This window comes from Streptomyces sp. NPDC002125 (assembly GCF_053593715.1).
On the sequence record NZ_JBSFDD010000003.1, the window covers coordinates 171,665 to 225,729 of the forward strand.

53 protein-coding genes (1 of these 53 cut by a window edge) are annotated in these 54,065 nt (G+C 69.1%); 21 read left to right on the forward strand and 32 right to left on the reverse strand.

Going from position 1 to position 54,065, the window contains the following annotated elements; translation table 11 throughout:
* From ACWCQM_RS06590 to hisC, 5 genes are all read right to left on the reverse strand, one after another.
* A protein-coding gene (locus ACWCQM_RS06590) for a sensor histidine kinase (RefSeq protein WP_450914208.1) crosses the window boundary here: on the reverse strand, positions 1-82 show its 5' portion. 1,625 nt of this gene lie to the left of the window's left edge; 82 of the gene's 1,707 nt are visible here — the first part of the coding sequence; its start codon is at positions 80-82; its stop codon lies off the left edge, out of view.
* A 61-nt stretch (positions 83-143) separates the two neighbouring features.
* Positions 144-3,707, reverse strand: a complete 3,564-nt coding sequence (cydD, locus tag ACWCQM_RS06595) for a thiol reductant ABC exporter subunit CydD (RefSeq protein ID WP_450914209.1) — start codon at positions 3,705-3,707, stop codon at positions 144-146.
* Positions 3,708-3,932: 225 nt separating this feature from the next.
* Positions 3,933-4,934 carry a cytochrome d ubiquinol oxidase subunit II gene (gene cydB / locus ACWCQM_RS06600; protein WP_450914210.1) on the reverse strand — a complete coding sequence of 334 codons (1,002 nt, stop codon included), beginning with the start codon at positions 4,932-4,934 and terminating at the stop codon, positions 3,933-3,935.
* 19 nt (positions 4,935-4,953) lie between these two features.
* Positions 4,954-6,462 (reverse strand): cytochrome ubiquinol oxidase subunit I, encoded by a 1,509-nt coding sequence (locus ACWCQM_RS06605; RefSeq protein WP_450914211.1) that lies wholly within the window; start codon positions 6,460-6,462, stop codon positions 4,954-4,956.
* Between the two features lie 426 nt (positions 6,463-6,888).
* Positions 6,889-7,968, reverse strand: coding sequence for a histidinol-phosphate transaminase (gene hisC, locus ACWCQM_RS06610; protein ID WP_450914212.1), 1,080 nt, complete (start codon positions 7,966-7,968; stop codon positions 6,889-6,891).
* 403 nt (positions 7,969-8,371) lie between these two features.
* Here hisC and ACWCQM_RS06615 point away from each other — a divergent pair, with 403 nt between their 5' ends.
* The 3 genes from ACWCQM_RS06615 (at position 8,372) to ACWCQM_RS06625 (ending at position 11,724) form a co-directional block, all read left to right on the forward strand.
* Complete coding sequence (locus ACWCQM_RS06615; RefSeq protein ID WP_267074680.1) at positions 8,372-9,484, forward strand: LacI family DNA-binding transcriptional regulator; 1,113 nt, start codon at positions 8,372-8,374, stop codon at positions 9,482-9,484.
* A gap of 159 nt (positions 9,485-9,643) precedes the next feature.
* Entirely contained in the window at positions 9,644-10,717 is a 1,074-nt protein-coding gene (locus tag ACWCQM_RS06620) for a metallophosphoesterase (RefSeq protein WP_450914213.1), read from the forward strand.
* A 182-nt stretch (positions 10,718-10,899) separates the two neighbouring features.
* The gene (locus ACWCQM_RS06625; RefSeq protein WP_450914214.1) at positions 10,900-11,724 is read left to right on the forward strand and encodes a hypothetical protein; all 825 of its coding nucleotides are present in this window, start codon (positions 10,900-10,902) and stop codon (positions 11,722-11,724) included.
* Between the two features lie 107 nt (positions 11,725-11,831).
* Here ACWCQM_RS06625 and thiC read toward each other — a convergent pair whose 3' ends face one another.
* Positions 11,832-13,658: a phosphomethylpyrimidine synthase ThiC gene (gene thiC, locus ACWCQM_RS06630; RefSeq protein WP_450914215.1), complete on the reverse strand. Its 1,827-nt coding sequence runs from the start codon at positions 13,656-13,658 to the stop codon at positions 11,832-11,834.
* A 197-nt stretch (positions 13,659-13,855) separates the two neighbouring features.
* Here thiC and ACWCQM_RS06635 point away from each other — a divergent pair, with 197 nt between their 5' ends.
* Positions 13,856-15,211: a YibE/F family protein gene (locus tag ACWCQM_RS06635; protein ID WP_450914216.1), complete on the forward strand. Its 1,356-nt coding sequence runs from the start codon at positions 13,856-13,858 to the stop codon at positions 15,209-15,211.
* Positions 15,212-15,274: 63 nt separating this feature from the next.
* On the opposite strand, the gene ACWCQM_RS06640 is transcribed toward ACWCQM_RS06635, so the two are convergent.
* The 4 genes from ACWCQM_RS06640 to ACWCQM_RS06655 form a co-directional block, all read right to left on the reverse strand.
* Positions 15,275-15,712, reverse strand: coding sequence for an SsgA family sporulation/cell division regulator (locus tag ACWCQM_RS06640; RefSeq protein WP_073750747.1), 438 nt, complete (start codon positions 15,710-15,712; stop codon positions 15,275-15,277).
* Positions 15,713-15,813: 101 nt separating this feature from the next.
* The gene (locus tag ACWCQM_RS06645; RefSeq protein ID WP_450914217.1) at positions 15,814-16,581 is read right to left on the reverse strand and encodes an IclR family transcriptional regulator; all 768 of its coding nucleotides are present in this window, start codon (positions 16,579-16,581) and stop codon (positions 15,814-15,816) included.
* A gap of 288 nt (positions 16,582-16,869) precedes the next feature.
* A complete protein-coding gene (locus tag ACWCQM_RS06650; RefSeq protein WP_450914493.1) occupies positions 16,870-17,079 on the reverse strand; it encodes a DUF5326 family protein in 210 nt (69 codons plus the stop codon).
* Between the two features lie 161 nt (positions 17,080-17,240).
* Positions 17,241-17,558: a cupin domain-containing protein gene (locus ACWCQM_RS06655; RefSeq protein WP_326737448.1), complete on the reverse strand. Its 318-nt coding sequence runs from the start codon at positions 17,556-17,558 to the stop codon at positions 17,241-17,243.
* 78 nt (positions 17,559-17,636) lie between these two features.
* On the opposite strand from ACWCQM_RS06655, the gene ACWCQM_RS06660 reads away from it, so the two are divergent.
* From ACWCQM_RS06660 to ACWCQM_RS06680, 5 genes are all read left to right on the forward strand, one after another.
* Positions 17,637-18,014 (forward strand): phage holin family protein, encoded by a 378-nt coding sequence (locus ACWCQM_RS06660; protein WP_267074685.1) that lies wholly within the window; start codon positions 17,637-17,639, stop codon positions 18,012-18,014.
* A gap of 128 nt (positions 18,015-18,142) precedes the next feature.
* Positions 18,143-19,267, forward strand: a complete 1,125-nt coding sequence (locus ACWCQM_RS06665; RefSeq protein WP_450914218.1) for a cystathionine gamma-lyase — start codon at positions 18,143-18,145, stop codon at positions 19,265-19,267.
* A gap of 346 nt (positions 19,268-19,613) precedes the next feature.
* Positions 19,614-20,510 (forward strand): LysR family transcriptional regulator, encoded by an 897-nt coding sequence (locus tag ACWCQM_RS06670; protein ID WP_450914219.1) that lies wholly within the window; start codon positions 19,614-19,616, stop codon positions 20,508-20,510.
* 52 nt (positions 20,511-20,562) lie between these two features.
* Positions 20,563-21,042 (forward strand): NUDIX domain-containing protein, encoded by a 480-nt coding sequence (locus ACWCQM_RS06675; protein ID WP_073750736.1) that lies wholly within the window; start codon positions 20,563-20,565, stop codon positions 21,040-21,042.
* Positions 21,043-21,244: 202 nt separating this feature from the next.
* Positions 21,245-21,697, forward strand: coding sequence for a DUF2269 domain-containing protein (locus ACWCQM_RS06680; RefSeq protein WP_450914220.1), 453 nt, complete (start codon positions 21,245-21,247; stop codon positions 21,695-21,697).
* Here the strand turns inward: ACWCQM_RS06680 and ACWCQM_RS06685 are convergent.
* The gene (locus ACWCQM_RS06685) at positions 21,597-22,841 is read right to left on the reverse strand and encodes an MFS transporter (RefSeq protein WP_450914221.1); all 1,245 of its coding nucleotides are present in this window, start codon (positions 22,839-22,841) and stop codon (positions 21,597-21,599) included. The two genes, ACWCQM_RS06680 and ACWCQM_RS06685, sit on opposite strands and share 101 nt — an antisense overlap.
* A gap of 139 nt (positions 22,842-22,980) precedes the next feature.
* Between ACWCQM_RS06685 and ACWCQM_RS06690 the strand changes: the two genes are divergently transcribed.
* From ACWCQM_RS06690 to ACWCQM_RS06700, 3 genes are read left to right on the forward strand one after another with little or no spacing between them, the layout of a single operon-like run.
* On the forward strand, positions 22,981-23,439 hold the full coding sequence (locus ACWCQM_RS06690; RefSeq protein WP_450914222.1) for a MarR family winged helix-turn-helix transcriptional regulator: 459 nt from the start codon (positions 22,981-22,983) through the stop codon (positions 23,437-23,439).
* Between the two features lie 27 nt (positions 23,440-23,466).
* Positions 23,467-23,919 carry an N-acetyltransferase family protein gene (locus ACWCQM_RS06695; RefSeq protein WP_450914223.1) on the forward strand — a complete coding sequence of 151 codons (453 nt, stop codon included), beginning with the start codon at positions 23,467-23,469 and terminating at the stop codon, positions 23,917-23,919.
* Between the two features lie 48 nt (positions 23,920-23,967).
* Complete coding sequence (locus ACWCQM_RS06700; protein WP_450914224.1) at positions 23,968-25,131, forward strand: winged helix DNA-binding domain-containing protein; 1,164 nt, start codon at positions 23,968-23,970, stop codon at positions 25,129-25,131.
* 75 nt (positions 25,132-25,206) lie between these two features.
* Here ACWCQM_RS06700 and ACWCQM_RS06705 read toward each other — a convergent pair whose 3' ends face one another.
* Positions 25,207-26,586, reverse strand: coding sequence for a serine hydrolase domain-containing protein (locus ACWCQM_RS06705; RefSeq protein ID WP_450914225.1), 1,380 nt, complete (start codon positions 26,584-26,586; stop codon positions 25,207-25,209).
* Positions 26,587-26,655: 69 nt separating this feature from the next.
* Entirely contained in the window at positions 26,656-27,855 is a 1,200-nt protein-coding gene (locus tag ACWCQM_RS06710) for an NADAR family protein (protein ID WP_450914226.1), read from the reverse strand.
* A 141-nt stretch (positions 27,856-27,996) separates the two neighbouring features.
* Between ACWCQM_RS06710 and ACWCQM_RS06715 the strand changes: the two genes are divergently transcribed.
* On the forward strand, positions 27,997-28,167 hold the full coding sequence (locus ACWCQM_RS06715) for a hypothetical protein (protein WP_450914227.1): 171 nt from the start codon (positions 27,997-27,999) through the stop codon (positions 28,165-28,167).
* A 108-nt stretch (positions 28,168-28,275) separates the two neighbouring features.
* On the opposite strand, the gene dnaB is transcribed toward ACWCQM_RS06715, so the two are convergent.
* Positions 28,276-29,733, reverse strand: coding sequence for a replicative DNA helicase (gene dnaB, locus ACWCQM_RS06720; protein ID WP_450914494.1), 1,458 nt, complete (start codon positions 29,731-29,733; stop codon positions 28,276-28,278).
* A gap of 476 nt (positions 29,734-30,209) precedes the next feature.
* Between dnaB and ACWCQM_RS06725 the strand changes: the two genes are divergently transcribed.
* On the forward strand, positions 30,210-31,547 hold the full coding sequence (locus tag ACWCQM_RS06725; RefSeq protein ID WP_450914228.1) for an MATE family efflux transporter: 1,338 nt from the start codon (positions 30,210-30,212) through the stop codon (positions 31,545-31,547).
* A 176-nt stretch (positions 31,548-31,723) separates the two neighbouring features.
* Here the strand turns inward: ACWCQM_RS06725 and rplI are convergent, their stop codons facing one another.
* From rplI to rpsF, 4 genes are all read right to left on the reverse strand, one after another.
* Positions 31,724-32,170 (reverse strand): 50S ribosomal protein L9, encoded by a 447-nt coding sequence (gene rplI, locus ACWCQM_RS06730; protein WP_014155197.1) that lies wholly within the window; start codon positions 32,168-32,170, stop codon positions 31,724-31,726.
* Positions 32,171-32,188: 18 nt separating this feature from the next.
* Entirely contained in the window at positions 32,189-32,425 is a 237-nt protein-coding gene (gene rpsR / locus ACWCQM_RS06735) for a 30S ribosomal protein S18 (RefSeq protein WP_003967857.1), read from the reverse strand.
* A 42-nt stretch (positions 32,426-32,467) separates the two neighbouring features.
* On the reverse strand, positions 32,468-33,082 hold the full coding sequence (locus ACWCQM_RS06740) for a single-stranded DNA-binding protein (RefSeq protein ID WP_073750718.1): 615 nt from the start codon (positions 33,080-33,082) through the stop codon (positions 32,468-32,470).
* Positions 33,083-33,153: 71 nt separating this feature from the next.
* Positions 33,154-33,444 (reverse strand): 30S ribosomal protein S6, encoded by a 291-nt coding sequence (gene rpsF / locus ACWCQM_RS06745; protein WP_006604399.1) that lies wholly within the window; start codon positions 33,442-33,444, stop codon positions 33,154-33,156.
* 286 nt (positions 33,445-33,730) lie between these two features.
* Here rpsF and ACWCQM_RS06750 point away from each other — a divergent pair, with 286 nt between their 5' ends.
* From ACWCQM_RS06750 to ACWCQM_RS06760, 3 genes are all read left to right on the forward strand, one after another.
* Entirely contained in the window at positions 33,731-34,087 is a 357-nt protein-coding gene (locus ACWCQM_RS06750) for a hypothetical protein (RefSeq protein WP_450914229.1), read from the forward strand.
* A gap of 184 nt (positions 34,088-34,271) precedes the next feature.
* Entirely contained in the window at positions 34,272-35,390 is a 1,119-nt protein-coding gene (locus tag ACWCQM_RS06755; RefSeq protein WP_073750714.1) for a lipid II:glycine glycyltransferase FemX, read from the forward strand.
* Positions 35,391-35,469: 79 nt separating this feature from the next.
* Entirely contained in the window at positions 35,470-36,501 is a 1,032-nt protein-coding gene (locus ACWCQM_RS06760) for an alanine racemase (RefSeq protein ID WP_014155201.1), read from the forward strand.
* A 15-nt stretch (positions 36,502-36,516) separates the two neighbouring features.
* Here the strand turns inward: ACWCQM_RS06760 and ACWCQM_RS06765 are convergent, their stop codons facing one another.
* Complete coding sequence (locus ACWCQM_RS06765) at positions 36,517-38,025, reverse strand: glycosyltransferase family 87 protein (protein ID WP_450914230.1); 1,509 nt, start codon at positions 38,023-38,025, stop codon at positions 36,517-36,519.
* A gap of 164 nt (positions 38,026-38,189) precedes the next feature.
* Positions 38,190-40,895: a transglycosylase domain-containing protein gene (locus ACWCQM_RS06770; protein ID WP_450914231.1), complete on the reverse strand. Its 2,706-nt coding sequence runs from the start codon at positions 40,893-40,895 to the stop codon at positions 38,190-38,192.
* Between the two features lie 388 nt (positions 40,896-41,283).
* On the opposite strand from ACWCQM_RS06770, the gene ACWCQM_RS06775 reads away from it, so the two are divergent.
* The 3 genes from ACWCQM_RS06775 to ACWCQM_RS06785 all read left to right on the forward strand — a co-directional run bounded on the left by ACWCQM_RS06775 (position 41,284) and on the right by ACWCQM_RS06785 (position 43,959).
* A complete protein-coding gene (locus tag ACWCQM_RS06775; RefSeq protein ID WP_450914232.1) occupies positions 41,284-41,985 on the forward strand; it encodes a helix-turn-helix transcriptional regulator in 702 nt (233 codons plus the stop codon).
* A 62-nt stretch (positions 41,986-42,047) separates the two neighbouring features.
* Complete coding sequence (locus ACWCQM_RS06780; protein ID WP_267074705.1) at positions 42,048-43,130, forward strand: inositol-3-phosphate synthase; 1,083 nt, start codon at positions 42,048-42,050, stop codon at positions 43,128-43,130.
* Positions 43,131-43,725: 595 nt separating this feature from the next.
* Positions 43,726-43,959: a helix-turn-helix domain-containing protein gene (locus ACWCQM_RS06785; protein ID WP_450914233.1), complete on the forward strand. Its 234-nt coding sequence runs from the start codon at positions 43,726-43,728 to the stop codon at positions 43,957-43,959.
* 53 nt (positions 43,960-44,012) lie between these two features.
* Here the strand turns inward: ACWCQM_RS06785 and ACWCQM_RS06790 are convergent, their stop codons facing one another.
* Together ACWCQM_RS06790 and ACWCQM_RS06795 are read right to left on the reverse strand one after the other, a co-directional pair.
* Positions 44,013-44,174 (reverse strand): hypothetical protein, encoded by a 162-nt coding sequence (locus tag ACWCQM_RS06790; protein ID WP_450914234.1) that lies wholly within the window; start codon positions 44,172-44,174, stop codon positions 44,013-44,015.
* Entirely contained in the window at positions 44,171-44,326 is a 156-nt protein-coding gene (locus ACWCQM_RS06795) for a hypothetical protein (RefSeq protein WP_450914235.1), read from the reverse strand. The genes ACWCQM_RS06790 and ACWCQM_RS06795 overlap by 4 nt, the downstream gene beginning before the upstream one ends.
* A 577-nt stretch (positions 44,327-44,903) precedes the next feature.
* Between ACWCQM_RS06795 and ACWCQM_RS06800 the strand changes: the two genes are divergently transcribed.
* Positions 44,904-46,133, forward strand: coding sequence for a transcriptional regulator (locus ACWCQM_RS06800; RefSeq protein WP_450914236.1), 1,230 nt, complete (start codon positions 44,904-44,906; stop codon positions 46,131-46,133).
* On the opposite strand, the gene ACWCQM_RS06805 is transcribed toward ACWCQM_RS06800, so the two are convergent.
* From ACWCQM_RS06805 to ACWCQM_RS06850, 10 genes are all read right to left on the reverse strand, one after another.
* Entirely contained in the window at positions 46,114-46,776 is a 663-nt protein-coding gene (locus ACWCQM_RS06805; RefSeq protein ID WP_450914237.1) for an HAD family hydrolase, read from the reverse strand. The genes ACWCQM_RS06800 and ACWCQM_RS06805 overlap by 20 nt on opposite strands.
* Positions 46,777-47,544: 768 nt before the next feature.
* Positions 47,545-47,856, reverse strand: a complete 312-nt coding sequence (locus ACWCQM_RS06810; RefSeq protein ID WP_450914238.1) for a hypothetical protein — start codon at positions 47,854-47,856, stop codon at positions 47,545-47,547.
* 60 nt (positions 47,857-47,916) lie between these two features.
* Complete coding sequence (locus ACWCQM_RS06815) at positions 47,917-48,135, reverse strand: hypothetical protein (RefSeq protein ID WP_450914239.1); 219 nt, start codon at positions 48,133-48,135, stop codon at positions 47,917-47,919.
* The gene (locus ACWCQM_RS06820) at positions 48,132-48,290 is read right to left on the reverse strand and encodes a hypothetical protein (RefSeq protein WP_450914240.1); all 159 of its coding nucleotides are present in this window, start codon (positions 48,288-48,290) and stop codon (positions 48,132-48,134) included. Before ACWCQM_RS06820 ends, ACWCQM_RS06815 begins: the two co-directional genes overlap by 4 nt.
* An 8-nt stretch (positions 48,291-48,298) precedes the next feature.
* Positions 48,299-49,177: a peptidoglycan-binding protein gene (locus tag ACWCQM_RS06825; RefSeq protein ID WP_450914241.1), complete on the reverse strand. Its 879-nt coding sequence runs from the start codon at positions 49,175-49,177 to the stop codon at positions 48,299-48,301.
* 58 nt (positions 49,178-49,235) lie between these two features.
* The gene (locus tag ACWCQM_RS06830; RefSeq protein ID WP_450914242.1) at positions 49,236-50,639 is read right to left on the reverse strand and encodes a D-glucuronyl C5-epimerase family protein; all 1,404 of its coding nucleotides are present in this window, start codon (positions 50,637-50,639) and stop codon (positions 49,236-49,238) included.
* Between the two features lie 62 nt (positions 50,640-50,701).
* Complete coding sequence (locus tag ACWCQM_RS06835) at positions 50,702-51,451, reverse strand: hypothetical protein (RefSeq protein WP_450914243.1); 750 nt, start codon at positions 51,449-51,451, stop codon at positions 50,702-50,704.
* Positions 51,452-52,582: a hypothetical protein gene (locus ACWCQM_RS06840; RefSeq protein WP_450914244.1), complete on the reverse strand. Its 1,131-nt coding sequence runs from the start codon at positions 52,580-52,582 to the stop codon at positions 51,452-51,454.
* The gene (locus ACWCQM_RS06845) at positions 52,582-53,652 is read right to left on the reverse strand and encodes a hypothetical protein (RefSeq protein ID WP_450914245.1); all 1,071 of its coding nucleotides are present in this window, start codon (positions 53,650-53,652) and stop codon (positions 52,582-52,584) included. The genes ACWCQM_RS06840 and ACWCQM_RS06845 overlap by 1 nt, the downstream gene beginning before the upstream one ends.
* Before the next feature lie 19 nt (positions 53,653-53,671).
* Positions 53,672-54,065, reverse strand: a 394-nt coding sequence (locus ACWCQM_RS06850) for a phage distal tail protein (protein ID WP_450914246.1), incomplete at its 5' end; no start/stop codon positions are given.

Sequence of the window (54,065 nt, forward strand, 5' to 3'; positions counted from 1 at the left end):
TCAGCGCGGGGGAGAGCCCCCGCAGGCTCGCGGCGGGCGGCCGTGCGGCTTCGGGCGATTCCTGCGGCTCCTGCTCCGGCATGACCCGAGCCTAATAAGCGATGAATCGTCCGGAAAGTCGGAACACGGTCCGCCCGCCGCCCTCAGGCGCGTACGGGCACCGCCTCCACCCGCCCCCTCGGCTCCGGTTCCGCACCGACCGGCTCCTGCTCGCGTGCGAGCATCCTGCGCAACGGCCCGTCCTGTGCGGCCAGATCGGCGTAGGGCCCCTGCTGGACCACTCGGCCGCCGTCCAGCACGAGGACCTCGTCCACGGCGTCGAGCCCGGCCAGCCGGTGCGTGATCAGCACTGTCGTACGTCCCTCAGTGGCGGCCAGCAGATCCGTGGTCAGCGCGTCCGCCGTCGCCAGGTCGAGGTGCTCAGCGGGCTCGTCGAGTACGAGTACGGGGAAGTCGGCGAGCAGCGCACGGGCCAGCGCCAGCCGCTGCCGCTGTCCGCCCGAGAGCCGGGCGCCGTGCTCGCCCACCAGCGTGTCCAGTCCGTCCGGCAGCGAGTCGGCCCAGTCCAGCAGCCTGGCCCCGGCGAGAGCGTCCCGGAGCTGGCGGTCCGTCGCACCGGTGCGGGCGAGCCGCAGGTTCTCGCGGATGGAGCTGTCGAAGACGTGCGCGTCCTGGGCACACAGCCCGACGAAGCTCCGGACCGTGTCCCCGTCCAGGGCGGATGCCTCGACACCACCGAGGCGGTACGTCCCCTCCTTGGCGTCCAGGAAGCGCAGCAGGACCTGCGCGAGCGTCGTCTTGCCCGAGCCGGACGGCCCCACGACCGCCACCCGCTTGCCGGGGAGCAGGGTCAGATCGACGGAGTGCAGGGCATCGTGCCCCGCGCCCTCGTACCGGGCCGACAGTCCTCGTACGTCGAGCGGGAAGGGCGAGGCGGGCGCCTCGGCGGGCTCGGCCGGTTCCTCGACCGGCACGGGAGCGTCCAGCACCTCGAAGACCCGCTCCGCGCTGCGCCGGACCCGCTGGCGGTACTGCACCGCGAGCGGCAGTCCCGTCACCGCTTCGAAGGCGGCGAGCGGCGTGAGGACTACGACGGCGAGCTCCACGCCTTCCAGCCGTCCGTCGAACGCGGCGGGCAGCGCGACGACCGCCGCGGCCACCACGGTGAGCCCGCAGATGAGGGCGGAGAGTCCGCCGCCGAGCGCGGTCGCGGTCGCCCCGCGGGAGGCGATCCGCGTGAGGACGGTGTCCGCGCCGCGCACCCGCTCCTTGCGGTCGGCCAGGGCACCCGCGACGGTCAGCTCGGCCGTCCCGCCGAGGAGATCGGCGACCCGGACGGACAGCTCGGCCCGGGCGGGCGCCAGTTGGCGCTCGGCACGCCTGGCGCAGACCCCGCTCAGCCAGGGCACGCCCACGCCCGCGAGCAGCAGTCCGACCGCCAGGACCGCGCCCGCGCCGGGGAGCAGCCAGCCGAGGAACGCCACCGACCCGGCCCCGACCGCGAGCGCGGTCCCGGCGGGCAGCAGCCAGCGCAGCCAGTAGTCCTGCAGGGCGTCCACATCGGAGACCAGCCGGGACAGCAGGTCGCCTCGTCGCGTGGTCCGGAGCCCGGCGGGCGCGATGCGCTCCAGTCCGCGGTACACGGAGACCCTGAGCTCGGCGAGCATCCTGAGCACCGCGTCATGGGACACCAGACGCTCGGCGTACCGGAAGACGGCTCGGCCGATGCCGAAGGCCCTGGTCGCGGTGACGGCGACCATCAGATACATCACCGGGGGCTGCTCGGACGCGCGCGAGATCAGCCATCCGGACACGGCCATGAGCCCGACGGACGACCCGACGGCGAGGCTGCCCAGCAGGAGCGCCAGGCCCAGCTTCCCGTGCTGCGATCCCGCGGCCTCCCGGACCCGGGCGAGCACCCGGCCGCCGGCCCTCGGGGCGGTGTCCTTCAGCAGCCCGGTCTCCCCCGCGCCGATCAGCTCGCGTGCGTAGGTACGGTCCGACGCCGCCGAACCGCCGGACGGCGCGGGCACCCGGGCAGCCGACGAGGCACCGGGGGAGGCGCTCACCGGCGGCCGGGGCCCGATCTCCACCACCCGGTCCGCCACCGGGAGCAGCGCGGGCCGGTGCACGACCAGCAGCACGGTGCGTCCCGTCGCCAGCCTCCGTACCGCGTCGACGATGCCTGCCTCCGTCTCGCCGTCCAGGCTCGCGGTCGGCTCGTCGAGCAGCAGCAGCGGCCGGTCGGCGAGGAACGCCCGGGCCAGAGCGATCCGCTGACGCTGGCCTGCGGAGAGACCGGCCCCGTCCTCACCCAGCGGTGTCAGGACGCCGTCCGGCAGAGCCTCGACGAAGTCATGGGCCCCCGCCTCCCGCAGGGCCTCCATGACCTCTTCGTCGCCGGCGTCCGGGCGGGCCAGCCGTACGTTCTCCGCGATCGTCCCGGCGAAGAGATGCGGACGCTGGGGCACCCAGGCGATCTGCTCGCGCCAGTGCTCGGGGGAGAGGCCGGCGAGACGGGTCCCGCCGACGCTCACCCGGCCCTCGTCGGGCACCGTGAATCCCAGCACCACGCTCAGGAGCGTCGACTTCCCCGCCCCGCTGGGGCCGACGAGGGCGACGGTCTCCCCCGGCTCGACGACAAGGGACGCGTCGTCGAGCGAGGGTTCCGTACGCCCCTGATGCCGGACCGTCACCCCGTCCAGCTCCAGACGAAGCGACTGCGGCACGTCCTCGGTGCCGCCCGCCACGGGCTCGGTCTCCAGTACCGCGAAGATCTCCTCCGCGGCCGAGAGCCCTTCCGCGGCGGCGTGGTACTGCGCGCCGACCTGGCGGATCGGGAGGTAGGCCTCCGGCGCCAGGATGAGAACGACCAGCCCCGTGTAGAGGTCGAGTTCTCCGTGGACGAGCCTCATCCCGATCGTCACGGCGACCAGCGCCACGGAGAGCGTCGCGAGCAGTTCGAGGGCGAAGGACGAGAGGAACGCGATCCGGAGCGTTTTCAGCGTGGCCGCGCGGTACTGCGAGGTGATCGTGCGGATCGATTCGGCCTGTGCCTTGGCCCGCCCGAAGACCTTCAGGGTCGGCAGTCCCGCGACCACGTCGAGAAAGTGCCCGGAGAGCCGCGAGAGCAGCCGCCACTGACGGTCCATCCGGGACTGGGTGGCCCATCCGATCAGGATCATGAAGAGCGGGATCAGCGGCAGTGTCACCACGATGATCGCCGCCGACACCCAGTCCTCGGTGACGATCCTGGCCAGAACCGCCACCGGTACGACGACCGCGAGGCCGAGCTGAGGCAGATAGCGCGAGAAGTAGTCGTCGAGTGCGTCCACCCCCCGGGTGGCCAGCGCGATGAGCGACCCGGTGCGCTGCCCGCTCAGCCAGTCCGGACCCAGGGCGGCGGCCCGCTCCATCAGCCGGCCGCGCAGCTCTGACTTGACGGCGGAACTCGCCCGATGGGCGGCCAGTTCCGTCAGCCAGGCCACGAAAGCCCGGCCCAGCGCGACTGCGGCGAGCAGGATGAGTGGGGTGCGCAGTCCGGAGACGGTCAGCCCCTGCTCGAAGCCGCCCACCACCACCTCGGCGATGAGCATGGCCTGAGCGATGACCAGAGCGGCTCCGACCAGCCCGAGCGCGACCACGGCCGCCAGGAAGAAGCGAGTGGCGCGGGCGTACCGGAGCAGGCGCGGGTCGATCGGTTTCACGTGAAACAGCTCCCCTGTGAGCTCAGGTCCGGCGCGGTGGCGACATTCATCGCATGCCGGCTGGTGTCGGGCGCGCCGAGAGATGCGGCGCGCGCCATCGGGTTCAGTGCGCCTCGGGTTCGGTACGTCTCGGCTTCCGTGCACCTCGGTTCCGTACACATCGGCCTCGTACACGTCGGTTCGGTGCGCGTCGGTTCGGTGCGCGTCGGTTCGGTGCGCGTCGGTTCAGTGCGCGTCGGCGATGTGCTGCGTGCCGATGCGCTTGCGGAACACCCAGTACGTCCAGCCCTGGTAGAGCAGCACCACCGGCGTGGCGATGCCGGCGCACCAGGTCATGATCTTGAGGGTGTAGGGGCTCGACGAGGCGTTGGTGACCGTCAGGTTCCAGGCGTCGTTCAGCGAGGACGGCATGACGTTCGGGAAGAGCGTCAGGAAGAGCATCGCCACGGCCGCGGTGATGGTCAGACCCGAGAAGGCGAAGGACCAGCCTTCGCGTCCCGCCGAGATCGCTCCGATGGCCAGGACCAGCGTCACCACGGCGCCGGCCATCGCGACCAGGCTCCAGCCGTTGCCGTTGTCGGCCTGGGTCCAGAGGAGGAAGACCAGCGCGACCACAGCGGTGGCCAGGCCCAGCTTGAAGGCCAGCGCACGCGCCCGCTCCCTGATGTCCCCGACCGTCTTGAGCGCGGCGAACACCGCCCCGTGGAAGGTGAAGAGGAACAGCGTGACCAGTCCGCCCAGAAGGGCGTACGTGTTGAGCAGGTCCCAGAGGTTGCCGACGTACTCCATGTCGGCGTCGATCTTCACCCCGCGGACGATGTTCCCGAAGGCCACACCCCAGAGCACGGCCGGGATCAGCGAGGTCCAGAAGATCGCGTGTTCCCAGTTGGTCTGCCAGCGTTCCTCGGGCCGCTTCGCCCGGTACTCGAAGGCCACCCCACGCACGATCAGGCAGATCAGGATGATCAGCAGGGGCAGATAGAAGCCGGAGAACAGGGTGGCGTACCACTCCGGGAAGGCGGCGAAGGTCGCGCCGCCCGCGCTGAGGAGCCATACCTCGTTGCCGTCCCAGACCGGCCCGATCGTGTTGATCAGGACACGGCGTTCCTTGCGGTTCCTGGCCAGCAGCTTGGTGAGGACCCCGATGCCGAAGTCGAATCCCTCCAGGAAGAAGTAGCCGGTCCAGAGAACGGCGATGAGCACGAACCAGACGTCGTGGAGTTCCATCTCTCAGCTCCGCTTGCTCTCAGTAGGAGAAGGCCATCGGCCGGTCGGCGTCCTCGTCATGACCGCCGATCCGGGTGGGCGGGTTGAGGTCGGCCTCGGTGAGCTCGGGGGGACCGGCCTTGACGTACTTCACGAGCAGCTTGACCTCGATGACGGCAAGCACCGCGTAGAGCGCCGTGAAGCCGATCATGGAGGTGAGGATCTCCCCCTGCGAGACCCCGGGAGAGACTCCGTCACGGGTCTGGAGCACCCCGTACACCACCCAGGGCTGACGTCCCATCTCGGTGAAGATCCAGCCCCAGGAGTTGGCGATCAAGGGGAAGAGCATGGTCCAGAGGGCCGTGATCCAGTAGATCCTGGCGAACTTCGGGCTCAGCGCCTTGTTCCTGAACAGGACCAGATTCGGCACCTCGTCCTCCCCGGTGCGCAGCGCCGGTGGCAGCAGGAACTTCCGGCGTGTGAGCCACAGCCCCAGCAGACCGAGTCCGAAGGACGCCATGCCGAAGCCGATCATCCAGCGGAAGCTCCAGAAGGCGACCGGGATGTTGGGCCGGTAGTCACCGGGGCCGTAGGTCTCCTGCAGTTGCTCGTTGATGTCGTTGATGCCGGGAACGTACGAGGTGAAGGTGTTGTCCGCGAGGAAGGAGAGCACGCCGGGGATGGAGATCTCCACGTCGTTGTGCCCTTGGGCGACATCACCGACCGCGAAGAGCGAGAACGGTGCGCCCTCCTCGCCCTCCCACAGGGCCTCCGCCGCGGCCATCTTCATCGGCTGCTGCTTGAACATCACCTTGCCGAGCGTGTCTCCGCTCACAGCGGTGAGCATGCCCGCCGCCACGACCGTGACCAGTCCGACCCTCAGCGAGGTGCGCATCACCCGGATGTGCCTCTTGCGGGCCAGGTGGAAGGCGGAGATGCCGACCATGAACGCGCCGCCGACGAGGAAGGCCGCCGTGATGGTGTGGAAGAACTGGGTGAGGGCGGTGTCCTGGGTGAGCACCTTCCAGAAGTCGGTGAGCTCGGCACGGCCGCGTTCCTCGTTGATCCGGTAGCCGACCGGGTGCTGCATCCAGGAGTTGGCCGCCAGGATGAAGAACGTCGAGAGGATCGTGCCGATGGACACCATCCAGATGCAGGCGAGGTGGATCTTCTTCGGCAGCTTGTCCCAGCCGAAGATCCACAGGCCAATGAAGGTGGACTCGAAGAAGAACGCGATCAGCGCCTCGAAGGCGAGCGGAGCTCCGAAGACATCACCCACGAACCGCGAGTAGTCGGACCAGTTCATGCCGAACTGGAACTCCTGCACGATGCCGGTGACCACACCCATGGCGATGTTGATCAGGAAGAGCTTGCCCCAGAACTTGGTGGCCCTGAGGTACTTCTCGTTGTCCGTCCGCACCCACGCGGTCTGCAGGCCGGCGGTGAGCGCCGCGAGCGAGATCGTCAGAGGGACGAACAGGAAGTGGTAGACGGTGGTGATGCCGAACTGCCAACGCGCCAGAGTCTCTGGTGCCAGAGCCAGGTCCACGCCGCTTCTCCTTACGTCGCCGTGATCACCGCCACAGCTCGCCCCATTAATCCACCCGATCACGGGAGAAACGGGACTAGCTTGTGAACGCGTTCACATTCACAAGCATTATGGCGCACACCTTTTCGAGGCCGTCGAGCGGGGGGTGGTTTCCAGCCGATCCCGCCGAGCCGGGCGAAACGGACAGAGCCCGTCGCGCACGGAGCAGCGCCCCCGTGGCCACCGGGGCAGCACCCGCTTCAGGCACGACAGCGGCCCCGGACCTCATGGAGCGAGGTCCGGGGCCGCCGGAGATCAGGGGGCCTGCCGAGGCCGCCACGTTCGCGAAGGGGCTCGCCCGCCATGGCCGCCGGAGATCAGGGGCACCCGACGTGCCCGCAGGAGATCGCGAGGGGCGCGCCTGCGGCAGTCGGAGGGCGCGCGCCGTCACAGCTCCTGTCGGTACGCCTCCGCCACCTTCAGGAACACGTCGTTGGCCTCGGACTCCCCGATCGTGACCCGCACACCCTCACCTGCGAACGGCCGCACGACCACACCGGCCCGCTCACAGACCCCGGCGAAATCGAGCGTGCGGTCCCCGAGCCTCAGCCAGACGAAGTTCGCCTGGGACTCCGGAACGGTCCAGCCCTGCCGCACGAGACCCTCGTACACCCGGGCACGCTCGCCCACCAGCGCTCCGACCCGCCCCAGCAGTTCGTCCTCGGCGCGCAGCGACGCGACGGCGGCGTCCTGGGCGACCTGGCTGACGCCGAAGGGGACGGCCGTCTTGCGCAGCGCCGCCGCGACGGGCTCGTGCGCCACCGCGAAGCCGACCCGCAGGCCCGCGAGGCCGTAGGCCTTGGAGAAGGTGCGGAGCACGGCGACATTGGGCCGCTCCCGGTAGATCTCGATGCCGTCCGGCACCTCCGGGTCCCGGATGAACTCCTTGTACGCCTCGTCGAGCACCACCAGCACGTCGGAGGGCACCCGGTCCAGGAACCGCTCCAGCTCCGCCCTGCGCACCACGGTGCCGGTCGGGTTGTTCGGGTTGCAGACGAAGATCAGCCGCGTCCGGTCAGTGACCGCTCCGGCCATGGCGTCGAGGTCGTGCACCTCACCGCCGGTCAGCGGCACCTTGACGGAGGTCGCACCGCTGACCTGGGTGATGATCGGGTACGCCTCGAACGAGCGCCAGGCGTAGATGACCTCGTCGCCCGGACCCGACGTGGCCTGGAGCAGCTGCTGGGCGACACCGACCGAGCCGGTGCCGGTGGCCAGATGCGAGACGGGCACACCGAAGCGGTCGGCCAGCTCGTTCATCAGGCCGGTGCACGCCATGTCCGGATACCTGTTGAAGGAGGCGGCAGCGGCGAGCGCCGACTCCATGACACCGGGCAGCGGGGGATACGGGTTCTCGTTGGAGGACAGCTTGAAGGCAACCGCTCCCTCGGCGCCCGCCGGCTTGCCCGGCACATACGCAGGGACACCGTCCAGCTCGGCGCGCAGCTTGGGGCTCGTCTCGCTCACCGCAGATCCTCCTCGACCGTCCGTACACATCAATACTGCTCACCCTATGAGGATTGGGCGCGCCTGCGAATGGCCGGAAGCCAGGAATCCTCCGCTCCGGCAGGAAACGCCGGGCATGCATGACTCCGGCACCCTTCGGCAGGGGGAGTGCCGGGCATCCCGCCGCGCGCCGGTCGCTCACTCCGTGGCGCGCATCCCCCGAACAGGTGAGTTGAGACCTCTTCGAGACATGAGCCATTCAGCAGGTCCATGCGCGTCGATGCATGACACATCGACCTACAGACCCCAAACACCCATGCTTAGCAAGGCATTTACACCCTTCTGATCATGCAGAAACGTGCCTGTCAACGTGTGCATATGCGACCGGCCCAACCGGGCGCCGGAGCCCTACTATCGGCTCGCTATGACAGCAGCAGGGAAGCACCAGGTGAGCCGGACAGAGACACCCCGGCGCAGCGGCCGGCAAGGACGGGCGGGCATCCGGGATGTGGCCGCGGCGGCCGGAGTCTCCATCACGACCGTGTCCGACGCCCTCAACGGCAAGGGCAGGCTCCCGGACGCCACGCGCCGCCATGTCCGCGAGGTCGCAGAACGACTGGGTTACCGCCCGTCCGCCGCGGCCCGAACCCTCCGTACCGGCAAGTCGGGCCTCATCGGCCTGACCGTGACCACCTACGGGGATGAACCTTTCACCTTCACGGAGTTCGCGTACTTCGCGGAGATGGCGAGAGCGGCCACATCGGCCGCCCTCGCCCGTGGCTACGCCCTCGTGATCCTGCCCGCCACGTCCCGCCACGACGTCTGGTCCAACGTGGCCCTCGACGGAACGGTCGTGATCGACCCCTCCGACCAGGACCCCGTGGTCACCGAACTCGTGCGCCAGGGGCTCCCCGTCGTCTCCGACGGGCGCCCGGCAGGATCACTTCCGGTCACCGCCTGGGTGGACAATGATCACCGCGCGGCCGTCCTCGACCTCCTGGACCACCTGGCCGCCGCGGGAGCACGCCGCATCGGGCTGCTGACGGGCACCACCACCGACACGTACACCCGTCTCTCCACCACCGCCTACCTCCACTGGTGCGAGCGGGTGGGCCAGGATCCGGTCTACGAGTCCTATCCCGCCCACGACCCCTGCGCCGGCGCCGTCGCCGCCGACCGCCTCCTCGCCCGCCCCGACCGCCCCGACGCCGTCTACGGGCTCTTCGACCCCAACGGGACCGATCTCCTCGCCGCCGCGCGCCGCTACGGCCTGCGGGTCCCCGACGACCTCCTGCTGGTCTGCTGCAGCGAGTCCACCGTCTACGCGTCGACCGAACCCCCGATCACCACGCTCTCGCTCAAGCCGCGCAGAATCGGCACGGCAGTCGTCCAGCTCCTCATCGACGCCATCGAAGGGGTCGAGCACGACGGTCCGGTGGAGCAGGTGATACCGACAGAGCTCATCGTCCGCACGTCCTCGCAACGGCGCCCGCCACGCACCACGGTCAGCGCACCCCGCTCGCCTGCCGGGGACTGATCGGATCAATCCGGACCAAAAGGTCGGTGAACCAGCTGTGCGTACGGATTCACCACCCCTGGTGCGTCACACAGCACGATCCGCATTCCTATGATGGGCGCACGACACCGCGGACCACCTCTACCAGGCAGGGCCCGTCAGGTGTACGGAGGCGCGACGGTGGTGGAGGGGTCGATGACTCAGGGGGCCGGTCAGGAACCCGTAGTGCGGACAGCGACGTTGCGCGACTTCCGCGTACCGCCGTATGCGCAGGTGCCGATGGGCCCGCCCTTGCCGCACCCCGGCAACGCCGGCGTGGGCGAGGAGCCGCCGGAGGGGTACACCCCCACCGAGCGCGATCTGCCCGTGATCAATCGCGGTGACACCGTCCAGGTGCGGACCGTCCCCGAGCCCCGGCCCGCCGACGACCGGGGCCGCGGTCCGCTGTACGTCGTCGGTGACGTCCACGGTTATCTGGACGAGCTCCTGGCGGCTCTCGGCGAGCAGGGCCTGATCGACGCCGACGGCGGATGGGCGGCCGGCAACGCCAGGCTCTGGTTCCTCGGCGACTTCACCGACCGGGGCCCGGACGGCATCGGTGTCATCGATCTCGTCATGCGCCTCTCCGCGGAGGCCGCGGCGGCAGGCGGGTATTGCAAGGCCCTCATGGGCAACCACGAGCTGCTGCTGCTCGGCGCGAAGAGGTTCGGCGACACCCCGGTGAACTCCGGCGCGGGCACCGCGACCTTCCAGGCCGCCTGGCTCCTCAACGGCGGTCAGAAGACCGACATGGAGCGGCTCCAGGACGTCCATCTCCAGTGGATGTCCCGGCTCGACGCGGTCGTCGAGGAGGACGGGCATCTGCTGATGCACTCCGACACGACGGCCTACCTCGACTACGGGTCCACCATCGAGGACGTCAACGACACGGTGCACGCCATTCTCACGCGCAACGACGCCGACGAGTGCTGGGACCTCTTCCGCAAGCTCACCAAGCGGTTCGCCTTCCGCGACGAGGGCGGCGCGCAGGCCGTGCGCGAGCTGATGTCGACGTACGGCGGACAGCGCGTCGTCCATGGCCACAGCCCTATTCCGTACCTGCTGGGCGAGGTCGGCTCGGAGGACGGCGAGGACACGGCACGCCCCGTGGTGGACGGCCCGCACGTCTACGCGGACGGGCTGGCCATCGCCATGGACGGCGGAGTGACCATGGCCGGAAAGCTGTTGGTAGTCCAACTTCCCCTGCATGACTGAGGAGTACGCGGGAAGGCGCATCACGACCCGACTCCGTCGGCGGCTGGGCCTATTTCCGGAAACCCCCTGTCACCCCGTGCCGTAGGCGCTCTACCATCGGCGTATCAGTAGCAGGCTCTCCTCCGTTTCCGCCCGATTGCCCGGCCCCACGCGGTCGATCAGGCCTTACGGAGCATCGGGGGATGCACATGAAAAGCGCTCCGCACCTGCTGGCCGAGGACCGCCCCGAATACGAGCGGATCCTTGCCGACGCGCTGCGTCACGCCCACGAACGACCGGATCTGGACGGAGTCGGCGACCGGCTCAACGCGGAACAGCTGCGGACGATGGCCCTGGACGCCACGCCCCTGATCACCGCTGCCGCCGCCACCGAGTACGAGCACTACGTGAAGGTCCGCGGCGAACTGCGCGGACCGGACGATCCGGGGGCCCACGACTCCGTCCTCGAACCCGCCACGCACGAACCGGATCCCGCGGGCGCCGGCACCCTTGCGGTGATCACCGTGCTGGCTCCCGTCCTCGCGGGCGCGGCCGCCCTGATATTCCTGCTGGTCGGTTACGTCCTCAAGGCGCTCAGCCCGGAGCCGGCCTTCGCCGGGACCCTGGTCACCGCCGGATGGTTCTTCGCCGCCGTCGCCGCCGCCGCCATCCTCGTGGCGGCGGTCGGGCTCCTCCTCACCGCGTTGCGCAACGGCGCCACCGCGCTGCCCGCCGTGGACGAGGAGGAGGAGCTTCCGGAGGACGTGGCCCGCGCCAGGGAGGCCTGGCGCCACGCCCTGCTGGAGCGCGGCATCCTGCCCTTCCTGCGGGACGCGCTCGCCGACCCGACCGCAGGACCCGCAGCGAGGACGCCGCACAGGTCGGCCCATCGCATCCCGAAGATCGGCTACAGCAGACCGGACTTCACCGGGCCCCAGGACGGGCCTTCGGCCGGGCCGCGCCCCACCTTCACGAGTCCGGACTTCACCAGCCCGGACTTCGGCGGGCCCGAGCACCAGCCGGAGTGACCGCAGGCGCGGCACGGGGTTCGCGTACGTCTCCGCGTCGCACCTGCCGCCTCCGCCTCCGGTCTGACGCCCGGCCTGGCGGGCCCGCCTCCGCCGAGGCGGCCGGGTCAGCCGGCCGACCCGCCGCCCGTCTCCGCGATCGGCAGGTAGACCCTGTTGCCCGCCGCCGCGAACTCCCTGGACTTCTCGGCCATCCCCGCCTCGATGTCAGCCTGTTCGTCCCCGTGCTCCCGCCGGATGTCGTGGGAGATCTTCATCGAGCAGAACTTCGGGCCGCACATCGAGCAGAAGTGCGCCGTCTTCGCGGGCTCCGCCGGCAGGGTCTCGTCATGGAACTCCCGTGCCGTGTCCGGATCCAGGGCCAGGTTGAACTGATCCTCCCAGCGAAACTCGAACCGCGCGTCCGACAGCGCGTCGTCCCACTCCTGCGCCCCCGGGTGCCCCTTGGCGAGGTCCGCCGCGTGCGCCGCGATCTTGTACGTGATGACGCCCGTCTTCACGTCGTCGCGGTTCGGCAGCCCCAGGTGCTCCTTGGGCGTGACGTAACAGAGCATCGCCGTCCCCCACCAGGCGATCATCGCCGCACCGATGCCCGACGTGATGTGGTCGTAGGCGGGAGCGACGTCCGTGGTCAGCGGGCCCAGCGTGTAGAACGGCGCCTCTTCGCAGATCTCCTGCTGGAGATCGATGTTCTCCTTGATCTTGTGCATCGGGACGTGCCCCGGGCCCTCGATCATCGTCTGGACGCCGAACCTCTTCGCGACGGTGTTGAGTTCGCCGAGGGTGCGGAGTTCGGCGAACTGCGCCTCGTCGTTGGCGTCGGCGATGGAGCCCGGACGCAGCCCGTCGCCGAGCGAGTACGTCACGTCGTAGGCCGCGAGGATCTCGCAGAGCTCCTCGAAGTGCTCGTACAGGAACGACTCCTTGTGGTGCGCGAGGCACCAGGCCGCCATGATCGACCCCCCGCGGGAGACGATCCCGGTCTTGCGCCGGGCCGTCAGCGGGACGTACGGCAGCCGGACTCCGGCGTGCACCGTCATGTAGTCGACGCCCTGCTCGGCCTGTTCGATCACCGTGTCCTTGTAGATCTCCCAGGTCAGCTCCTCGGCCCGGCCGTCGACCTTTTCCAGGGCCTGGTAGAGGGGCACCGTGCCGATCGGGACGGGGGAGTTGCGCAGGACCCACTCACGGGTCGTGTGGATGTTGCGGCCGGTGGAAAGGTCCATGACCGTGTCGGCGCCCCACTGGGTGGCCCAGGTCATCTTGTCCACCTCCTCCTCGATGGAGGACGTGACCGCGGAGTTGCCGATGTTGGCGTTGACCTTCACCAGGAACCGCTTGCCGATGATCATCGGCTCGGTCTCCGGGTGGTTGACGTTGGCCGGAAGGACGGCCCGGCCCGCGGCGATCTCCTCGCGCACGACCTCCGGTCCGACGTTCTCCCTGATCGCCACGTACTCCATCTCCGGGGTGATCTCCCCCCGGCGGGCGTACGCGAGCTGCGTGACCGGCCGCCCATCGCGGCTGCGGCGAGGCTGACGGGGGCGGCCGGGGAAGACCGCGTCGAGGTTGCGCAGGCCACCGCGCGGCGACGTGTGCTTGAGCCCGTCGTCCTCGGGGCGCGCGGGGCGGCCCGCGTACTCCTCGGTGTCCCCGCGGGCGGTGATCCAGTTCTCCCGGAGGGGCGCGAGGCCCCGGCGTACATCGGTGTCGGTGGCGGGATCGGTGTACGGCCCGGACGTGTCGTACAGCGTCACGTCCTTGCCGTTGGTGAGGTGCACCTGACGGACCGGCACCCGGAGGTCCGGGCGCGAGCCCTGGACGTATCCCTTGTGCCAGCCGATGGACTTCCCAGCCTCGTCGCTCTTCTGAACATCCTGCGCATTCTGCGCAATTCGCCCCGAGGCAGGCGTGCGTGCGTCCGCTGTGGTCATGAGACCTACTCCCTACGCCGGCATTACCCGGTAACAGGTTCGGCGGTCGGCGCAGCGTGTCCCGTATGGATGTACGGAGGTCAGCGCCCTCTCAGCCCGGTGCTCCGAGCTCCCGCGTGTGCAAATGTGCCTCCACGCTAACCTCCGGTCCCGCGTGCTGACCAGAGGGCCTCCCCCGTTCTTGGGATGATCGCCCCGTGACGTCTCCCGGAAGCGCCCCCGAACCACACGGCCCCGCGACAGGAAGTTCGCAGAGCCATGTGCACGCCCACTCGCACACTCACGGCCCCGCCGCGCCCGTGTCCAAGCACCTGCGCAAGGTCATCGCCGCCGTGGTGATCCCCTTCGCCACGGCGGTGCTCGTCGGCCTCGTGGCCTTCTGGCCAGGCGGCGCACCCGCCCATGAGCGCACAGGTGTCGGCTTCGACCGGCAGACCCAGGACGGGCGGGTGACGAAGGTCGTGTCGGTCGACTGCGCGGACGTCAACGCCTCCCAGGTGCCGGCGACCGGCGACACGTCCACGGCCTCGGGGCAGGAGGCCGTCAACGAGCAGTCCGGGGAGTGCAAGAAGGCCACGGTCGAGGTGACGACCGGTGACGACAAGGGCCGTACGTTCGTCGAGGTCATCCAGCCGGACGCCCCCCGGCAACTGCGCGAAGGGCAGAAGGTGGTCGTGGCGTACGCGCCCGACGCCCCCCGCGACCTGCAGTACTCGGTGACGGACCTGGACCGCTCGGTCCCGATGGCCCTGCTGGCCGGGATCTTCGCCCTCGCGGTCATCGTGGTCGGCAGGATGCGCGGGCTGATGGCGCTGATCGCGCTCGTCGTCTCCTTCGGCGTGCTGACCCTGTTCATCCTGCCCGCGATCCTGCAAGGGTCGAATCCGCTGGTGGTCGCGGTGATCGGGTCGAGCGCCATCATGCTGATCGCCCTCTACACCTGCCACGGACTGACGGCCCGCACCTCCGTGGCCGTGATCGGCACCCTCATCTCACTGCTGCTGATCGGGCTGTTGGGCTCCCTGTTCATCGGCTGGGCCGGCCTGACCGGCAACACGGACGACAACACCGGTCTCATCCACGGGCTGTATCCGGAGATCGACATGAGCGGCCTGCTGCTGGCCGGTGTGATCATCGGTTCGCTCGGTGTGCTCGACGATGTGACCGTCACCCAGACGTCGGCGGTCTGGGAACTCCACCAGGCGGACCCGACGATGGGCGTACGACGGCTCTACCGGGCAGGTATCAGGATCGGGCGCGACCACATCGCCTCGGTGGTCAACACCCTCGTACTCGCCTACGCGGGCGCCGCGCTTCCCCTGCTGCTGCTCTTCTCCATCGCCCAGAGCAGCGTGGGCACGGTGGCCAACAGCGAGCTGGTCGCGGAGGAGATCGTCCGGACGCTGGTGGGATCTATCGGGCTGGTCGCCTCGGTGCCGGTGACGACGGTGCTCGCGGCCCTGGTGGTCTCCGCGGACCGTACGGGGCTCGGCGCGGAAGCCGGAGCTCCTGCACCCGCACGGACCGGGAGGGGCCGACGTCGCAAGGCGTGAGCCAGGACGCCGGACTCATGGCCCCGGACCACCGGTGTTCGATGTTCAGCCGGACCTTCCTGGTCAGCCGGCGTTCTGTTCCTTGGCCAGGATGCGGCCGAGCGCCTCTTCAAGATTGCCGTCGAAGTCACCCAGCGTGTGCTCCTGTCCCAGTGGCACCAGCTTGTCCGTCCGGTCGAGAAATGCCACAAGAGGCGCCGTTCCGGCCCGGAAGAGCGCACGGTCGGCGCCGACCTGAAGACGGATGTGTACATCGGAGAGCCCTTCGGGCTCGGTCGGGCCGATGTGCACATCCCCGTCACCACTGGGGCTGTTGAGACCGTCGAGCAGCAGCTCGCGGCCGAAAGCCCAGGTGACGGGGGCGTCACCGGGGAGGTGGAAGGTCATCCGGATCGCATACGGATCGCTGACCTCGTACCGGAGCTCCACAGGAATACGGAACGAGAGCTCCTCGGAGACGAGGAAGCTCATCATGACCTCTGCTTGAACCGACTCGCGCATCGTTCAACCCCGCAGTAGATGAATCTGGCCAGGAATGATCCCCCATGGCCCTATTGACGCCATCGTGGTGCAAGCGATAGCAGATCACAAGGAGTGATTTTTCAGATACTGATAGAGAACACGAACGAGCGCAAGAGGGTGGTCACTTCGCAGCGTAGTTGTTCGACTGCGGCAAGCAACCGTTCTTCTTGGTGCAAGGGGAGAGAAACAGCCATCGCCGCCACGGCAGAACCGACAGTGATCGGAATGGCAGCGCAGACCGTTCCGATGGCGTACTCCTGTCGTTCAATGACAGGTTCCGTACGTTTCATCGATCGCAACCGGTCCAGAAACGCCTGACGGTCCCTTACGGAGTAACGCGTCAGCTGCCGGACGGGATGCCGGTCCAGATGATCCTCCCGCGCGCGCTCGTCGAGCTGGCCCAGGAGGCACTGCCCGAGAGCGTGCGCATGGCCCGTCTCACGGAACGAGACCCACTCACGCACCGCGGGGCATGAGGGGGTGTCGGCCACGGCGACCATCTCGATCTCGCCCTCGCGGTACAGGGCGCAGTACACCGGGGCACCGATGACGTCCGCCCAGTGCGCGAGCGAGTCGACGATCACACCGGGACGAGGAGTCGCTGGGCCGCCGCCCAGCCGCTCGGCAGCGGCGCCGAAGAGGAAGACGCCGTTCTCCCTGCGGAGATAGCCCTCATGGGTCAGGGTGCGCAGCAGGTGGTAGGCGGTGGGGAGCGGCAGGCCCGCCTCCCGGGCGAGCTGCTTCGCCGGTGCCCCGTCCCGATGGGTGCCCACAGCCTCCATAAGTCTCAACGCCCGCTGAACGGAACCGATCAACGTCGGGACAGCGGTACTCGATGCCGTGGTCACAGGTCACCCCCAGGCATGGTGACGGGCTGTCAGCCCTCCCGCGGGGGCCGCCCCCACGGGCCCGCCGCGAGCCTGGGGTCCGGAGACCGGACAGTCGCACAAACCACTGGGCAGGATGGTGACGGACCGTCATTTCCCAGCTGGCGGCAGCGGTACGCAACTGTATCGGCACGTTCAGTCACGAGTGAGGTTTCATCCCGGACTTAGCTCAGCTGGGCTAACGGCCGAATCCGCGGCCGGACACCTGTCCGTCACGCCGTCACACGATCCGGCGTACGCCTGCCGTTCCTACCAGTCGCTGCGCTCGGACGAGGACATGAACTTCCGTACGACGAAGATCAGACCGCCCACCAGGACGACGAAGACCAGCGCCTTGAACAGCAGCCCGACGACGAACCCGACCACGCTGGCGATCAGGCCGCCGAACACCACGATCGCGATCAGGGGCACCGCGACCCACTTCACCCACCAGGGCATCCCCGCGAAAATCTCCCGCACCGCCATCGCCGTTACCTCGTCTCTGTGAGTACCTGCTGCTTCGATGCTAGAGGCGCGGGGGAGGCCGACGGGGTGCCGGGAGCCCTTGAAGTCCCCTGAGCGGTCCCCTAGGGAACGCGGGGGCCGGCGACCACCGGCCCCTGAGGGGAAGCCCGGGGCGCTCAGCCCTCCGGCGGGGAGAAGACCACCATCACCCTGAGGTCCTCGGTGATGTGGTGGAATTTGTGCGCTGTCCCGGCGGGAACGTAGACGACGCTCCCCCGCCCCACCTGTGTGGTCTCCATGCCGACCGTGATCGAGGCCCGGCCGCTCACGACGAAGTACACCTCGTCCTGCTTGTGCGGCTGCTGGGGGTCGAGCTCGCCGGCGTCCAGGGCGTACAGGCCGACGGACATGTTGCGTTCCCTGATGAACTGCAGATAAGCGCCGTCGTTGGCGGCGCGTTCCGCCTCCAGCTCGTCGAGTCTGAATGCCTTCATCGTCCGTCCGCCCCTCGCGCCCGTGCTCGGCTGTCCTGCCGGTGTCCACCACCGATCATGTCTGCCACGATCAGACACATGAAGAATTTCGTAGTCAAGACGATCGCCAACGCGGGTGCGCTGGCCGTGGCCATCTGGCTGCTCCAGGACATCACGCTCACCGGTGACAACACCGGGCGCAAGGTGCTCACGCTGATACTGGTGGCGCTGCTGTTCGGCCTGGTGAACTTCATCGTCAAGCCGTTCGTGAAGCTCCTCACCCTGCCCCTGTTCATCCTGACGCTCGGGCTGATCACGCTGGTGGTCAACGCCCTCATGCTGCTGCTGACCTCCTGGCTCGCCGACCTCGTGAATCTGAACTTCCATGTCGACGGTTTCTGGACCGCGGTCCTGGGCGGCCTGATCATCTCGGTCGTGTCCTGGGCCCTCAACGTCGTGCTGCCCGACGAGGACTGAACCAGCACCTGACGGGCGCGGTCCGGACGGTCCGGTGAACACCGGGGAGAGATCCCGGTGCAGGCCGGAGAGGTTCCGGTGCACGCAGGAGAGGTTCCGGTCCACGCCGGAGAGACGAGGAGAGAACGATGAGCACCACGGGCGACGGAACACGAGCGGTCCGAGCGGGCCTTCCCGAACCGGAGCAGTACGAACCCACGCTCCCGGGTCCCGTCTTCGCCGCGCACTTCCATCTGTCCGGCGAGCCGGTCGGCCCCTATACCTACGGTCGCGAGACGAACCCGACCTGGACCCACCTGGAACGGGCCATCGGCGAGCTGGAGGCCCCGGGGGAGCAGGTCGGGACGACGGTCTTCGCCTCCGGGATGGCGGCCGTATCGGCCGTGCTCCTCTCCCAGGCGCGCATGGGCGACGTCGTGGTCCTGCCGGGCGACGGCTACCAAGCGCTCCCCCTTGTACGGGAACAGCTGGAGGCGTACGGCGTCGAGGTGCGCACCGCGCCGACCGGCGGCAATGCCCAGCTGGAGCTTCTGGACGGGGCGAAGCTGCTGTGGATCGAGACGCCCTCCAACCCCGGGCTCGACGTCTGTGACGTGCGCGCGCTCGTGGAGGCCGCGCACGCGGCGGGTGTGCTGGTCGCGGTCGACAACACGCTGGCCACCCCACTGGGGCAGCGCCCCCTCGAACTGGGGGCGGACTTCTCGGTGGCCAGCGACACCAAGGGCATGACCGGGCACGGAGACATCCTGCTCGGCCATGTGAGCTGCCGGGATCCGGAGCTCACCGCGGGGGTACGCCGCTGGCGCAAGGTCGTGGGGGCGATCCCCGGCCCGATGGAGGCCTGGCTCGCGCACCGTTCGCTGGCCACGCTGCAGCTGCGGATCGACCGGCAGTGCGCGACCGCACTCGCCCTGGCCGAGGCACTGGCCGGGCGTGCGGACGTGGCAGGGCTGCGCTACCCGGGACTGCCCGGTGATGCCTCGTATCCGACGGCCGTCCGGCAGATGCGGCGCTTCGGCTCCGTGGTCTCGTTCGTGCTGGCCGACGAAGCCACGGCGGAGCGTTTCCTCGCCGGGCTCCGGCTGGTCGACGACGCGACCAGTTTCGGCGGGCTGCGCTCCACCGCCGAGCGCCGGGCGCGCTGGGGCGGGGACGCGGTACCCGAGGGCTTCATCCGCTTCTCGGTCGGAGCCGAGGACCCGGAGGATCTGCTCGCGGACGTGGAACGCGCCCTGGACGAGGCCGCGCGCTGACGTCGGGGCCCTCTCTGACCGGACCCGCAGTCCGAGTCCGGCGCTCTCCCGTCCGGTGCTGGTTCCGGTTCCGTCCCTGGTCCTGGCAGGGCCGGACCGGGACGGGCGTCCCCGTCGACCGGCCCGGCCCTGCCCGGGACGGGTGGACCGAGCCTCCCCCCTCGTGGCTCGGCCCACCCCGGTTCCTGCGCCTAGAACCGCCTGGACAAGGCTAGTTGACTCTGCGTCAGTGTCCAATCACAGTAGCGACAGCGGCCTATCGACATATTTATAGTTGGGGCGTTCGCGAAGGACGGTGCCGAACGGCGCAGCGTCGGAGAGTGCCGCAGGGCGGAGAGGGCGGACCATGGACCTGGCCCTGCTGCGCACGTTCGTCACGGTGCACCGGGCGGGTTCGTTCACCCGGGCAGCCGCGCTGCTCGGGCTGTCCCAGCCCGCCGTCACCTCGCAGATACGCACGCTGGAACGGCAGCTGGGGCGCCCCCTCTTCCTGCGCCGGGCCCGTGGGGTGACCCCGACCACCGTCGGCGACGAGCTCGCGCACCGGGCCGCGCCTCATCTGGACGCGCTGGTCGACATCGTCGAGGCCGGTCTGGACGAGGAATCAGGCGTACGGACCCTTCATCTGGCCGGTCCTCCGGAGTTCACATCCCTCCGCGCCCTCCCCGCCCTGACCCCCCTCGTCTCCCAGGGCCTCGCGCTGCGCAGCACGTTCCTCGCGAACACCGAGGAGACGCTGGAGGGCCTGGCCGCCGGACATCATGATCTGGCCATCACGACGGCCCGTCCGCGCGGTGGTCTGCTGACGTCGACCACACTCTGCGACGAGGAGCACGTGCTCGTCGCGGCACCGCGCTGGGCCGGGCGCCTGGGGCCCGGGGCACTGCGGCACAAGGGCTCCGTGCTCCTGGAGCAGCTGCCGGTGGTCGAGGTGCATGAGAGCCTGCCTCTGATCTCCCGCTACTGGGCCGCTGTGTTCGACAGCCGTCCCGCCGCCTCCGCCGCGGTGATCGCACCGGATCTCCGCGCGGTTCTGGAGAGCGCCGCAGCGGGCGCCGGCCTCGCCGTGCTGCCGCGCTATCTCTGCGAGAACGCGCTGGAGCGAGGAGAGGTCGTGGCCCTGCTCGACCCTCCGGTACCCCCGCTGCGCACGTACTTCCTCATCGCACGGACCGGCACACTCGGTCTTCCTCACATTGCGCGGGCGCACGAGTGGCTGGTGCGTGCTGCCGTGGACTGGTGACCGGTCGGCCGACGAGAGTTTCAGACGGGGTTTCCTGGGCCACTCTCTTGCCATGACCGAACGTCCCGTGGTCAAGCGCACAGCACGCGCCGTCCTGCTCGACGGCGATGACCTCATCCTGATCAAACGCACCAAACCCGGGGTCGACCCGTACTGGCTCACGCCTGGTGGTGGCGTCGAGCCGGAGGACGCCACCGTGGTCGACGCACTGCACCGTGAGGTCGACGAGGAGCTCGGCGCCAAGGTCGTCGATGTCGTGCCCTGTTTCGTCGACACCGTCGAGCACATCGCCGGCGGCGGCGTCAAAGGCGTGAAGGTGCAGCACTTCTTCGTCTGCCGACTGGCCTCGATGGATCTGTCGCGCCGGCACGGCCCGGAGATCGACGAGCCCTGCGGGGAGTACGAGGTCGTACGCGTGCCCTTCAGCCGCGTCGGCATCGCGGCCGTCCATCTCGTGCCCCTGTCCCTGCGGCACTATCTGGACGGCAATATCGAGGGCGTGCGAGCGATGCACGCACCCGACCTGGGCTGAGACCTGGCCCGAAGGGCGGTCCGGACGGTTCCGGGCGAGCCCGAGGGCCGCCGGCCCTCGCATCTCGCGTACGCCGGGGCCAGTAGGCGCAGATACTCCCGCTGTTGGACGACTGCTCACTCTGCGCTTGACACCGTGTTTCACGTGAAACCACAAGCGCCCTGTCCGGCGCAGCATCCTCGTCGCCCACGTAGCGGTCTCCGTGAGCTGGCTGGGCCTCACCGTGGGGCTGCTTGCTCTGGGCCTCACCGCGTTCCTCACCAAGGACGCCACGATGGCTCAGGCAGTCACCCGCGCCATGAAGGTCTTCGGCGACTGGCTCGTGGTTCCGGTCGCCCTGGTCTCTCTTCTCAGCGGCCTTGTGCTGGCGCTGGGCACCCCGTGGGGCCTGGCCAGGCATCGATGGGTCTGGACGAAGTTCTGGCTGACGCTGATCACAGCGGGGCTGTCGGTTCTCTCCCTCCGCCCGGGTCTCGACGAGGCCGCGGCCAGGGGCGCCGCCGACATCGACCTCGTCATCGCGCCCTCGGTGGCCACGGCCACGTACGTCTTCATCACCGCGATATCGGTGCTGAAGCCATGGGGCCTGACGCGGCGGGGGCGACGTCTGGTGCAGACTCGGGAGCGTGCGCGGCAACCACTCGGCCTCGGGTGACCGTACGGCGCTCCAGTGCGCCGGAGAGCAGCGCCAGGAGCAGCGCCGACGCAGCGAGGGCGGCGCCGACCCAGTTGGGCGCCGTGTATCCGAGCCCGGCCGAGATGACGATGCCGCCGAGCCACGCCGAGAGTGCGTTTCCGAGGTTGAAGGCCCCGATGTTGACGGCCGAGGCCAGAGTGGGCGCACCGGCCGCCTGGTCGAGGACCCGCTTCTGAAGCGGCGGTACGGTCGCGAAGCCCAGACCGCCGATGAGAACGATGGTGATCGCCGCGGCGATCTTGTTGTGCGCGGTCAGGGTGAAGAGGGCGAGCACGGCGGCAAGCGCGCCGAGCGACACGTACAGCATCGGCATCAGGTGGCGGTCGGCGAACTTTCCGCCGAGCAGATTCCCGCCGACCATGCCGAGCCCGAAGAGGACGAGCAGCCAGGTCACGGACGAGGTCGCGTAACCGGCGGTCTCCGTCATCATCGGAGTGATGTAGGTGATCGCCGCGAAGACGCCACCGAAGCCCAGGACGGTCATCGCCATGGCGAGCAGCACCTGCACATTGCGGAACGCGGCCAGCTCGTGGCGGATCCGTACGCCCTCGGCCTTCGGCTGCTCGGGGATCAGCTTCGCCACACCGAGCAGGCCCAGGACACCGAGCGCGGCGACGACGAGGAACGTGATGCGCCAGCCGAAGTTCTGACCGATGAACGTCCCCAGCGGAACACCGACGACATTGGCCACGGTGAGCCCGGTGAACATCATGGCGATGGCACCGGCCTTCTTCTCCGGGGCGACCAGATCCGCCGCCACCACCGATCCGATGCCGAAGAAGGCTCCGTGGGCGAGCGAGGCGATGACTCGGCCGGCGAGCATCACGCCGAAGACGGGGGCGATCGCGGAGACCACGTTGCCCACGATGAAGAGCCCCATCAGGAGCATCAGCATGCGCTTCCGGGTCACCCGGGTACCGAGGAAGGTCATCAGCGGAGCGCCGAGAACCACCCCGAGCGCATAGCCCGTGACAAGGAATCCTGCGGTCGGGATCGAGACCTGGAAGTCCGCCGCGACATCGGGGAGCAACCCCATGATCACGAACTCGGTGGTTCCGATACCGAATGCCCCTATGGCGAGGGCGAGGAGCGCGAGCGGCATGGGTTCACCTTTTCTGGAGATTGCGTCTGCGCCTTACAAGCGTCCACAATAATTGCAGACGCTTGTTAATTGCAAGCGCGGGCTATTGCGCACCTGCCCTATCCTGGATGCAAGCAGCTCCCGCACGGAGGAGAGACCCATGACAGCGACCGATCCCGCACTGACGGCCCTCGCCCAGAGCTGGTGCGCCCTCTCTCTGCTCCACGGGAAGATCGAGGCCCGCATCGAGAAGGCCCTGCAGTCCAACCACGGCCTCAGCGCGCGTGAGTTCTCGCTGCTCGACGTCCTGAGCCGCCAGCACAGCGGCACGGGCGGGCACCTCCAGATGAAGCAGGTGGCGGACGCCGTGGTGCTGAGCCAGAGCGCCACGACCCGGCTGGTCACCCGGCTCGAGGACCGGGGTCTGCTCACCCGGTACCTGTGCGACACGGACCGGCGGGGCATCTACACGGACGTCACGGAAGCGGGCCTCACGCTGCTCGGTGAGGCCAGGCCCACCAACGACACCGCGCTGCGGGCCGCTCTCGACGAGGCCGCGGAGAATCCGGAGCTGGCTCCGCTCGTCCGGACGGTCGAGGCTCTGAAGGTCCCCGCCTGAGCCGGCGGGTTGCGTAGTCTGCCGATCATGAGCGATCTCGACATACGCCCCGCTGCACCCGACGACATCCCGGCGATCGTGGCCATGCTCGCCGACGACCCGCTCGGCGCGCAGCGTGAGTCTCCGGACGACCTCACCCCCTACCGCACGGCGTTCCGTCGGCTCGCGGACGACCCGAACCAGCACCTGGTCGTGGCGGTGCGCGAGGAGCGCGTCGTCGGCACCCTCCAGCTCACGATCGTTCCCGGGCTGTCCCGGCGAGGTGCGACCCGTTCGGTCATCGAGGGTGTCCGTGTCCACGCCGATGAGCGCGGCAGCGGCCTCGGCACCCAGCTGATCCAGTGGGCGGTCGACGAGTCACGGCGCCAGGACTGCCAGCTGGTGCAGCTGACGTCGGACGCCACCCGCACCGACGCCCACCGCTTTTACGAGCGGCTCGGGTTCACCGCGAGCCATGTGGGCTTCAAACTCGCTCTCTGAGCCCGGCTCCAGGGAGCCCCGGGCCGTGCAGCGCTTCGGGAGGGACGCATGTACCGCATCGACGACGAACAGCGCAGGGCGAGGCTCGGCCGACGGCATCTGCTCACTCCGTCCGCACGGGCCAGCTCCGCCGTAGAGGTGGCCGACGCCTTGGTGGCCCTGCACGCGACCGACGCCGCCACGGTGTACCTCTCCGTGTGCGCGCGGCTGCGCGACCCCGATGCCGGAGCCGTGGAGCGAGCGCTCTACGAGGACGTATCGCTGGTGCGGCTGCTCTCCATGCGGAACACCCTGTTCACGGTGTCCTCGGAGGTCGCCCCGCTGGTCGACGCGTCCAACGCCCGGACCGTGGCGGCCGACGAGCGTCGCAGGCTCCTCAAGCACCTGCGCGAGGACGGCAAAGGGCTGGACGAGCGGTGGCTCGCCGACACCGAGCGGGAGACCCTCGCCGTCCTGGCCGCCCGGGGGCAGGCCACGGGAAGCGAACTGTCCGCCGCCGTACCCGCCCTCCGTACGAAGATCACCGTCTTCCCCGGCACGAAGCAGGAGACGGTGCAAGGAATCGCTTCCCGGGTGATCCGTGTGCTGGCCGCCGAGGGGCGCATCCGACGGGACCGGCCGCGCGGTTCCTGGACCTCCAGCCAGTTCCGCTGGACGGCGTCCGAGCCCTGGCCCGCCGCGGAGCCCGCCGGAGCGCGGGCGGAGCTCGCAGCCCGCTGGCTCCGCTCCTACGGTCCGGCGACGGAAGCGGACCTGAAATGGTGGACGGGGTGGGGCGTCCGCCAGACGCGCGCCGCTCTGGCCACCTCCGGTGCCGAGGAGGTCCTGCTCGACAGCGGAGCCGTCGGCTGGGTGGCCCCCGGGGACCTCGCCACCGAACCGTCTCCGGAGCCCTGGGCGGCCCTGCTGCCCGGTCTCGACCCCAGCGCGATGGGCTGGGCCGACCGTGGCTTCCACCTGTCCGCAGCTCACCGCGCCTCGCTCTTCGACCGCGCCGGCAACATCGGACCCACGGTGTGGGTGAACGGCGAGATCGTGGGCGGATGGGCTCAGCGGCCGGACGGTGAGCTGGTGTGGCGACTGCTGTCCGACGTGGGCCGGGATGCCTCACACCTCATCGAGGCGGAGGCCTCCCGGCTCTCGGCATGGCTGGGCGAGGTGAGGATCACTCCCCGCTTCCGTACGCCGCTCGAGCGCGAGTTGACCGCCTGAACCGTCCGCCGAGCAGCAGTGCATCACGTGCTCCGGCCGGTCCGGCGTTTCACGTGAAACGCCGGACCGCCGTGCTCAGAGGGAGAGCCCCCTCCAGCCCTCGTCGTCCACACCACCCGGAACGGCGGCAGTCCGGTCGTACGGCTCCCGGGTGAAGACGAAGGACCCGAGGTCGAGGTGGTCCACCGTGCCGTCCTCGGCACGCACGGCACGGAGGGTCTCCCCCGCGTAGTACCCGTTGAGGCCCTTCCACGTCCCGTCCGGACACGCGCTGAAGCGGGCCGAGCGCCCGGCGCCCCGCAGCGGCAGAAGCTCGATGCCACGGTCCGGGAGCAGCCTCAGGCCGTACACATAGGTGCCCCAGTACCAGGGCCCGGTCAGCGCCAGCAGCTCTTCATCGACCTGGGGCAGGGGCCGCCAGGGCTCCGGGATCCTCGGCTCCGCCTCGGCCACGATCTCCAGCAGGTCACCGGCCACCGCCCCCGTCAGCGGCCCCGAGGTGGCGTTGGAGAGCACCACGGCTGCCACGTCGTCCTCGACGCTGAACCACAGCGCGGCCAGGAAGCCGGGCAGCGACCCCGAGTGGCCGAGGAGTGTCCGGCCCTTGCGCCGCACGACCTGAAGACCGAGCGCGTACGCTCCGTCCCAGTCACCGGCTTCTGGCGGAGCAGCAGGGGCACGCATCTCCTCGACCGAGGAGGCCCTGAGCACGCGTTCGTCACCTCGCGCCAGGAAGGCGGCGAACCGGAGCAGATCGGTGGTGGTCGACCAGAGCTGCCCCGCAGGCGCCATCAGCCCGAGATCCTCCGCCGGCTCGGGCAGCATGACATCGGCCCACGGATGGACCGCCCAGCCGCCGGCATGCGGGGCGACCGCCTGCTGGGTCGTACGGTCCATCCCCAGCGGTTCCAGGATCTCGCGGCGCAGCACCTCGGCCCACGTGTCGCCCCGCAGCTTCTCCACGAGTGAGCCGAGCAGTGTGTAGCCCGGGTTCGAATAGTGGTGCCCGTGGCCGGACCGGTGGATCAGCGGCCCCTCACCGAGCACATCGGCGAGCTCCGGGCGCGTGGTCCCCGGCGTCCGCTCCCACCAGGGCGCGGGTGTCTCGGCCGCCAGGCCGGCGCTGTGGCCGAGCAGTTGGAATACGGTCACCTGCCCGGCGCCCGTGCCGGGCAGGTGCTTCTCCAGGGGGTCGTCCAGATCGATCAGCCCCTCGTCACGCAGGCGCATCACCAGCACTGCGGTGAACGTCTTGGTGATGGAGCCGATCCTGAACTGCGTGTCACCATCGGGCTCGTGGCCCTCCACACAGCTCCGCGCACCGCTCCAGGCGATCCGTCCGTCCCTCTGAACGGCGGCGACCAGGGAAGGGGTCCGGCCTTCGGCCTGCGCCGTGGCGACGCGGTGGAGCAGGGCACGGCGAGTGGTGGGGAGCAGGGGTTCGGATGAGGTCATGCTCCAGCATGACCCGGGAGTTCGTCCGCTGACGAACGCGTTTCACGCCTCCCCGAGGGTCCGGCACGTCTACTCACGAGGTGCGCGTGGTCGAGCACTCTCACCGCTCAGCAGCTCTTCCTGGTTCAGGACGCCGGCGTTCTCGGGCCGGAGCAACCGCTGGGCAACGAGCTCGGAGCGGGTCAGCTCGAGCAACCGCCCCATCCAGTTCCTGCCACGGCTGTCGGGGACGTCTCTCCAGAAGGGTGAGTCCGAGAAGCCGGTGTAGCTGATCCTGGCGTCCCCTGTGGAAACGAGGACCTGGGCGAGTTCGGGGTGCTGACCGAACTTCGCGCGAAGGAGCTCCGCCATGACCGCGAGCCGGACCACAGGCCAGTCACTCCTGCGCGTTGCCCGGCCACCCAGGTCATGCGCCTCTCTGCCGGAAGCCGCATCCCGGATTCTGCTTCTCTCGGAAGCGTCGGCCGCTGACAGTGCCCAGTATCCGTGCAGTACGGACGCATAGGAATCGCCGGCCAGCACGATCCGGGCAGGGAAGTCGTTGCGGAGCACGAACAGACCCGGCTGCTCGGGCCACCCCTGGGGGAAGACGGTTTCGTGCGAGATGAGAGCCGGGCGACCGGGTTCTGAAGGATCGTCGGCATGCTGGACGGCTCGTCGCTCCTGCTCGCTCTTCACTCCCTGGTCTCCGCGGCTGAAGTAGTCCAGGACGCCCTGATGCATCTGTGCTGTCACTACCGGGCCATCTCCGTCGACGGCCTCACCGACATCGGTGAGCATGATGCGCAAGGGACGATCCTGGCGGTCCATGTCTCCGAGGACATAGATCCGAAGGTGCGGTGGAACCGCCAGATATGCCGCTCGGAGACGTTCTCGGTTGGGCTCGTCCGGCTCCTCCTGAAAGCGACGGATCGCATCCCAGCAACGCTGCCCGGCAGTCGGCCGCTCGTTGAGGGCTTCGATGCGGTCAGCGACCTCCAGAAGGAACCCTTCCGGTGTCAGCGGTTCGCCATGACGGGAGGCCCACTTCGAGGGTTCGTCGGTACATGGATTCCCGGGGTCGGTCACGGCCAGTCGGCCCGTCGTCAGCATCTTCGCGAGGCCGGCCAGGTCCGTGTGTTCTTCGCAGCTGATCGCGCCATCCGCGAAGACGACCAAGTCGTCGAGGTAGTACTCCCCACCCGGTCGGTAACGCCGCCAGATGTGGCACCAGGCCCCGTCGATTCTCTCCCCGTCCACCATCCGATATGTCGGTCCACGCCAGGTCATGGGCGCACGCTACCGCCGGCGGGACGATCATGGGAGTGGCACGGGAGTCTTCGGGCCCGCGGAGTGCAGGTTCTCGCTTTCGGCGTCACGTCGCGGCCCCCCACCTGCGGGTGTTGGCGTTGTCTCACGCGTCACCAGCCCATGCGGGATGGCGCGGCGGCCGAGCACTACCGGACACGGACCGTCTCCCAGGAGAAGGTCTTGACCGCGATGCTCGGCTGGGCTGTCGGCAAGGCCGACTGGAAGACCGACTTCATGTGGAACAACGTCGGATCGCAGTTCGAGGCGGATGACACCAAGACTCTGGGCTGACACAACCCGGTGCTGACGACTGCTACGACCCACCCCCCGAGGGGAACGTCACTCGGACATCGCGCCTGAGACCAGGACACGAGATCTGAGACTCTGCAACGAGCGCGATCAGGTCTGTGCCATGTCCACGAAGCGCGAGTAGTGGCCCTGGAACGCCACGGTGATCGTCGCCGTGGGGCCGTTACGGTGCTTGGCCACGATCAGGTCGGCCTCTCCCGCGCGGGGGGACTCCTTCTCGTACGCGTCCTCCCGGTGCAGCAGGATCACCATGTCGGCGTCCTGCTCGATGGAGCCCGACTCACGCAGGTCGGACACCATCGGCTTCTTGTCCGTGCGCTGTTCGGGACCACGGTTCAGCTGGGAGAGGGCGATGACGGGAAGCTCCAGCTCCTTGGCGAGGAGCTTGAGGTTTCGGGACATGTCCGAGACCTCCTGCTGCCGGCTCTCCGCCCGCTTGGCGCCGCCGGACTGCATCAGCTGGAGGTAGTCGATGACCACCAGCTTCAGTTCGTTGCGCTGCTTGAGGCGACGGCACTTCGCACGGATCTCCATCATCGAGAGGTTCGGCGAGTCGTCGATGTAGAGCGGAGCCGCTGAGACGTCCGGCATGCGCCGGGCCAGCCTCGTCCAGTCCTCGTCGGTCATCGTGCCGGAGCGCATGTGGTGGAGGGCCACCCGGGCCTCGGCGGACAGAAGGCGCATCGCGATCTCGTTGCGCCCCATTTCCAGGGAGAAGATCACGCTCGGCAGGTTGCTCTTGATCGAGCAGGCGCGGGCGAAGTCCAGCGCCAGGGTGGACTTACCCATGGCGGGGCGGGCCGCGATGACGATCATCTGGCCGGGGTGCAGGCCGTTCGTGAGGGCATCGAGGTCGGTGAAGCCGGTGGGTACGCCGGTCATCTCGCCGCTGCGCGACCCGATGGCCTCGATCTCGTCGAGAGCACCCTCCATGATGTCGCCCAGCGGAAGATAGTCCTCGCTGGTGCGCTGCTCCGTGACGGCGTAGATCTCGGCCTGCGCCGAGTTCACGATCTCGTCGACGTCGCCGTCAGCGGCGTATCCCATCTGCGTGATCTTGGTGCCGGCCTCGACGAGACGTCGGAGCACGGCCCGCTCATGGACGATTTCCGCGTAGTACGAAGCGTTGGCCGCGGTCGGGACCGACTGGACCAGGGTGTGCAGATACGGCGCCCCGCCGACCTTGGTGATCTCACCCCGCTTGACCAGCTCGGCCGCCACGGTGATGGGGTCGGCGGGCTCGCCCTTGGCATAGAGGTCGAGGATCGCCGTGTAGACCGTCTCGTGCGCCGGACGGTAGAAGTCATGGCCCTTGATGATCTCCACGACGTCTGCGATGGCGTCCTTGGAGAGCAGCATGCCGCCCAGGACGGACTGCTCGGCATCGAGATCCTGCGGAGGCACCCGCTCGAAACCGGACGGGCCGCCGTCCCAGCCGCCCTCGCGGCCCCGCTCGTGCTGCTCGTCGCGCCCCTTGCCCTCTCCGCGGCGCTGACGGGAAACGGGCAGACGGTCACTGGGACCGACGTCGGCCCAGGGATCGTCCAAAGGCTCGGGAATGCTCACCGGGCCACCTCCTCCCGTCCGCTTCGCGGACCTAGCCGTGCCACTCTTTCTTACGGCACGGCACCGACAAACAAGACGCCCGACTCCGGTTCCGGCGCGTCAAGTTCTGGTGGCTTCCAAGCCGGAACGGAGTGCGGGCGCCGCACCACGGTAGGCCGGTCGGCACCGTCAGCCAATCTGGTTATCCACAGGGCATGTGGACGACGGACCAGATGCTGTGGAGAACCCGTCCGATCCTGTGCACGGACCGGGGGACAGCACTGTGGACAAACTCATACGGGAATGGCCAGGACGCCCCTGACCTGGTGTTTCTCCATCCACCGGCTGTGGGAGAGAAAAACTTTTGGCTCCAGCTCAAGATCACCGGAACCGACCAGCGGCCGAACCCGAAACCTGGCATCAGGTAAGGACCCCAACCGCATTGCATCTCTTACCTGTGGAAGATTAGATTGACCCCCATGACCAAGGCCTCCACGACGCAGCCGCCCTCCCGCCGCCGGCACGACCGCGAGATCATCGCACTCGCCGTGCCGGCCTTCGGCGCGCTCGTCGCCGAGCCGCTTTTCGTCATCGTCGACAGCGCCATCATCGGTCACCTCGGCACCCCCCAACTCGCGGGACTGGGGGTCGCCGCGGCCCTGCTGACCACCGCGGTGAGCATTTTCGTCTTCCTCGCCTACGCCACCACGGCCGCCGTCGCCCGCCGGGTCGGCGCGGGCGATCTGGCCTCCGCCATCCGCCAGGGTATGGACGGCATCTGGCTCGCCCTGCTGATCGGCGCCGCCGTCGTCGCCGCCACACTCCCCCTGGCCCCATGGCTGGTCGAGATCTTCGGAGCGTCGGACACCGCGGCCCCGTACGCCATCACCTATCTGCGGATCTCCAGCCTCGGCATCCCCGCGATGCTCGTGGTGCTCGCGGCGACGGGCGTGCTGCGCGGACTTCAGGACACCCGCACACCGTTGTACGTCGCCATCGGTGGCTTCGCGGCCAACGGCGCCCTCAACGCGGCACTCGTCTACGGCGCCGGGCTCGGTATCGCCGGATCGGCCTGGGGCACGGTCATCGCCCAGGCCGGCATGGCGCTGGCCTACCTGGTCGTCGTGGTGCGTGGGGCCCGTCGGCACGGAGCCTCACTGCGCCCCGACGCCGCCGGAATCCGCGCCAGCGCCCAGGCGGGGGTTCCGCTGCTCGTGCGCACTCTCTCCCTGCGGGCGGTCCTGATGATCGCCACCGCTGTCGCCGCGCGACTCGGCGACACGGACATCGCCGCACACCAGATCATCCTGTCGCTCTGGAGCCTCGCGGCCTTCGCCCTGGATGCGATCGCTATCGCGGGACAGGCCATCATCGGCCGCTATCTCGGAGCGAACGACGCCAAGGGGGCCCGCGAGGCATGCCGGCGCATGGTCCAGTGGGGCATCGCGTCAGGAGTGGTGCTCGGGCTGCTGATCGTGCTCGCCCGGCCTCTGTTCATCCCGCTGTTCACCAGCGACGACTCGGTGCAGGACACTCTGCTGCCCGCCCTGCTCGTCGTCGCGCTCTCCCAGCCGATCGCCGGAGTGGTCTTCGTCCTGGACGGAGTACTGATGGGGGCCGGTGACGGCCGCTATCTCGCCTGGGCCATGATCCTGACCCTGGCCGTCTTCGCTCCGGTCGCCCTGCTCGTCCCCAGCTTCGGCGGTGGCCTCACCACTCTCTGGTGGGCGATGACCCTGATGATGGCGGTCCGGCTGCTGACACTCTGGATGCGTATGCGCTCAGGCCGCTGGATCGTGACCGGAGCCACGCGCTGAACGACCCGCCTCCGCCGGTCCGCCCCGGGCCGGTCGGCCACCAGCCTCCCGCTCCGTTTCACGTGAAACGAGGCCGCGGCCGGGAACGACAGAGCGCCGGACAACGCAGGGCAGAAACGACGAAGGGCCGCACCCAGTGGGTGCGGCCCTTCACCTAGCTCTGCTGAGCTGTGCCCTTAGGCAGCAACGACCTCGATACCGAGCTTCGCGGCGACCTCGGGGTGCAGACGGACGGACACCTGGTGTCCGCCGAGCGTCTTGATCGGCGAGCCGAGCTCGACGCGACGCTTGTCGACGTCCGGACCACCGGCGGACTTGATCGCCGAGGCGATGTCGGCCGGGGTGACGGAGCCGAAGAGGCGGCCGGCGTCGCCGGAGCGAACAGCCAGACGGACCTTCACGGCCTCGAGCTTGGCCTTGATCTCGTTGGCCTGCTCGATCGTCGCGATCTCGTGGATCTTGCGGGCGCGGCGGATCTGCGCCACGTCCTTCTCGCCGCCCTTGGTCCAGCGAATGGCGAAGCCACGCGGAACCAGGTAGTTACGGGCGTACCCGTCCTTGACGTCCACGACGTCGCCGGCGGCACCGAGGCCAGTGACCTCGTGGGTGAGGATGATCTTCATGATTCGGTCACCCTTCCCTTATCGCGCGGTGGACGTGTAGGGCAGCAGCGCCATCTCACGGCTGTTCTTGACTGCCGTGGCGACGTCACGCTGGTGCTGCGTGCAGTTGCCGGTGACGCGGCGGGCACGGATCTTGCCGCGGTCGGAAATGAACTTCCGCAGCATGTTCGTGTCCTTGTAGTCCACGTACTGGGTCTTGTCCTTGCAGAAAGCGCAGACCTTCTTCTTAGGCTTGCGCACAGGCGGCTTCGCCATGGTGTTTCTCCTGTGTGATCAAGAAGTGGGGTACGAGCAGCCCTAGAAGGGAGGCTCGTCCGAGTAGCCGCCGCCGGAACCGCCGGAACCGCCGGAGCTTCCGCCCCAGCCGCCCCCGCCGCCCTGCTGGCCCCCGCCCTGGCCGCCGGCCGGAGCGCTGGTGGCCCACGGGTCGTCGGCGGGAGCACCGCCGCCGCCCTGCTGGCCGCCGCCACCGGGACCGCCGCCCCAGTTGCCGCCGCCCTGCTGGCCGCCGCCGTATCCACCCTGGCCGCCGCCCTGGCCACCGCGACCGGTGGTCTTGGTGACCTTGGCCGTGGCGTTCTTCAGGCTGGGGCCGACTTCCTCGACGTCCAGCTCGTAGACCGTGCGCTTGACGCCCTCACGGTCCTCGTAGGACCGCTGCTTCAGCCGGCCCTGCACGACGACGCGCATGCCTCGCTGGAGCGACTCCGCGACGTTCTCCGCCGCCTGACGCCAGACCGAGCAGGTGAGGAACAGGCCTTCGCCGTCCTTCCACTCATTGGTCTGCCGGTCGAAGATGCGGGGAGTGGACGCGACACGGAACTTCGCGACCGCCGCACCGGACGGGGTGAAGCGCAGCTCGGGGTCGTCGACGAGATTGCCGACGACCGTGATGACGGTCTCGCCTGCCATGGGTGAACCTCTCGGCGGGGATTGCTTCTGGCTGCTTGCTACTCGAACCCGATGACCGCTGAGCTAGACGCTCAGTGGGTCTCGGGACGGAGGACCTTGGTCCGGAGGACCGACTCGTTCAGGTTCATCTGTCGGTCGAGCTCCTTGACGACCGCAGGCTCGGCCTGCAGGTCGATGACCGAGTAGATGCCCTCAGGCTTCTTCTTGATCTCGTAAGAGAGACGACGACGGCCCCAGGTGTCGACCTTCTCGACCTTTCCGTTGCCCTCGCGGACGACGGAGAGGAAGTTCTCGATCAGCGGGGAGACTGCTCGCTCCTCGAGATCGGGGTCGAGGATGACCATCACCTCGTAGTGACGCATGTGGAACCCACCTCCTTTGGACTCAGCGGCCACGGTCGTTCCGTGGCAGGAGGGTCGTGATGCGTGAGCATCAGTGTCTCCGAGTAAAACAGCCGCCACTGACAACGCCCGTCTTCAAGAGTCGAGGGGGGCCGCAGTGCTGGCTCAGGGCAGACACCGGTGCAGACCGTACAGAGTACCCGCAGACAGGCTTCCGGTTGAAATCCGGTGTTCAGGGCGCACAATCGAGACAGATGCGGTGTGAGAGGCACTACATTGCACCGCCCTTCCCGCCAGGAGGTGCTCCATGGCACAGACCATCCGGCCTGCCGGCAGCAGGCCCGTTCCCCGCCGGGTTTCCGGAGCCCGTCCGGCCACCGGGTCCCTCTTCGCCACGGACGGCAAGCCCCATCCGCTCCAGGAAACGCTGATGCTGGTGACCGGGGTCCTCGGAGTCCTCGCGTTCGTCACCGCGATGTTCCACAGCCTGCACCTGATCAGCTCGTGGGCCGGGCTGATCGGCATCCTGACCGGCGCGTACGGGCAGTACATCTCCCGGACCACCTGGGAGCGTTTCGGTCTGATCATGGGGATCGGCGCATCCGCCGTCGGCTTCTACCTCGGCATGGCGCACGGCGGCCTCTTCGGCGGCGTGATCACCTGACCGGCAGAGCGGCGGCCGACGGCATCGAGCCCCCGCGCGCAGCGCTCCGACGGGCAATCCCTCACGGATGGCGCCCGGTCCGGTCCAGACGGGCCAGACCGGGCGCGCCTCGGTCACAGTAGGCTTCGGCGCGAGAGCCGGAGCCCCTGACCGATGGGGACACACCTGCCGAGGAGCGCCCCGCATGAGCCTGACCCTGAGGACCATCAGCCGAGAGCAGCATCTGGCCTACATCCAGAATCTGCCCTCGGCCAGTCACTGCCAGGTCCCGGCGTGGGCTGACGTGAAAACGGAGTGGCGCTCGGAGAACCTGGGCTGGTTCGACAAGAACGGCGAGATGGTCGGCGCGGGCCTGGTGCTCTACCGCCAGCTCCCCAAGATCAAGCGCTACCTCGCCTACCTCCCCGAGGGCCCGGTCATCAACTGGTACGCCCCGAATCTGGACGACTGGCTCCAGCCGATGCTCGCCCATCTGAAGCAGCAGGGCGCCTTCTCGGTGAAGATGGGCCCGCCCGTGGTCATCCGCCGCTGGGACTCGGCCGCCATCAAGTCAGGCATCCAGGATCCCGATGTGAAGCGCCTGCGTGACGTCGAGGCCAGCCACATCGAGCCGCGTGCCTTCGAGGTCTCGGACCGGCTGCGGAAGATGGGCTGGCAGCAGGGCGAGGACGGCGGCGCCGGCTTCGGCGACGTACAGCCCCGCTACGTCTTCCAGGTGCCGCTCGCCAACCGCTCGCTCGAGGACGTCCTCAAGGGCTTCAACCAGCTCTGGCGCCGCAACATCAAGAAGGCCGACAAGGCCGGTGTCGAGGTCGTCCAGGGCGGCTACGAGGACCTCGCCGAATGGCAGCGCCTGTACGAGATCACCGCCGTGCGCGACCACTTCCGCCCGCGCCCGCTCTCGTACTTCCAGCGCATGTGGACGGTGCTCAACTCCGAGGACCCCAACCGCATGCGGCTGTACTTCGCGCGGCACAACGGCGTGAACCTGTCGGCTGCCACGATGCTCGTCGTCGGGGGGCACGTCTGGTATTCCTACGGCGCTTCGGACAACATCGGACGCGAGGTCCGTCCCTCGAACGCCATGCAGTGGCGCATGCTCCGCGACTCGTACGCGATGGGTGCCACCGTCTACGACCTGCGCGGGATCAGCGATTCGCTGGACGAGACCGACCATCTCTTCGGCCTGATCCAGTTCAAGGTCGGCACCGGCGGGGAAGCCGTCGAGTACGTCGGCGAGTGGGACTTCCCCCTCAACAAGCTGCTCCACAAGGCACTAGACATGTACATGTCGCGACGCTGACCGCGTTCCGGCCTCCATCCATCCGCTCCTCCCTCCCTCTCCTCTGCACCGCAGCCACCAGAAAGGTTCCGGGCCGGCCATGGCGCTCTCCCTCTACGTCGACACCGCGCGCTGGCGGGCGCACCAGAAGTCCGTCCTGGACCAGTTCCCCGGTCTCGTACCCGTCTGCAAGGGCAACGGATACGGCTTCGGGCACGAGCGGCTGGCCGACGAGGCGATCCGCTTCGGATCCGACATCCTGGCCGTCGGGACGACCTACGAGGCCGCCCGCATCAAGGACTGGTTCAGCGGCGACCTGCTGGTGCTCACGCCCTTCCGCAGGGGCGAGGAGCCGGTGCCGCTGCCCGACCGCGTCATCCGTTCCGTCTCCTCCGTCGACGGGGTGCACGCCCTGGTGGGCGCGCGGGTGGTCATCGAGTGCATGAGCTCGATGAAGCGCCACGGCGTGAAGGAGGAGGAGCTGGGACAGCTGCACGCGGCCATAGAGGACGTACGTCTCGAAGGCTTCGCGCTGCACCTGCCGCTCGACCGCACCGACGGTTCGGACGCCGTCGAGGAGGTCATCGCCTGGATGGACCGGCTGCGCGCGGCCCGGCTGCCCCTGCACACGATGTTCGTCAGCCACCTTCGGGCGGAGGAGCTGGCGCGGCTCCAGCAGCAGTTCCCGCAGACCCGCTTCCGCGCCCGCATCGGCACGCGGCTCTGGCTCGGCGACCACGAGGCGACCGAGTACCGCGGCGCGGTGCTCGACGTCACGCGCGTCGTCAAGGGGGACCGGTTCGGCTACCGCCAGCAGAAGGCCGCGTCGGACGGCTGGCTGGTGGTCGTCGCCGGCGGCACGTCCCACGGCGTCGGCCTGGAGGCGCCGAAGGCTCTGCACGGCGTGATGCCGCGCGCCAAGGGCGTAGCGCGCGCCGGACTGGCCACGGTCAACCGCAACCTGTCACCGTTCGTCTGGGCGGGCAAGCAGCGCTGGTTCGCCGAGCCGCCGCACATGCAGGTGTCGATCCTCTTCGTGCCGTCCGACGCGCAGGAGCCGAAGGTCGGCGACGAACTGGTGGCCCATCTGCGCCACACCACCACCCAGTTCGACCGCCTCGTCGACCGGTAGACCCGGCCCGCCCCCTCACCCGGAGGAGGCGGCTCCGCCCGCCGTGCCCCACTCCACCCGCGGTCCCTCGACCGCGGGTTCGGCGTATGGGGGCGGCTGCGGGTCCGTCTGCCGCAGGGCGACGCGGTCCGGCGCCCCGTCGAGCACTCCGCCCGACGGATCGTCGGACCCGTCGCGCCGCACAGGGTCCCGCTCCGGCATCAGGATGTCCCTGACGATCACGGCGCACAGGTACAGCGTCCCCAGCAGATGCAGGATGATCGCGACCTGATAGCCCTCCTGCGGCAGTCCCTGGTGCTTGTCGCCGCTGGTCGTGTACGCGAGGTAGAACCAGATCCCCAGGAAGTACATGACCTCGCAGGCCTGCCAGACGAGGAAGTCCCGCCAGCGCGGCCTGGCCAGCGCGGCCAGCGGGATCAGCCAGAGCACGTACTGCGGTGAGTAGACCTTGTTCGTCAGGATGAAGGCCGCCACCACCAGGAACGCCAGCTGGGCGAAGCGCGGCCGGTTCCGTGCGGTCAGTGCCAGCCCCGCGATGCCCGCGCAGAGCACGATCATCAGCAGCACCGACGCCGTGTTCACCGTGTCGACGTCGATGGGCCGGCCGGTGCGCTGGGTGATGATCAGCCAGAACGAGCCGTAGTCGATCTGCCGTTCCTGGCTGAACGTGTAGAACTTCTTCCACCCCTCGGGGGCGTACACCATGACCGGGAGGTTCACGAGCAGCCAGGACGCCGCGGCGCCGAACAACGCCACCCCGTACGCCCGCCACTTCCCGGCCCGCAGGCACAGCACCAGCAAGGGGCCCAGGAGCAGCACCGGATAGAGCTTCGCGGCGGTCGCCAGGCCGATGAGGATGCCGAAGGCGAGCGCCCTGCCCCGGGACCACATGAGCATCGCCGCGGCCGTCAGCGCGACGGCGAGCAGGTCCCAGTTGATCGTCGCGGTGAGCGCCAGTGCCGGAGCGAGAGCGACCAGCAGACCGTCCCAGGGGCGGCGCTTGTGGGTGCGGGCGACGCACAGAGCGAGGATCACCGCGCAGACCATGAGCATGCCTGCGTTGACCATCCAGTACATCTGCTCGCGCTGCTGGACGGCCTCCGAGGAGGGCGTCAGCGTGAGCCAGGACGCGACCTGCATGAACAGCCCGGTCAGTACCGGGTACTCCAGATACGCCATGTCGCCGCTGAGCCGGTCGAAGTACGGCACGAGCCCGTCGGCGAAGCCGCGCCCGGCGAAGAGGTGGGGAATGTCGGAGTAGCACGCGTGCGTGTACTGCGAACTTGTGCCGCGGAACCACGCCCAGTCGTAGCACGGGATCTTCTGCACCATGCCGAGTGCGAACATCCCGATCGCCACGAGCACGATGACGCGCACCGGCGTGAGCGGCCCCGATCCGAACCGCGCCCAGCGGCCCGCGGGCCCGCCGATCAGCTCGCTGCCCGCTGCTGCGATCTCGTCCTGTCGCGTGGGGGGTACGACGGACGGCTCCTGGTGCACGCTCGTGTCTTCTGCGCTTGGCATGCCGCACATCCTGCCGTACGGCGCTGTGTGCGGGCGTGGGCCACGTACGGACACACGAGAGGGCCGTCGGCACCTGGCAGGTGCCGACGGCCCTCGTCGTGCGTGTCCGGGGCCCTTACGGGGTTCCCGGAGGGTGGTGGCGCCGGCCACCACCCCCGGTGGCGCTATCCGCCGCCGCCGAGGAACCCGCCGTTGCCGTTGCCGTTGCCGTTGCCGTTGCCGTTCGACGTGCCGTCCGTCGTCCCCTCGGTCGTCCCCTCGGTGGTCCCCTCCGTGGTCCCCTCGGTGGTTCCTTCCGTGGTCCCCTCGGTGTCCCCTTCCGTGGACCCCTCGGTCGTCCCGCCGTTCTGGTTGTTCTTGCACTCCCAGTCGAGAGGTGCACACGTCTCGCTCGGCGAGGGGGTCGGGGAGGACGGGGTGGGCGGAGGCGTCGTGGGCATCTCGCTGGACACCGACGGCGAAGGCGTCGGGCTGGGAGTCGGGCTGGGGCTGGGCGCGCCGCCTCCGTAGACCAGGTCGCCGAGGGGTTCGGGCTTGGGGAATGCCTTGACCTTCGTGCCCTTCACCGCTTCGGCCATGTAGTCATGCCAGATCTGCGCGGGGAACGAGGCACCGTGGATCTTCTCCTCGCCACCCGTCCCGAACATCTCCAGGAACTCGCGGTTCTTCTTCGTCTCGTCGTCGTCCAGCCGGAACATGCTGACGGCCGTGGACAGCTGCGGGGTATAGCCGACGAACCAGGCCGACTTGTTGCCGTCGGTGGTACCGGTCTTGCCGGCCACGTCACGCCCCTCCAGCTGGGCCGGCGTACCCGTCCCGTTCTCGACGACGTTCTTCAGCACGTCGGTGACGTTGTCCGCGATCGCGCTCGAGAACGCGGGCTTGGTCACCGTCTTGTGCTGGTAGATGACCGTGCCCTCGTGCTTCACCTCGGTGACCGAGAAGGGCTCGCGCTGCTTGCCGCTCGTGGCGAAGGTGGCGTACGCGCCCGCCATCCGGATGGCACTCGGCGAGGAGGTACCGATGGAGAACGAGGGATAGTTCGAGTCCGCCAGGTACTGGTCGTCGCGCAGTCCCGCGTCGAGGGCGGCCTGCTTCACCTTGTCGGTGCCGACGTCCATGCCGAGCTGGACGTACGGGGAGTTCGCGGACTCCTGCATGGCGTAGCGCAGGGTGATCGGTCCGTAGTCGTGCTGGCCGTCGTTGGTCTGGAGCCAGTCGTTCTGGTCCTTGTCGCGCCAGATCTCGCCGTTGTACTTCTTGATCTGCAGCTTGTTGTCGCCGTTGTAGACGCTCTTCGGTGAGACGAGGGTGCGCTCCGACTCACTCTGCGTCTCGCCGCCGGCGGGGTTGCGCTTCCCGTACTGCATGGCGGCCGCCAGCACGAACGGCTTGAACGTCGAACCGACCTGCGCGCCGGTCGCGTCGGCGTTGTTGGTGTAGTGCTGCGTCGCGTCCTGGCCGCCGTACGTGGCGACGATCGCGCCCGTCTCTGTGTCCACCGACGCGCCGCCGAATTCGACGTGCGAGTCCAGGTCGGGGCGCTTCTCCGGGTCGATCTTGGCCTTGTAGACCTTCTCGACCGACTGCTCGAGCTGCTTGACCTTGTTCTTGTCGAAGGTCGTGTGGATCTCGTAGCCGCCGAGGGCCAGTTCCTTCTCGGTGATGTTGTCCGTGTTGTGCGCCAGGAAGTACTTCGTGGCGAGGTCGACCAGGTAACCGGTCTGGCCGCCCAGCTTGGCGTCCGCCTTCTTGGGCTTGGGCATCGGGAAGGTCTTGAACTTGGCGCGCTCCGCAGCGCTCAGCCGGCCGTCCTTGACCTCCTCGTCGAGGATCCACTTCCAGCGCGCCTTCGCACGCTTGGTGTTCTTCTCCTTCGTGGCCTGCACCGGGTCGACGTCGGGAGCACCCGCGGGGTCGTAGTAGCTCGCGCCCTTGAGCAGCGTCGCCAGGAAGGCGCACTCGCTCGCGTTCAGCTCTTGGGCGTCCTTGTCGTAGTACGTACGCGCCGCGGCCTGAAGTCCGGAAGCACCGCGTCCGTAGTAGGAGACGTTGAGGTACCCGGCCATGACCTCGTTCTTGCCCACGGTCTCGCCGACCTTGAGCGTGATGAAGAGTTCCTTGAACTTCCGACTCAGGGTCTGGTCCTGGGTCAGGCGGGAGTTCTTCACGTACTGCTGGGTGATCGTCGAACCACCCTGGGTCTCGCCGCCCTTGGCCATGTTCCAGACGGCGCGTGCGATACCCATGGGGTCGATGCCCCGGTCGGTCTCGAACGACTTGTTCTCGGCGGAGATGACGGCGTTCCGCATCGCCACGGGGATCTGGGCGTACTCGATCTCCTGGCGGTTGACGGACCCGCCGGTGGCGACCATCTGGGTGCCGTCGGCCCAGTAGTAGACGTTGTTCTGGGCCTTGGCGAGGTCGTTGACCTCGGGCGTCGTCACCAGGGCGTACGCGATGCCGGCGGCGCCCATCATGAGACCCAGGAAGCCCAGGCAGAGGCCGGAGACCAGCTTCCACGAGGGCACCCAGCGGCGGGCGCCGTACTTGCCGGCCCGCGGGTAGTCGATGATGCGCTTCTTGCCGGAGTCCCCGCGGCCCCGGCCGCGGCCCTCATGGCCTGCGCCGTCGCCGCCTCCCCGCCGCCTTCCTCCGCCTCCGCCTCCGCCTCCACCGCGCTGGGCGGCGCGGCGGGCCTCGGCACGGCCTCCGTACGACGGCTCATCGCCGTATGCGCCGGAAGGTGATGACTGTGTTGCTCTGCGTGACGAATCGGTGCGACGTCCAGCAGGCTGTTGGGCGGCTCGTCTGGCCGCTGCACGCCCGCCACCTTGCGGTTGCGGCGCTTTGCGACGGTGCTCGCTCATCGAACGACTACTCCTCGGGCAGGCGAGAGCGCCTGGAAGCGGCAGTTGAGATCCGGTCCCCCCGAATTACGGACAAGCCCTGCGGAAGGCTCACCCGCAGTACATCCGGCAGTCCGCGATAACTGACGCTCGGCGGCGTCTCACGGTTCCCGGTGGTCTGCATGCCGCACAGACTACGCACGGTCAAAAACCTCCGGAGACCGAACTTCACCCCAAACAACGCAAGTCGCTCCCTATGAATCCTTTGATGTGACGCCGCTCACGAACCGCGCCCTTGTCGAACATCACGGGCCGATCTATCGTGCTGATGTATCGAGTCGATACATCAGCACGGCATAAGGTGGGTCCAGCGGCCCCGCGGAAGCACCAGGCGAAGGAGGAGGCGAAGGTGAGCAGACGCTCCGGCATCCTCGAATTCGCCGTACTCGGCCTGCTCCGCGAGTCCCCGATGCACGGATATGAGCTGCGCAAGCGCCTCAACACATCGCTGGGCATCTTCCGCGCCTTCAGTTACGGCACCCTCTACCCCTGCCTCAAGACGCTGGTCGCCAGCGGCTGGTTGATCGAGGAGCCGGGGAGCGTTCCGGCGTCGCCGCCGGCGACGAGCCGCGGGGTCGCCCCCGCGTCCTCGCTGGCCGGGCGTCGCGCCAAGATCGTCTACCGGTTGACGGCTGAAGGTAAGGAGCACTTCGAGGAGCTGCTCTCGCACACCGGCCCCGACGCCTGGGAGGACGAGCACTTCGCCGCTCGCTTCGCCTTCTTCGGGCAGACGGAGCGCGATGTGCGGATGCGCGTGCTCGAAGGCCGCCGCAGCAGGCTGGAGGAGCGCCTCGAGAAGATGCGCGCCTCTCTCGCCCGCACCCGTGAACGACTCGACGACTACACGCTTGAGCTGCAGCGACACGGCATGGAGTCCGTGGAGCGCGAAGTGCGCTGGCTGAACGAGCTCATCGAGAGTGAGCGTTCGGGACGGGATCAGCGACGATCCTCGCCCGAGAGCTCCCCTCAACAGGACACAACAGGAGCGACGGGCGGCCTGCCCCGGCACCGGGACAACACCCGGCCGGATCCGCCCGACGACACCAAGTGAAACCTCCGAGGAGCCGCAAGGCGCCGTCGGGGAACACCGAGAACACACAGGGAGCAATCGGCATGGGTTCGGTTCGCGTAGCCATCGTCGGCGTGGGCAACTGCGCCGCCTCACTGGTGCAGGGCGTCGAGTACTACAAGGACGCCGATCCGGCCGGCAAGGTGCCCGGTCTGATGCACGTCCAGTTCGGCGATTACCACGTGAGCGACGTCGAGTTCGTCGCCGCCTTCGACGTCGACGCGAAGAAGGTCGGCCTCGACCTCGCCGACGCCATCGGCGCCAGCGAGAACAACACCATCAAGATCGCCGACGTGCCGAACACGGGCGTGACCGTTCAGCGCGGTCACACCCACGACGGCTTGGGCAAGTACTACCGCGAGACGATCGAGGAGTCCGCCGAGGCCCCCGTCGACATCGTCCAGATCCTCAAGGACAAGCAGGTCGACGTCCTCGTCTGCTACCTCCCCGTCGGTTCCGAGGTGGCTGCGAAGTTCTACGCGCAGTGCGCCATCGACGCCAAGGTCGCGTTCGTCAACGCCCTCCCGGTCTTCATCGCCGGCACCAAGGAGTGGGCGGACAAGTTCACCGAGGCCGGTGTCCCGATCGTCGGCGACGACATCAAGTCCCAGGTCGGCGCCACCATCACGCACCGCGTGATGGCGAAGCTCTTCGAGGACCGGGGTGTCATCCTGGACCGCACGATGCAGCTGAACGTCGGCGGCAACATGGACTTCAAGAACATGCTCGAGCGTGAGCGCCTGGAGTCCAAGAAGATCTCGAAGACGCAGGCCGTCACCTCGCAGATCCGTGACCGTGAGCTCGGTGCGGACAACGTCCACATCGGCCCCTCGGACTACGTGGCCTGGCTGGACGACCGCAAGTGGGCGTACGTGCGCCTCGAGGGCCGCGCCTTTGGTGACGTTCCGCTGAACCTGGAGTACAAGCTCGAGGTCTGGGACTCCCCGAACTCCGCCGGCGTCATCATCGACGCTGTGCGCGCCGCGAAGATCGCCAAGGACCGCGGCATCGGTGGCCCGATCCTCTCGGCTTCCTCGTACTTCATGAAGTCCCCGCCGGTCCAGTACTTCGACGACGAGGCCCGCGAGAACGTCGAGAAGTTCATCGCCGGCGACGTCGAGCGCTGAAGCATAGCTCTCTGACCTGCGACGTTATCCGCTTCACGGATCACTGACACACAGCCGAAGGCGCCCCCGGCGCACAGCGCGTACCGGGGGCGCCTTCGGTTTGCGCAGGTCTCAGGAGGCCTGCGGGAGAATACCGAGCTTGATCATCTCCCAGGATTCTCCCCACTTCACCCCGTCGGAGCCTGACCGATTCGGCCGGCGACGTAGGGCCGACCCACGCTCAGGGCCCGAGCCCGGCGCCGTTCCTCCTCACGGAGGATGCAGCTGCCGCACATCAGGAACTCCGTCGACCGCACCGTGGCGATGAGCACCACGGCTCGGCCATCGTCCTGACAGCGGAAGCACGTCCCGGTACAGAGCCATTCGTAGGCCGCCAGGATCGCGTCAGGTGTCCATGCGCCCGGGTCCCCGATCACATCTGCTCTCCTGGTCGGCGCCGCCTTGCTGACTCTGGAGTCAGCTCACCACGCCTCATGCCACTGCTCAAGATTGAATCGTAGCTTCACTCGAACGTGTGAACGAATTACCCTCACGGTGGCCAAAAAGCGTCAGGCGTGACGCTGACACGAAATCACGCAGGTCAGACGGTTGTCGAGTGCCCCGTGACCTCCCCGACCGGATCCACCAGCAGCGGAGGGATCTCGGGGACCGCATCCGGGCCCTACGCAAGGGCCTACCTGCGACGCAAGAGCGGCTTGCAGAGATGACCGGCATCGACCGGCGCACGCTGCAGCGAATCGAGCGCGGCACGAGCGACCCGAAGTACAGCGACCTCGCGCTGCTCGCCGAGGCCCTGCACGTCACCGTCGCAGACCTGGTTCGGTGGTGACCCCGCCTGCGGCCCGGATCGGCGCGATCGGCGCGGGCCGCAGGCGGGGGGTCTCATCGGTTGCGCCGCTGGTCGGCCAGACGTTCCGTGCGCGTCTCCTGGAGCCACACGAGGTCGTCGAGCACCGGGTCCTGCTCCGCCCGGCGGCGCACGTGCCGGCGGGGCTTCTCGGCCTGCGGCTGCTCAGGCTGCGGCGTCGGCGGTGTCGCGCTCATCGCTGGACCTTCCGCCACGGGTCGAGCTCGGCGGCGGTGGGGCACTGCTTCTTGTCGACCCAGCACGTGCGGCAGGACAGGGTGTGCACGACGTATTCGGCGTATCCGGCCCCGCCAAGTACGGGTGCAGGTGCCACGGGTACCTCGCTCATCCGTTCACTCCTACGCGAGGCGAGACGGCATCCTCGAGCGCAGCCTGTAACGCCGACGGGTCCGTGATCCAGGCGCCCGGGCCGGGGCAGACGCGCCAGCGCGGACCCGGCCCCTGCGTGCGCCGGTCCGGTGGAACGACGACATGGTCGTCCTCCCCCAGAACCCGGGTGCCATCGACATCCCAGTCAGCCGCAGCCCCACGCGGGATGAAGAAGTAGAGCGCAGGCGCGGGCGCCGTCGGATCCTCAAGAACGGCTCCGGACCGGTGACCGAGGATGGCAAGCGCGTCAAGGCCGGCACTGCGAGGAACACGGACCGCATCCCACGCGCCGCCCGCCGCCTCCACTCTGCAGGCCTTGATCGTGCGAATGCTCGGGGGCACAGGCATCATCTCCTCGGCAGACGCCGCTGGGATCGGGTCTGTACAGACTGGCCCCACAGCGAGCTGTACACGAGGACTTGCAGAGGACTTTTGCTGTGAGCGATGCGGACTTTCATGCGCCCGAACAGGTGATGACTGGCCTAGCTAAGGGCCCACTGCCACACTTGCTTGACTGCCCATCACGGAGGTACGCCGTGCCGCAACCGGCCAGCAACACGCGATTGAGGGCGGCTCGCCTGGCCGCCGGGTACAACTCTCAGCAGGCTCTGGCCACCGCGCTGGACGTCGGCGTCCGACAGGTACGGCGCTGGGAGTCGGAGGCCCCGCCCTGGCCACACCCCGACCTGCAGGAGCGCCTCACCCGCACGCTCGGACAGTCCATGGAAGCGCTGGGTTTCCGCGCCCCCTCTGGCCGAGACAGGGCCCCCGAACCACGGCGTCTGCAGAGGGCATCCGCGCCCGGCGTTCTCGCCGCCGTCCCCGCCCAAGCGACCGCCGCGCTTCAACCGGCCACCGTGGCCACCGACTACGAAGCAGTGACCCGCGCACACCGCCGCCTGTACTGGAGCGTCGCACCAGCCACCCTGCACCCGGCCGTCCTCGCTCACGCGGCGCTCGGCTGCGCCCTCCTCCCGGAGACCGCCGGGCAGACCCGCGCATCAGTCGCCTCGGCTCTCGCAGAGAGCTGGCTGCTCGCGGGCAGGGTGGAGTTCTTCGACTTGCAGGAGCCGGAGCGCGCTGCAGCCACCCTGCTGCGCGCCCTGCAAGCTGCGGGTGAGGCGGATGACCAACTGCTCGGTGCTGCTGTCCTCGCGCACACCGCGTTCATCCCGGCATGGGACGGCCGCCGGGACGACGCCGTGCAGCGACTCGTCGCCGCCCGCACGTACGCACGCCGCGGCTCCGCACCCGCCATCCTGCTTGCATGGCTGGACGCGGTGGAGGCCGAGTGCGAGACGCGCGCCGGGAACACGCGGACCGCGCTCCACCTCATCAGCCACGCCGAGGACCTCCTGGCCGACGACGTCGACCAGGAGCAGGCGCCCGAGTGGCTGGACTGGTTCAGCTCTGTACGGCTGCAGGCATTCCGGGGTGACACCGAGCTCCGCGCCGGCCACCTGCCGCAGGCGCGCACCACCCTGACAGCAGTTCTCGAGGCGCTGCCCGCGGACGAGGAGAAACAGCGCTCTGTGGTCCTCGGCGACCTTGCCGCAGTCGAGGCCGCGGCCGGGTCACCCGAGGCCGCATGCGAGCACGCGCTCAGTGCCCTCGACCAGCTCGAGCGCACCTGGTACGCCACCGGCATGGACCGTATCCGCGAGGTCCGCCGGGCCCTGGCACCGCACCAGCGCGAGCCGTGCGTGCGCGCCCTCGACGAGCGGCTGTACGGCTGGGCAACTACCGTCAGCGCACTCGCCCGTTGAACTCCTGGATCAGCGGCGACAGCTCGAGGAGGCTCTCAACCCGGAACGTGGGAAGCTCCCGCGCCTCATCACTGTTCCACTGGATCGTCGCCCATGGGCCCCGGCGCACGAGGGCGGTCTGCATCCCGGCCGAGCCCGCCGGACGCAGATCGTTGTCGACACGGTCGCCGACGTACAGGATCTCGGCGGGCTCGGCCGGGACGACCTCGGCGACCCGATCGAAGAATGCCCGATCAGGCTTGCTCGCGCCCCAGTCGTCGGATGTGCCGATCAGGTCCACGTCCTGCGTGAAGAGCTCCCGCAAGATCTTTCCCGCGCGTACGGTCTGATTGCCGGCGATGCCGAGCCAGAGCCCATCCGCCCGCAAGGCCTTCAGCGAGTCGCGGACCTCGGGGTACAGGTCCTCCTCGCCGAACGTCTCCGGCTTCCCTGCAGCTGCACGCGCCTCGCGCTCGGCGTACAGGTCGAAGCCCGGCTGGAACTCCTGGAACACATCTCTGTAGTCACGGCCCTGGGCGATGACCGCTCCGAACATGGCGGCGAAGGTGTGCCGGGGCACGCCGAGCCAGTCGGCCCAGGTGCCGTACTCCCTGGTCTCGTCTACCAGACACTCGCCTACGTCGAACACCACCGCACGAATCATGCGGTGATCGTAGAGGGGAGTCCTGGACGCACGAAAGCGCCCCCTGCCCGGCCCCGGTGAAGGGGCAGGCAGGGGGCGTGAGTCACGGGCGTCGGCGCTCGGGCACGAGCGCGGCCGGGGACGAGGTCGGCGTGGCAGGGCCGGGGGAGGTGGGTGGTGGGGCGTCGGTCCGCCGGCACATGAGGCCGTCCGGGTCCCCCGGTGGTGGCTGCAACGTGTACCCGTCCGGGCATGACGGGCCGGCAGGCCCGGCAGGACCTCGAGGGCCCTCTGCCCCGTCCTTGCCGTCCGCCCCATCGATCCCGTCTTTCCCGTCCGCTCCTGCAGGACCGGTCACCGCTGGACCCGGCGCACCCTGCTCCCCGGTCGCACCGGGAGGCCCGGTCACCGCAGGACCGGGCGGGCCAGTCTCCCCATCCTGCCCAGCCGGTCCTCGAGGACCTGCCGGGCCGGGTATCGGCACCGGCACCTCGACACGGTCCGGCAGATCGTCCACGGCCGCGGCCGGGTCCGGAGCGGCCGGGGTACCGCCCTCGGCCTGGATCTGCGCGCGCAACGTCCGCACGTCGCCCGCGAGGGTGGACACTGCGGCTCCACGCCGGTCGGCCTCGGCCGCCACCTGCAGCGTGCGGTCCGCCTCGGCCTCGATCCGCAGCCACACCAGGACGATCGCCCCCGCCAGGATGGCCAGCACAGCTGCCACGGCCAGCGCCCGCCAGCGCCTGGCCAGAAGTCCCGCGGCGCGGTGTCGCGGCTCGGTGTGGGTCGTCACGGTGTCGGCCCTCCCAGGGCGGCGATCTGTCGGTCACGGTCGGCGATGCCGGCCTCCAGCTGCGCGACGCGCAGCTGGAGCGCCGCGTGGTCCGCCCGCTCTTTCGCGAGCTCGGCGTAGGCCGCCGTGAGTTCGGCCCGCATCTCGGCGCGCTCCTCCTGGAGCTCGTTGACGAGGCCGCCGTACCCGGTCATCACCGCACCCTGGTGCGAGGCCCTCGCATTACTGCGCTGGCCGATCAGTGCGGCCGCGGCTGCTGCGAGCCCGACGACGATCGTTCCGACGGCGCCGAGCGTCGCAGCGTCCACGTGCTACCTCCTGTACATGGGGCGGTCACACCCCGGCCGAGCTCACCAGGACGAGTTGGGTCAGGTGCCCGACGGTCCGCGGTACGTGGTGGTCATGAGGTCGTCCTGGGCGGGCCGGTTGGGTACGGCGTAGGTGATGCCCCAGGCGCCGAGCACGGCGAGCACGATCGTGACCGTCTCGCCGGTCGTGAGGACCTGGTCCTGTACGGCGGTGACAGCGGCGGTCGCTCCGGCCGCGACGCCGGCGACGAGCGACTTGGCCATGGCAGGGATCTTCATGAGGATTCCTTCTCCTGGTAGTTCGGGCCCCGGAACGTCTCCGGGATCTCGGGGGCGGGCGTACGGGATTCGAGGTACTGGCGGATCACGTCCCGTGCGACGGGTTGAAACAGCCGGTGGGCGACCTGCGGGTCACAGGGCGGATCTACGGACACGACGCTCCTCAGGAGTTGGGGACCTTGAGCCGGTCCCAGCTGGACTTGCCGGGGATGCCGTCGGCGGCGGCGCCGGAGTAGCCGCACTTGCGCTGCCACGCGGCGTAGGACTGCCGGTCAGCCTCGGACCAGGCCGGGCCGGGGCCGACCTTGTACCGGCCGCAGCCCTCGGCGACCAGCCGCTTGCCCATCGCCGTGACGATCGCGCTGCGGCGGCCGGCGCGGAAGAACGCGGCCCCGGGGAACGGCTCGTACCACGGCACCGAAGGCTCGGGCGCGGTGGACTCCGGCGCCTCGTCCTCCAGGCGCTCGTGGATCCGGGCGCGCATCGAGTCCATGGTGAAGCCACGCGGATCGATCTTCCCCGGCTGCCACTCCAGGTGACCGATCACCGACCGGTGACCCCAGCCGTGCGCCCGGCAGATCGCGGCCCCGACCCGCTCGATCGCCTCCAGCTGCGCGGCCGGCCACGGGTCCTTCCCGTCGCCGAGGTTCTCGCACTCGAACCCGTAGAAGGAGCGGTTGCCGTCGGTGTTCGCCTCGTTGTCCGCGGGCAGGGCGCGCTCGTCGATGACAGCCTGGAGGACCTCTTCGTCGCCCAGGCCCGCGTGATTCGCGCGGCCGTAGCCGACGAGGTGCACTCGCCCGTCCTTGGTGATGACGCCGTGGCAGAGCGGGCCCGGCAGAGCGGAGTGTCCGTGGCGGCAGAGGTCGACAGTGTGGGCAGATCCCGTGGTGACCGTGTGGTGGAACATCACCCCGTGCACGGGGCCCCATGAGCCCTTGTGGTTGCGGTTGTGGGTACGCCAGTCGCCGACCTGGACGACGGTCAGGCCCTCGTCCTGCAGGGCCTTGAGGAATCTTGCTGCGGACATGGGTGCGGCCATACGAGTCTCCAGACATGACGAAGCCCCGGGCCGACAGGCGCGGGGCGGGTGGGTGGGGTCAGCTGACAGCGGGTTCCGCGTCGGCGGTCACTGCGGATGCGGGCACCCAGTACCCGGCCTCGTCCCCACCACTGAGCCGGAAGTGGGGGCGGCCGTTCACGATGGCGCGCCGGTCGCACGTGGCGGTGGTGATGGTCACCGCCTGGGTGCTGGTCACGGTGCCGTCGGCGGCCACGTCGTAGACGTCTACAGGGGTGCCGGGCCCGGTCAGGGCCCGTTCGGGACGGTAGACCGTGGGCAGGAAGATGCCGCGCAGGTACGCCCGCGACCAGTTCTCGCCGACCCACCACCCGGCGTAGGCCCCGGCGCTGATTAGGAAGTAGATGCCGCGACCCTGGATGCGGCGGCGCATCGAGGCAGGCGCGGACGTGCCTCGGGTGAAATTCACGGATTTCGACTCCAGCAGAGCATCCCCCTTCGAGGAGGACCAGGCGCCGGATGCCGCGGTGTCGAACTGGTAGAGGACGTGGCTGCCTGCCTCGAAGCGGACCGTGCCGGACACCCCGGGCGCCGGGAAATCGTCGACGAGCCGGTCGACGGCCTCGGCGAAGTCCGGGCTGCCGGTCTGCCGGTGCAGCTGCGTGAAGAGGTTGATGTGGTGCTGGTGGTACGTCGGGGCTGGGATGCGGTGAGTCTGGCAGTAGTACGAGACCCACCGCTGGTTCCGCAGGAGCGGGACGAACCTGGCGATCATCGTCGCGCACGCGTCGTACAGGTCCGCCGCGACCTCGCTGCCGGTCGCCCGCACGTAGTCGTACAGCCCGAACATCGCGAAGATCATCCCGTTGTACGTGTAGTCACCGGCACCCGGCGTCGCCCCCGGGTACTCCTGGATCCACACGAAGCCGGAGCGGTCCACGTTCACGCACCACGGCTCCGCCTCGTCGTGGACAAGCAGCGAGGCGAGCGCCCCTTCGGCCGCCGCCATGTACCGGGCTCGGTCCTCGGTGCTCACCGCGTCAAGCTCGGCGAGCTGCACGAACAGCGAGATGACCTCGCCCTGCGCCATGCCCGAGTACCAGGGCGCCTGGTAGTCGACACCGGTGTGCACGGCGTGCGTGAAGTCGAAGCCGTAGGGGAACCACCAGGCGCCGCGGGCCTCGACGTGCCGAGCGATGAGCCGCTCCGCCTGCGCCCGCGCCCGGGTCAGGAACAGAGCCCGGCGGGTGGCATCGGTCTCGGTTCGGTAGCTGGCGATGCAGCCGAGCCCGAACTGCGCCTGACCGACCGGATGGTCGTGGCCGATGGCGCCGCCGTCGGGGTAGTAGAGGTACTCCCCGGCCGAGGTCAGCCGGTACGAGCCGGTTGACGGCGAGACGTTCTCCCATCGGGTGGGCCGATCGCGCCAGGGCAGCATCGGCTCTGGCAGGTCGGTGGCGAGGCGGTAGCCGGTCTGGTTCATGGGTCTCCAGGCATGACGAAGCCCCGGCCGGAACGGCTCGGGGCGGGCGGTTTCTAGTCGTGCTACGTCTGTCGGCTGTACATCATCAGGATCTGTGCGGCGGCGCTGCCGGTGCCGGTCACGCGGCGCGCCTGGACCTCGAGTTGGAACAGTGAGCCGATGTCGCCGGGGATGTCACCGGTGTAGTCGATGGTCGTGCCGATCGAGACAGTCGGCCCCCACGCCGATCCGTTGAGGAGCAGTTGCACGTCGCCGGTGGCCGTACCCACGGCAGCGGTCAGTCCGTACACACGCAGGCGGGGCTGCCATTTCGTGTTCCACGAGGTGCTGATCGTGCTGAATGCCGCCGTCGTTGACCGGGGCCACTGCGCGCTGTCGGATGCGGCGGGGGTGTTCATCGGCAGCCAGGGGCGGGCCAGCCCGGTTCCGCTGGCTGTGTCCTCGGCCAGGACGTTGTTCTTCTCCCTGTCGTAGAACGTCCAGGCCTGGGACTCGCTTCCGCTGGGCGGGTAGGCGTAGCACGCGAAGAACGCGGTGCCGTCTTCGCGCCGCAGCCAGATGCCTTGCTGTTTCGTTCCGTCTCCGTGGTCGAAGTCGCTGTCGCTGATTGCCCCGATGTCGACCATGCGTTGGCCGCTGGGGGTTTCCATCGAGAAGCGGCCGCCGTCCACGATCCGTAGCCCGCCTGACCCTACGGACGCGGCCTGCAGGCGCCGTGCCGCCCGCAGCTCGCGGACTTCTCGCTCGAGCGCCACCAGTCGGCGGGCCATGTCCGTGGCCCCGGAAGGGACCTGGTCACCTGCGGTAGGCATTCAGTCCTCCTCGACGAGTACAGGGCGCACCCGGTCGGCTCCGGGCTCAAGTTCCCAGGACCATGCGCGGGCGACGGTCTCGAGGCCGTCAGGGTGGCGGGGTGAATGGTCCACACAGATGCGGACGGTGTCGCCGAGCCCCCAGTCCCGGCCCAGGCGCGGGGCCTGGGACGCCACGGCTTCGACGGTCCAGACTTTCGCCCCGGTGGCCATCAACGCCAGAGCGCTGGCGGCGTGGGCGTTTAGCTGCGCGGGGTCGGTGATCCCAGTGGCCGGGGTCCACCGGTAGACGTACCGAGGCCATCCGGCCGCCTCGAGATCGGTGGCGACCAGTGAGCTACTGGACAGCCGGGAGTCCCCCTCGCCCTCGCCGCGGGCAAGGACGGCAGTGGCGCCTTTCCCGGCCTCGTAGGACTCGGCGAGGGTGTACGAGGTGACGCACCCGGGGAAGTCGAACACGGCCTCGGGGGCTGCCGCCTGGGTGCCTATGGCCTTGCGGACCCGAAGCGGGAGGACGAATCCGGTGTGGGCGGAGGACGCCCATTCCACGTCGATCGTCCACTCCGGGCCGCCCTCCTGGCCCATGACCTCTTGGAGGGTGGACAGGACGGTGCGGTCGTCGGAGTCCAGCACGCTGTAGTCCATCAACGCCCCCGTGTCGGGGTTGTCCAGGACGAAGGGCGGCCCCTGCGTGAGGGGAGACGTCATCAGGGCGCCGATCACGGCGGCCTGGTCCTCCTGAACGAGGACTCGGGTGCCGGTGTAGCGGCGGTCCAGGTAGGCCTCGGTCGTCGCTGCGCCGAGCTGCACCGTGTTCGACGAGCCGCCCTCGCGCACCAGGACAGCGCCCGCCCATACCGGCAGGTCGGTGTGCATGTCGACACCGACCAGGAGTGTGCGCCCTTGATCGGTGGCCTCCTGCCAGCCTCGCGGCGCCCCGCCCAGGTCCAGCTCGAAGGTGGTACTGGTCGACTGGCCCAGCCGACGGGACAGCGGGCCGGTGGGGCGCAGGCTGGGCAGGTCCTCGATGATCTGCCCGGTCCGTAGGTCGCACCCGTACCAGGCCAGCTCCACCGGGTGAGCGGTCGGTCCGACCGGCCGGGCCATGGACTCCAAAAGGGCCTTGTCCATCAGGAAACTCGCTGCAGGCGCAGGTGGGAATGTGCAAACAGCGTGGTGGCAGTCGCACCGGACACCGACTGCGCCCAGGCGAGAGCGAGGGTGCCGGCCGTGGTGACGGTGGCTGTGCCCACGATGCGGCAGGCCAGGGTGTTATTGGTGCCGATGGCGCCAATCTGCTGCATGCTGGTGCCGATGTCGGTGACCGCGCCCCACCGGGGCAGAGCCGCGAAACCGGCTGCCGAGGGGTCTTGGGCGTCGGGCCACCATGCGCCGGTGGTGCCTGCGGGGGCGATCCAGCCGAGGCGTAGTTCGTTCGTGGAGTCGCCGGCGTAGAGGACCATGGCGTCGATCGCGTAGGTGCCGGGCACCACGGACAGCGACATGTGCGGGTCGGCGGTGATCGTGATGGTGCTCGCCCGCGCCGTATTGGCCGTCTTCCGGCCCCAGAGCACGCGGCCGACGCCCAGCGGCTGTACGTACCCCCACGCGGTGCCGTCGTAGCGCTGAAGTCCGGTCCCGTCGTCGCGGTACTGGCCCACGTAGTACCCCGCGGCGGAAGGATCGGGGAGAATCCCGCCGGCCGCCACGGTCTTGGCCACGATGTTGTTCACCGACGGAGAGCCACCTCCGGACGCGGGCACGCTGATCGTGGCGAGCGGCAGGTAGATCTGCGTCCCGGCCGGCGTCGGCGCGGCTGGTGTGGAGGACGCGGTGCCCGGCAGGTAGACGGCGTCCGCGGTGTTGAGCCCGGAGGCGTCCACCGAGTTGTCCCAGACCCGCAGGTACACCAGGTCGATGCGCGGCAGGGTGGCGTGCGCGGCATTCAGCGTGGCGGAGGCCCCGGAGTTCAGGGACACCCCGTAGACGCCCTGCCCGGACCGGTACACCCACGCGGTACCGGAGCCCACGGTGATGGCCGTCCCGGCCACGGACACCGCCAAGCCTCCGGACCCGGGCAGTACACCGCCGCGGGCACCCAAGGCGGTGCCGTCGCTCATCACGCCCATGGCCTGGACGCGGCGCAGCTCGGCCCCGTCGTAGGAGATTCCGTTGATCCATGTCGGGTCGACAGCCACCATCAGCGGCCACCTCCTTGAGTCAGAGCCACGCCGAGCGCCAGGTGACGGTCAGCAGTGCGGCAGGGTCGTAGGTGTCCGCAAAAAACTGGAAGGTGACCGCTTCGCCGGGCGGGATCACCGGCCACTGGGCGGAGAGGTAGCGCCGCCTACTGGCGGTGCCGTTGAGGATGGCCTGCTTGGAGTCGACGTCGATGACGAGGAACTCACCGGCGTTGATCGTCTCGGCGTAGTCGAGCTGGCGAACCGTCGAGTCCTGGTACTGGGCGTAGACCGCCGGCATCGATACGGGGCCGTCGATCCGCAGCACCGGGGACGTTGCGGCCGTCCCGGCGTTGACCGCGGTGATCTGCCCGGACGCGGTGGTGGCATCCAGCGTCACCGGCAGGGTGACCGGCGGAGTGATGCCCCCGGTG

Excerpts from the sequence above, each read along its gene's own strand:
- cydB (WP_450914210.1), bottom strand. The coding sequence starts at position 4,934 with ATGGAACTCCACGACGTCTGGTTCGTGCTCATCGCCGTTCTCTGGACC.
- ACWCQM_RS06615 (WP_267074680.1), top strand. The coding sequence starts at position 8,372 with ATGACAGCAGCAGGGAAGCACCAGGTGAGCCGGACAGAGACACCCCGG.
- ACWCQM_RS06625 (WP_450914214.1), top strand. The coding sequence starts at position 10,900 with ATGCACATGAAAAGCGCTCCGCACCTGCTGGCCGAGGACCGCCCCGAA.
- thiC (WP_450914215.1), bottom strand. The coding sequence starts at position 13,658 with ATGACCACAGCGGACGCACGCACGCCTGCCTCGGGGCGAATTGCGCAG.
- ACWCQM_RS06640 (WP_073750747.1), bottom strand. The coding sequence starts at position 15,712 with ATGCGCGAGTCGGTTCAAGCAGAGGTCATGATGAGCTTCCTCGTCTCC.
- ACWCQM_RS06655 (WP_326737448.1), bottom strand. The coding sequence starts at position 17,558 with ATGAAGGCATTCAGACTCGACGAGCTGGAGGCGGAACGCGCCGCCAAC.
- ACWCQM_RS06660 (WP_267074685.1), top strand. The coding sequence starts at position 17,637 with ATGAAGAATTTCGTAGTCAAGACGATCGCCAACGCGGGTGCGCTGGCC.
- ACWCQM_RS06665 (WP_450914218.1), top strand. The coding sequence starts at position 18,143 with ATGAGCACCACGGGCGACGGAACACGAGCGGTCCGAGCGGGCCTTCCC.
- ACWCQM_RS06670 (WP_450914219.1), top strand. The coding sequence starts at position 19,614 with ATGGACCTGGCCCTGCTGCGCACGTTCGTCACGGTGCACCGGGCGGGT.
- ACWCQM_RS06675 (WP_073750736.1), top strand. The coding sequence starts at position 20,563 with ATGACCGAACGTCCCGTGGTCAAGCGCACAGCACGCGCCGTCCTGCTC.
- ACWCQM_RS06685 (WP_450914221.1), bottom strand. The coding sequence starts at position 22,841 with ATGCCGCTCGCGCTCCTCGCCCTCGCCATAGGGGCATTCGGTATCGGA.
- ACWCQM_RS06690 (WP_450914222.1), top strand. The coding sequence starts at position 22,981 with ATGACAGCGACCGATCCCGCACTGACGGCCCTCGCCCAGAGCTGGTGC.
- ACWCQM_RS06695 (WP_450914223.1), top strand. The coding sequence starts at position 23,467 with ATGAGCGATCTCGACATACGCCCCGCTGCACCCGACGACATCCCGGCG.
- ACWCQM_RS06700 (WP_450914224.1), top strand. The coding sequence starts at position 23,968 with ATGTACCGCATCGACGACGAACAGCGCAGGGCGAGGCTCGGCCGACGG.
- ACWCQM_RS06705 (WP_450914225.1), bottom strand. The coding sequence starts at position 26,586 with ATGACCTCATCCGAACCCCTGCTCCCCACCACTCGCCGTGCCCTGCTC.
- ACWCQM_RS06710 (WP_450914226.1), bottom strand. The coding sequence starts at position 27,855 with ATGACCTGGCGTGGACCGACATATCGGATGGTGGACGGGGAGAGAATC.
- ACWCQM_RS06715 (WP_450914227.1), top strand. The coding sequence starts at position 27,997 with ATGCGGGATGGCGCGGCGGCCGAGCACTACCGGACACGGACCGTCTCC.
- ACWCQM_RS06725 (WP_450914228.1), top strand. The coding sequence starts at position 30,210 with ATGACCAAGGCCTCCACGACGCAGCCGCCCTCCCGCCGCCGGCACGAC.
- rplI (WP_014155197.1), bottom strand. The coding sequence starts at position 32,170 with ATGAAGATCATCCTCACCCACGAGGTCACTGGCCTCGGTGCCGCCGGC.
- rpsR (WP_003967857.1), bottom strand. The coding sequence starts at position 32,425 with ATGGCGAAGCCGCCTGTGCGCAAGCCTAAGAAGAAGGTCTGCGCTTTC.
- ACWCQM_RS06740 (WP_073750718.1), bottom strand. The coding sequence starts at position 33,082 with ATGGCAGGCGAGACCGTCATCACGGTCGTCGGCAATCTCGTCGACGAC.
- rpsF (WP_006604399.1), bottom strand. The coding sequence starts at position 33,444 with ATGCGTCACTACGAGGTGATGGTCATCCTCGACCCCGATCTCGAGGAG.
- ACWCQM_RS06750 (WP_450914229.1), top strand. The coding sequence starts at position 33,731 with ATGGCACAGACCATCCGGCCTGCCGGCAGCAGGCCCGTTCCCCGCCGG.
- ACWCQM_RS06755 (WP_073750714.1), top strand. The coding sequence starts at position 34,272 with ATGAGCCTGACCCTGAGGACCATCAGCCGAGAGCAGCATCTGGCCTAC.
- ACWCQM_RS06760 (WP_014155201.1), top strand. The coding sequence starts at position 35,470 with ATGGCGCTCTCCCTCTACGTCGACACCGCGCGCTGGCGGGCGCACCAG.
- ACWCQM_RS06765 (WP_450914230.1), bottom strand. The coding sequence starts at position 38,025 with ATGCCAAGCGCAGAAGACACGAGCGTGCACCAGGAGCCGTCCGTCGTA.
- ACWCQM_RS06770 (WP_450914231.1), bottom strand. The coding sequence starts at position 40,895 with ATGAGCGAGCACCGTCGCAAAGCGCCGCAACCGCAAGGTGGCGGGCGT.
- ACWCQM_RS06780 (WP_267074705.1), top strand. The coding sequence starts at position 42,048 with ATGGGTTCGGTTCGCGTAGCCATCGTCGGCGTGGGCAACTGCGCCGCC.
- ACWCQM_RS06790 (WP_450914234.1), bottom strand. The coding sequence starts at position 44,174 with ATGAGCGCGACACCGCCGACGCCGCAGCCTGAGCAGCCGCAGGCCGAG.
- ACWCQM_RS06795 (WP_450914235.1), bottom strand. The coding sequence starts at position 44,326 with ATGAGCGAGGTACCCGTGGCACCTGCACCCGTACTTGGCGGGGCCGGA.
- ACWCQM_RS06805 (WP_450914237.1), bottom strand. The coding sequence starts at position 46,776 with ATGATTCGTGCGGTGGTGTTCGACGTAGGCGAGTGTCTGGTAGACGAG.
- ACWCQM_RS06815 (WP_450914239.1), bottom strand. The coding sequence starts at position 48,135 with ATGAAGATCCCTGCCATGGCCAAGTCGCTCGTCGCCGGCGTCGCGGCC.
- ACWCQM_RS06825 (WP_450914241.1), bottom strand. The coding sequence starts at position 49,177 with ATGGCCGCACCCATGTCCGCAGCAAGATTCCTCAAGGCCCTGCAGGAC.
- ACWCQM_RS06830 (WP_450914242.1), bottom strand. The coding sequence starts at position 50,639 with ATGAACCAGACCGGCTACCGCCTCGCCACCGACCTGCCAGAGCCGATG.
- ACWCQM_RS06835 (WP_450914243.1), bottom strand. The coding sequence starts at position 51,451 with ATGCCTACCGCAGGTGACCAGGTCCCTTCCGGGGCCACGGACATGGCC.
- ACWCQM_RS06840 (WP_450914244.1), bottom strand. The coding sequence starts at position 52,582 with ATGGACAAGGCCCTTTTGGAGTCCATGGCCCGGCCGGTCGGACCGACC.
- ACWCQM_RS06845 (WP_450914245.1), bottom strand. The coding sequence starts at position 53,652 with ATGGTGGCTGTCGACCCGACATGGATCAACGGAATCTCCTACGACGGG.